Below are 57,671 nucleotides of genomic sequence, written 5' to 3' on the forward strand. Positions count from 1 at the left end.
ACACATTAAAATTGTCAGAATAGTACCCGCGGATCCAACGAGAATACCACCTGTTAACATTACCGGATTATCATATAGAAAACCTCCGAATGCCGCAGCAACTCCTGTAAATGAGTTTAGTAATGAGATAACAACCGGCATGTCTGCACCTCCAATTGGAAAAACGAATAGCAGTCCGTAAACCACCGATAAGGCGAATACGACATAGAATAAAGTATTGGCGGCCGTATCCAGTGAAATGATCAGATAAGCAGAAAGTGCAATAATTACACCGAATATAACCAGGTTTACGATGTGTTGCCCATTGAAGGAGAAATCCTTGATCTTTCCGTTTAATTTGCCCCAGGCTACCATACTTCCAGCAAACGAAATCGTCCCGATAATCAATCCCGCAAAAATAATCAGTAATATTCCGCGGTCAGCGGTAGCACCTGCCTGGATTTGATGAGAAAGGTGGTCAAATTCTACAATGGAAATCAAGGCAGCACAAGCCCCTCCCATTCCGTTGAACAAACTAACCATTTCGGGCATAGCTGTCATTTTTACCCTTTTAGCGGCCATTGTACCTAAGATCGTACCAATGATCAGTGCAGAAAAAATCCAGATATAATTACCTAATTTGAGTCCCTCCTCCTCATACAGGAAGATGGTAGCAAAAATAGAAATAGCCATACCAGCAGCGGCAATAAGATTTCCGTTTCTCGCACTCTCCGGATGACTTAACATCTTTAAACCAATAATGAAGGTTACGGAACCTATCAGGTAACAAATAATCAAGATATTTAATTCCATTGTACTCTGTCTCTGAATTTTATAAGGATTGAACTAAAACTGGTCTGAAATATTCAGGTTTACTATTTTTTCTTTTTAAACATTTCAAGCATTCGATCTGTCACCACAAAACCACCCACAACATTTAAAGTGCCCAGTATTACGGCAAGGAAACCAAGAACAAGGGCAAGCAAATTTTCGCTTTCTGCCTTTCCCATCACAATAATAGCCCCTATTATAACTACGCCATGAATCGCATTGGCACCACTCATTAATGGTGTATGCAAAACGCTGGGAACTCTACCTATGACCTCAATTCCAAGAAATACACTCAGAATCACAATGTAAATCATTTGCTGATGCTGGCTAAGCCAGTTTAATGTCTCATCCATAGTATGAATTATCTTTTAAAAATTATGATTTAGTTGTTTGGAGTTATTGTCAAAACTTAACTTACAACTTATTACTTACAACTTATTACTTACTATTCCCAGTCAATTCCTTCACCCGATCATTGCATACTTCACCATTGTTTGTAATACAGGTTCCTTTCACAAGATCATCCTCAAAATTTAAATTGAGCTGTCCCTCTGTCCCGATGATGAGTTGAAGAAAATTCAGAATATTCTTGCCATATAGTTTACTGGCATCTGAAGGCATGGTTCCGGGCAAGTTTGAATTACCAATAATAGTTACATTTTTATAAACAACAGTGTCACGGTCTTTGGTTCTGCTGGTATTTCCCCCGGTGATCGAAGCCAGGTCAATAATAAGCGATCCGGTCTTCATATTATCCAAAATACTGTCTGGTAATAAAATTGGTGCTTTTTTGCCAGGTATCTGTGCGGTTGTAATAATCACATCGGCTTTTGATGCAACCTCTGCTATGCGTGCCTGTTGCTTTTGCTTATATTCTTCGGTCTGATCAACTGCATAGCCACCAGCCTTTGAAGCATCAAGGGCACCTTCAACTTCTATAAACTTGGCCCCCAGGCTCATTACTTCCTCTTTAACCGCAGGACGGGTGTCGAAAACTTCAACAACAGCACCCAATCTTTTGGCGGTTGCAATAGCCTGAAGTCCGGCAACCCCTGCTCCCAGTATCATCACTTTTGCAGGCGCAATACTTCCTGCTGCTGTCATGAACATAGGAAAATACTTCGGAAGTTGCATTGCGGCTAGAATTACTGCTTTATACCCGGCAATATTAGCCTGAGAACTCAGGATATCCATACTCTGAGCCCTGGTAGTACGAGGAAGCATGTCCATACTGAAGGTAGTAAATCCGCGCTCCGCCCATTTTTTTATTAATTCAAAATTGGCAAGTGGATTAAAAACACCCAGAATCACTGCAGTTTTTTTTGCCTTGCCAAGATCATCCTCAGTCAGCGGATGTATACTCAATAAAATATCTGAATTATTTAAAATATTTTCTCTGGAACTAATTTCTGCACCCTGATCAGAATAGAGTGTGTCAGGAGCAAATGCCTTAACACCGCAATTGCTTTCAGCTAATACATTGATATTGTGTTTCTTCAGGATTGAAATATGTTCGGGAATTAATGATACCCGCGTTTCCGGGATAGGCTCAAGCAAAATACCAATAGTCATGAATTCTTTAATATTTATTAATGATTGTTTCCCAAAATAGAAAAAAAAATTAGCTATAAAGAAAGGTGCATTAAAAAAATTACAAATATTTTCGGGTGAACTTCAAGTTCAAGCAAGATAATTAATCCGGATCATGAATTCTTTAATTGGAATAAAATTTGAGCTTAATAAACTATATTTGCGCCTCAAATGAAGTATATACGTAACTTTTGCATAATTGCTCATATTGATCACGGTAAAAGCACCCTGGCTGACCGTCTTCTTGAGTATACTAATACAATCACCCATCGTGAATCGCAGGCTCAACTGCTTGACGACATGGATCTTGAACGTGAACGCGGAATTACCATTAAGAGTCATGCAATCCAAATGGATTACATTCAGGATGGGCAGGCTTATGTGCTTAATCTAATAGATACACCGGGCCACGTCGATTTTTCTTATGAGGTTTCCCGCTCGATTGCTGCCTGTGAAGGCGCATTACTAATCGTAGATGCTTCACAGGGGATACAAGCACAAACCATATCCAATTTGTACCTCGCACTTGAGCATGATCTTGAAATCATCCCAATCCTAAACAAAATGGACCTGCCCGGAGCCATGCCCGAAGAAGTGAAAGACCAAATCATTGAACTAATTGGTTGTAAGCGTGAAGAGATTATTCCAGCATCCGGAAAAACCGGATTGGGTGTTGATAATATATTAAGAGCAATTGTTGAACGTGTTCCTGCTCCAAAGGGAAATCCGGATGGCGAATTGCAGGCTCTGATATTTGACTCTGTGTTTAATTCTTTCAGAGGAATTATTGCGTATTATAAGGTACTTAATGGTGAAATCAGAAAGGGTGATAAGGTGAAATTTGTCGCGACCGATAAGGATTATATCGCAGAAGAAGTAGGTACCTTAAAGTTAACCCAGAAACCAAAAGATGTGATTAAAACCGGTGATGTGGGTTACATCATTTCGGGGATAAAAGAAGCAAGGGAAGTAAAAGTCGGAGATACCATTACTCATAAGGATAAGCCAAGTTCAGAACCAATCAAAGGTTTTGAGGAAGTTAAGCCAATGGTATTTGCAGGTATCTATCCGGTAGATACTGATGAGTACGAGGAGCTTCGTGAAAGCATGCACAAGCTGCAACTAAACGATGCTTCAATTGTTTTTGAACCCGAATCGTCAGCTGCTTTGGGATTTGGCTTCCGCTGTGGTTTCCTTGGTATGCTCCACATGGAGATTATACAGGAGCGACTGGAAAGGGAATTCGATATGACGGTGATTACCACTGTTCCGAACGTATCTTATAAGGCTTTTACTTCGAAAGGTGTGGAGATCGATGTACATAACCCATCCGATCTGCCTGATCCAAGTAAACTGGATCATGTGGAAGAACCTTATATTAAGGCAAATATCATCACTAAATCTGAATTTGTAGGGCCTATAATGTCATTGTGTATTCAGAAACGTGGAACCATAATCAATCAGTCCTACCTTACCTCCGACCGAGTTGAACTGATCTTCGAAATGCCAATGGGAGAAATAGTGTTCGATTTTTACGATCGCTTAAAAACAATCTCCAAAGGATATGCATCATTTGATTATCATCAGATCGGCTACCGGCAGTCTGACCTTGTGCGTTTAGATATACTCCTGAACAGTGAACCTGTTGATGCGCTTTCCTCATTAATTCATAGAACAAACTCCTATAATTTTGGAAAAAAAATCTGTGAGAAACTTCGGGAACTTATTCCGCGCCAGCAGTTTGAGATTATTATTCAGGCATCAATCGGTGCGAAAATTATTGCACGCGAAACGGTAAAAGCCTTACGTAAAGATGTAACCGCAAAATGCTATGGTGGCGATATTTCGAGGAAACGCAAGCTTCTCGAAAAGCAGAAAAAAGGTAAGAAGCGAATGAGACAGGTAGGAAATGTGGAAATACCCCAAACAGCCTTCATGGCAGTGCTCAAACTAGATTAATTTATAAATTTCGCATTACGCGAATTGCGAAATATAAATGTTGAAAAGCCTTTAAATGTTAATAAATACAAGTTTTAAATAAACATGCAGTTACTCGACGGAAAATTTGTTTCAGAGAAATTAAAAGAAAGAATCGCAATCGAGGCGGCCGAAATTTTAAAAAAAACGGGTCGCAAACCCCATCTGGTAGCCATACTTGTTGGGCATGATGGTGGTTCTGAAACCTATGTAGCCAGTAAAATAAAAAACTGTGAAAAGGTAGGTTTTAATTCAACATTGTATCGGTTTGAGAATACAATTACTGAAGAAGAATTGCTCCGGAAAATTGATGAGGTAAACAAAGATCCTGAAACAGATGGCATCCTTGTTCAACTCCCTCTTCCAAAACATATTTCTGCAGATAAGGTCACTGAAAAAATTTCTCCTGAAAAAGATGTGGATGGCTTCCATCCGGTTAACCTGGGCCGAATGCAACGTAACCTTCCCTCCTTTCTTCCGGCTACTCCATATGGTATTTTATTGATGCTTCAGGAATATGGTATCGATACTGCAGGTAAACACTGTGTGGTTGTTGGCAGAAGTAATATCGTGGGTTCACCGATGAGCATTCTAATGGCAAGGAATACTAATCCCGGAAATTGTACAGTAACCATCTGCCATAGTAAAACCCCGGATATTAAAAAATACAGTCTGGATGCTGATATTTTAATCGTCGCAATTGGTAAAAAGAATTTCATAACAGCCGACATGGTAAAAGAAGGTGCCATTGTCATTGATGTGGGTATGAATCGCGAGACTTCCACAGAGACCAAATCAGGTTTCAAACTTTACGGCGATGTAGATTTTAAAAATGTAGCACCCAAAAGCTCATGGATCACCCCTGTTCCGGGAGGTGTGGGTTTGATGACCATCGTAGGCTTACTCAAAAACACCCTGGCTTCTGCAAAAAAGGAGATATATTAAACAATACGTAATTTTATTTTAAATTATACGTAATATATATTACTTTTGTGTCATAATATAAGGGAGTTAATTATGAATGCTAAATTAACGCTTAGCTTTAATGAAGAGGTTATCAACAAAGCAAAAAAATACGCAGAGAAAAACGATATCAGTTTATCAAGGCTTATAGAATTTCTTTTAACAAAGGTTACTTCAACTGACTACCAATCCCTCGAGCAATACCCCATTGCTGATTGGGTAAATCTGATAGCAGAAGGTAAAGCTGAGTATCAAACCAAAAGAAGCAGGAAGTCGGCTAAAAAAGAATTTTTCGAATCAAGGAAATGAACATTTTTCTGGATGCGAATATTCTGGTTTCTGTATTGAACAAAGAATACCCCACTTTCTCGAATTCAGCGAGAATATTTAGTCTGGCCGGAAACAAAAAATTCAGTTTACTGACTTCCCCTATATGTCTGGCTATTGCCTATTATTTTGCAGAAAAAAAGCATAAAAGCAGTGTTGCAAAGTCTAAAATAAAAATCCTTTCAGAGCATATCAGCATTGCATCAAACTCATGTGAAGCTGTTTTAAAATGTATTGAGAATTCATCCATTCATGATTTTGAGGATGGACTTGAATATTATGCAGCTCTGGAAAGTAATTGCGACTGCATCATCACCGAAAATAAATCAGATTTTTATTTTTCAGAAATCGAAGTTCTGAACAGTGAAGAATTCTGCAAAAAATATCTTTTCATACAGGATTAAAAATTTACCAGAATTTCCACCAGGGCTCTGAAATTCCGATATAAAGTCCGTCCTCTCTCAGTTCAACCGGATACGTATCGATATAATTACCCTGGCCTGCTGCACCACGCCCGGTTTTAAGATCAAATTCATGCCTGTGATAAGGGCAAACCAGCTTACCTGACTCACACCATCCATTACTCAGATCAGCACCTGCATGAGGGCATTTGTTTTGCACGGCATAATATTCCTTTCCTACCTTCACAATACACAGTTTTCTTCCTGAAACCTGCACTGTTCTGATAAAATCATCAGAAGCAATGTTTCTTAGGGGTAGTACATTAATCCAGTTCATACAGAATTTGAATTGTCAGCATTATGTCTCTATCTTTTTTGCAAGGGCTTGTACGGTTAAACTTAAGTATATTTGCGCTCTAAATTACAAAATGGCACACCAAATTCCGGCAGACGGCACCTTATTACCATTAATGGAAGAGTTCTACACCATACAGGGTGAAGGATTTCATTCCGGAAAAGCAGCCTACTTTATTCGTTTGGGTGGTTGCGATGTAGGTTGTCACTGGTGTGATGTTAAGGAAAGCTGGGATGCAGAATTGCATCCATTGACTGAGGCAGACCAAATCGTAAAAAATGCCGAAAAATTTCCCGGCAAAGCGGTAGTTGTGACTGGTGGAGAACCTCTGATCTATAATCTGGACTATCTTACTTCAGAATTACAGAAAAGAGGAATTAAAACATTCATTGAAACATCCGGCGCCTATCCCCTTTCGGGTACTTGGGACTGGATTTGTCTTTCACCGAAAAAATTCAAAGCCCCGCGCCCCGATATTGCCCCATTAGCCGGTGAATTAAAAGTTATTGTTTTCAATAAGAGTGATTTTAAATGGGCAGAGGAATATGCCGCTACAGTATCCCAAGGATGTAAACTTTATCTTCAGCCTGAATGGTCAAAAGCATCAGAGGTAATCCCTTTGATCATCGATTATGTAATGCAAAATCCAAAATGGGAAATCTCATTGCAGACTCATAAATATCTTAATATTCCTTAATTCTGCTGCCCTTCAGTTTAGCGGCAGTTCTTATTGGTCTGTTTATCCTAGTATTATAACTGTTAAATTAATCAATATACTTAATACAGAATATTTTCTACCTTCATACAAAGGCAAAGCCTTCATAGAATGAAAAAAATACTCTTATTTATAAGTCTTTTACCTTGTGTTTGTTTTGCGCAAAAACAAATATCCTCTCCGATTAAACAGGCGCAAAAATATTACAATCAGGCTAATCAATATTTAGGCTACAAATTGTATGATAAGGCAATCAATGAGTTGAATCAGGCAATCAATCTGGATAAAAATTTTACCGCTGCTTACCAGCAACTGGGTGATATTTATCGAAAATCAGGAAATTATAACAAAGCCCTGAACAGTTACAAGAAAGTTATCGAAATAGATCCCGAATTTTTACCACTGACTTATTTCGGAATTGCCGAAAGCGAGTTGAATACCGGCAATTATGATGATGCACATGAACATTTCAAAAAATATCTTTCTTATCCCGGCCTGAGTTCAGAAAGTAAGCAAAGAACAGCTAAATATATTACTGATTGCCTCTTTAGTATTGAAGCCATAAAGAATCCGGTAAGTTTTAAACCTGTAAATCTGGGTCCCGGAATTAATTCAAAAGAAGAGGAGTATCTACCCGTAATCACTGCTGATGAGAAAATGATCATATTCACCCGTCAGTCTAACAGAAACGAAGATTTTTTCAAAAGTATCAAGCGTGACAGTCTCTGGACTACAGCTGAATATCTGAGCAAAGAGATTAATACCTACAATTACAATGAAGGAGCTCAATGCATCTCTCCGGATGGCAATTATTTGTTTTTTACAGGCTGTAACCGTCCGGATGGTTTGGGCAGATGTGATATTTACATTTCAAGATGGGAAGGAAATGGATGGAGTAAACCCTTTAATATAGGTGCACCTGTAAATACTCCCGGCTGGGAATCTCAGCCCTCTATCAGTGCTGATGGCAGAACCTTATATTTTGTCAGCACCCGAAATGGAGGATACGGTGGATATGACATCTGGAAATCGGATCTCAATCATGACGGATCCTGGGGCTTACCCGTAAATCTTGGGCCTGAAATAAATACATTATATGATGAACAATCACCTTTTATTCATACGGATGATGAAAGTCTATATTTTTCTTCGAATGGCTGGCCCGGACTTGGAAATAAAGATCTGTTCCTAAGCCGTAAAGTTTTTAAGGATGATGTTCAAACAGGATGGCAGAAACCTCAGAATCTGGGATATCCAATCAATACTTTTGGGGAAGAAAGCGGATTGAGTATCAGCAGTAATGGCAAACTTGCTTTCTTTTCTACCAACCAGAAGGGAGGCTTTGGCGGACTTGACATTTACTCATTCGAATTACCGGAAGCGATGAGACCCAATATTGTAACTTATGTTAAAGGACTGGTTTTTGACAAGAATACGAAAGAAATTCTCGACGCTAAAGTTGAAATAATCAACCTGAAAGATGGCAAGGCTATTTTTGATGATATAGCTGATCCTGAGACCGGAGAGTTCCTCGCAACTATGATGGCCGGTAAATCTTTTGGATTAAATGTATCCAAAGAGGGGTATCTCTTCTATTCCGAAAACTTCACACCAAATCTTAACATGATCAATAAGCCCTTTATAATTGAAATTCCTTTACAGAAAATCGAGATTGGCGGACTGGTAATTTTGAATAATATCTTCTTTGAAAGCGGAAAATTCAATCTGCTCCCTGAATCTAAAACCGAATTGCAGCAGCTGATCCGATTCATGAAGGATAATCCATCTGTTTCAATCGAGATTGGCGGACATACTGATGATATTGGAGATGAGAAGTCAAATCTGGAGCTTTCTGAAAACAGGGCTCAAACTGTCTATAATTATCTGGTGAGTAATCATGTTTCTGCCACTAAGATTAGTTATAAAGGTTATGGCGAAGCCCTTCCGATAAATGATAATTCCAATGAAGATAACAGACAAAATAACAGAAGAACAGAATTTAAAATAATAAGAAAATAAAATGGAACAGAATTTTAAAAATCACACCCGTTTAATTACTGGCTATCATAGAGTACTTGCTCTATTTTTATTATCCGGATTAATTGGATCAATTATCAACCTAATTGAATCCTCCGGAACAGATAATCTTTATTCTGCAAGTCTGCTTGTGCTATTGTTCTTATGTTGCATTATGTTATACTGGTATGTTCGGGTTTTCCCGCTTAAAGCCCAGGATCGGGCAATCCGCGCTGAAGAGAATTTCAGGCATTATATTCTGAGTGGCAAGCCTCTACCTTCTGAATTGCGCATCAGTCAGATCGTGGCACTTCGTTTTGCTTCTGATGAAGAGTTTCTGGAGCTTGTCCAAAAGGCCCTAAAAGAGAATATGACAAATAAAGCTATCAAACAGGTTATTAAAATTTGGAAACCTGATTATCATAGAGTTTAAACAGCATTAAATTTAACAAATACTATTAAAAATATTTATCTTTTTACAGAAATTTCTATAAAAGCAATTTTGAAATCTAAACAGTTTTAAATATGAATTCAAAAACAAAACAAAACATATTTGACCGTCGTGAAGCATTAAAAATGCTGGGAATTGGCTCAACTGCAGGCATCATGGGAATGTTTACTACAGTTCCATCTTCCAAAGCTGCAGAACAGGAATCTCCTTTCTATACCCGGGGAATGGCACCTGTTAAAATAACAAGTGTAAAGGCAATTACCTGTGCTCCTGCAGGCTCCAACCTGATTGTTGTAAAAGTTGAGACCTCTGAACCTGGATTATACGGTTTAGGCTGCGCAACTTTCACACAGAGAGCTATGGCTGTGGTCACTGCAATCGACAGTTACCTCAATGATTTCTGTGTTGGAAAGGATGTAGACAATATTGAAGATATGTGGCATGGGGTATATGTGAGTTCATATTGGCGAAATGGGCCTGTGTTGAATAATGCCCTTAGCGGATTGGATCAGGCTTTGTGGGATATTAAAGGTAAGCGGGCGAAAATGCCTGTATATCAACTTCTTGGCGGCAAAGTAAGATTTGCAGTACCTTGTTACGCTCATGCCAGCGGGAGTACGCCTGAGGAAGTCGCAGATAATGTCCAGAAGTTCATGGATGAAGGATATAAATATGTCAGGATACAACAGGGAGGATATGGTGCGGTTGGTGTAACTCAGAAAAAACCGGATTTTAAAGAAGCAGGTTTTGGAGGAGCTAATGATGCTTATATGGATGAACGGACTTATCTGAGATCTGTCCCTAAGATTTTTGAAGCCGTAAGAAAAAAATGTGGTGATGATGTGGAATTATTGCATGATATTCATGAACGTGTTCAGCCAATGGATGCCATCAACATGATCAAGCAGCTCGAGCCCTATCGCCCATATTTTATAGAGGATCCATTTTCTCCCGAAAATATGGAATGGTTCAAACAACTCCGAACCAGTACTTCTGTCCCTATAGCAATGGGCGAACTCTTTAACAATATCAATGAATTTAAACTCCCAATGGTTAACCAATGGTTTGATTATATCCGGATACATATCTCTCAGATCGGGGGCATTACTCCTGCAATGAAAGTAGCAAGGCTTGGAGAATGGTTCAATATTAAAACTGCATGGCACGGACCTGGCGATGTTTCACCTGTAGGACATGCAGCAAATGCACATATCGACCTTGCGGTCTGGAATTTCGGAATACAGGAATCGATTCGTTTTTCAGATAAAATGAAGGAAGTGTTTTCAGGATGCCCAACTATGAAAAATGGCTATATGTATGTTAATGAAGTGCCGGGCCTGGGAGTGGATATCAATGAAAAAGAAGCAGCAAAGTATCCAATAGGTACAAAATCTAACTGGCAGGTGCGAAAAGCAGATGGCACACTAATCAGACCATAACCCTGTTATTAATAAATTATACTATTTTAATAATGCTAAAACACATTTTAACTGTAGGTCTCCTACTCTCCTGCATGCAGGTTATTGCCCAATATCCTGAAGCCAGGATCTCAAATGGGGAAATTGAAGTCAGATTATACTTACCTGATCCAAAACATGGATTTTACCGGGGTAGCAGATTTGATTGGGCAGGAGTAATACCGAGCCTGAAATTCAAGGATCATGAATACTTTGGTGAATGGTACGCCAAACATGATCCTAAAAGACATGATGCAATTACGGGACCTGTTGAAGCATTTGACCCGATTGATTATGATTCAGCTGCACCTGGTGAAACCTTTATTAAGATCGGCATTGGAACAATAAAAAAGATAAATAATAGTCCTTACAGATTCAATGCTCCATTTGAACTGGTTAATACTGGAGAATGGAAAATCCGTAAAAAACATGACCGGGTTATTTTTACGCATAAACTGAATGACGGCAAAGGTTACTCTTATATCTATACCAAAACGGTAAGGTTATTAAAAGGAAAACCTGAGCTTGTATTGGAGCATAACTTAAAGAACACGGGTCAGAAATCCATTAATACGAGCGTTTTTAATCATAATTTCTTTGTTATTGATAATCAGACAACAGGATCAGATTTCACGGTTACCCTGCCCTTTAAAATTGAAAACAAACCAGTCGGAAAAAAATTAATGGATTTTAGTCAAAATAAAATGACTTATATAAGGGATCTTAAAAAAGGAGAAAGTACAATGGAGTACCCTACAGGATATTCAGGTGATAAGGTTGAGGATTATGATTTCAGAATCGAAAACAAAAAAACCGGGGCTGGAGTGAGAATAACTGCTGATCGAGCCTTATCAAAATTCATGTACTGGTCGGTTCCTACCACACTTAGTCCTGAGCCATTTATTAAGGTAGACGCAGAACCGGGAAAAGAATTTAACTGGACTATTAAATATCAGTTTTACACCACAGAAAAATAATCATCAAATAAAAAATATATGATTAACAGAAGATCCTTCCTCAAAACTTCAGGGATTATCGCATTGAGTAGTGTTATACCCGGATGTGCAAATTTAATAAATGGATATCCTGCTCTAAAATATCCGCCATTTGGTTTACAGGTATACACACTATCCAGTATAATTAATGCTTCAGGTGCGGATACTAAAACCGTGCTTAAACAAATTGCTGAACTTGGAATCAAGGAACTTGAGACCGCCACAGGATCCGGTGGTTTATATTACAGACATTCTGCGAGAGATTTTGCGTCTATGGTAAATGATTTAGGTTTAAAATGGATAGGTAATCATGTGGGTGGATTACCGCGTACTGCACAGGTAGCACCGGGCTCAAGAAATCTGAGGGATAATTTGCAACAGATTGTTGATGAAGCAGCTGAAGGCGGATGTGGCTGGGTAATTTGTTCAAGTTCATCAATCAACACGCTTGATGAGATAAAAAGAACCACTGAAATATTTATAAAAGCAGGTGATGCCGCCGCAAAAAACAAAATGAAATTTGCCTACCATAACCATCAGTCGGAATTTACAGCCATAGAAGGCATAAGTGCTTTCGACTATGTTTTAGGCAATACTGATAAAAACAAAGTATTTATGGAACTGGATCTTGCCTGGGCAACAGCAGCTGGTATGGATCCGGTGGCATTGTTTCAAAAATACCCCTATCGATTTCCATTATGGCATGTTAAAGATCTAGACAAAATTACCGGAAGGCCTTGCCCTGTTGGTAAAGGCAAGGTGGATTTTAAACATATTTTTGAGAATTCCAGGCTTTCGGGTGTTAAACATGCCTTTATTGAGCAGGATGGTGCTAAAAGTATCGATGATCCGGCTTCAAGTGTGGAATGGTTAAAAGCTAATATTTACAATAAATCTTAGTTGTTCTCCTCGCTTATTAATCCGGATCAGGCAATTGCCTGCCTTATCCGGATTAATTTGATTAAAAGGTCTTCCAGCAAATCTAAATGAAGCATATTTGCACCATCTGATTTTGCTTGCTCAAGGTCCGGATGGGTTTCTATAAATAATCCATCAGATCCAACAGCTATAGCGGCTTTAGCTATTATTTCTATAAGAGCAGGCTTTCCACCTGTTATACCACTGGGCTGATTAGGTTGCTGCAGGGAGTGGGTACAATCCATTACCACCGGAACACCAAAGGATTTCATTTCTGGTATTCCCCTGAAATCTACAATCATATCCTGATATCCAAAAGTATTACCCCGGTCTGTTAGAATCACATTCAGATTACCAGAATCCTGAACCTTTTCTACTGCAAAGCGCATTGCAGCAGCAGAAAGAAACTGACCTTTTTTTATATTAATCGTTTTCCCTGTATTAGCGGCAGCAATTAAAAGATCTGTTTGGCGACATAAAAATGCGGGTATTTGTAATACGTCCACATACTCGGCTGCCATTGCAGCCTCATGACTCTCATGAATATCTGTTACCGTGGGAACTGCAAATTCACGACTGACACGGGATAGTATCTTAAGTGCCTTTTCATCACCAATTCCTGTAAAGGAATCCAGACGTGACCGGTTTGCTTTTCGGTAGGACCCCTTGAATATCAGAGGAATAGCCAGTTTATCGGTAATATTTACAATGCGTTCTGCTATTTTGAGGGCCATGTCCTCACTTTCTATAGCACAAGGCCCTGCCATTAGAAAAAAATTACCAGAATCGGTATATTTTATTTGCGGTATAGTATTAATCATTAATTTCCTAATTCTGAAACAAATTTTATACGCATTAGCTGCACCTCTTCACGTGTATAATCATCTGTACCAAGTTCAGCCATTGCGGAATCAATCGAATCTGTTTCTGCGGATCTGAAATAAGTGTAAACTTCATCCTGCCTGTCTTCTTCTATCAACTCATCAATGTAATAATTCAGGTTCAATTTAGTACCGGAGTTTACAATGGTTTCCAACTCTCTTAATATTTCATCATATGTAATTCCTTTAGCGGTAGCTATATCCTCCAAAGCGATCTGTCGGTCGATATTTTGAATTATCGACACTTTGAGTGCTGATTTATTGGCAGCACTCTTAATCACAAGATCGACCGGGCGGTCGATATCATTATCATCAACATATTTTTTAATGAGCTCAATAAATGCTTGACCGAATTTCAAAGCCTTCCCGGAACCAACTCCATGAATCTGTTTAAGTTCATCCAAAGATACCGGATAGTGGATGCACATTTCATCCAATGATGGATCCTGAAATACAACAAATGGGGGTAAATTCTTCTGTTTTGCAATTTTTTTCCGAAGTTCTTTTAGCATCTGTAAAAGCTGGGTATCCAGAGCTCCGCTTTGCTGCTGAGACTCTTCAACTTCATCTTCTGCCTGATCCATCAGATAGTTCAGTATAAACTTCAAAGAATGCGGATTTTCAATGAATGAAATACCGGATTTGGTCAGTTTTAATAAGCCATAATTGTCTATATCCTTTTGAACATAATTATTCAGCACTGCCTGACGCAATAAGGATTTCCATAAAATTTCACCCTGCTCCTTTCCTGAACCGAAAAGGGGATGCTTACTATGCCCATAAGAAGCAACCTGGGCATTTTCAATACCCAACATAATATTGATAAAATACTGATCGTCAAACTTTTCACCTAATTCCTTAACCAAGGACAATACATTAAGCAAAGGAGTTTCTGCATCGAAATACTTTTTAGAATGACGGCAATTATCACACATATTATTACATCCGGTCTCATTAAAATTCTCTCCGAAATAATGTAATATCTGTTTACGCCGGCATACAGAAGATTCGGCATAATCAATTACTTCCTTTAAAATTTGAGTTCCTATTTCCCTTTCAGAAACAGGTTTGTCTTTCATAAACTTCGTTAGTTTATCAATATCTTTTTGCGAATAAAAAGCAACGCAAATACCTTCACCACCATCCCTGCCTGAGCGTCCAGTTTCCTGATAGTAACCCTCCATGCTCTTTGGTATATCATGATGAATGACATAACGCACATCCGGTTTGTCAATACCCATACCGAAAGCAATTGTGGCGACGATAACATCTACATCTTCCATCAGAAAATTATCCTGGGTCTCTGCCCTTGTTTTTGGATCAAGCCCTGCATGGTATGGAAGAGCTTTAATTCCATTTAGCTTTAATGCTTCTGCTACCTCTTCAACCTTTTTACGGCTCAGGCAATAAACGATTCCTGATTTCCCGGAATTCATTTTAGCATACCTGACAATCTCTTTGATCACATTACGCTTGGCACGTACTTCGTAAAATAAATTTGGCCGGTTAAAGGATGATTTAAAAAGAGCCGCATTGTTCATCTGCAGATTTTTCTGAATATCCTGCTGAACCTTTGGGGTTGCAGTGGCAGTAAGTGCAATAATTGGAATATGATCACCAATATTGTCAATTACCTGGCGGATTCTACGGTACTCCGGCCGGAAATCATGCCCCCATTCTGAAATACAATGAGCTTCGTCTACAGCGACGAATGAAATGGATACCCCTCTTAAAAATTCAACATTTTCTGCTTTAGTAAGTGATTCAGGGGCTACATACAGCAATTTTGTCTCTCCATTGCTAACATCCTCCTTTACTTTGGTAATCTCAGATTTATTTAATGAAGAATTTAAGAAATGCGCGATACTATCGGTACCTCCAAACGCACGAAGCTGATCTACCTGATTTTTCATCAGGGCAATTAAGGGCGATATGACTATGGCAGTACCTTCACTCATCAGGGCCGGCAACTGGTAACAAATCGACTTCCCGCCACCAGTAGGCATTATGACAAAAGTATCTTTCTTCTGAAGTATACTGGTTATAATTGCCTCCTGATCACCCTTAAAGTTATCAAAGCCAAAAAAATTCTGTAAATTATCAAACAAGGATTTGTTTATTTCCATTGCCTGCCTGGAAAAAATTGAAAATGGGTCATAATAATATTCAAAATAACATATTTTTGCGGATAATTATCTATTTATTAAAAAAAAACTCATTGAAAAGCAATGTTGAAATATTAGAAATCGCAAGAAAAACACTTCTGATTGAAGCTGAAAGTATAAAAAGGCTTGCAGTTCAATTAAATGAAAATTTTTCAGAATTAGTACATCAAATTCTATACCTAAATGCAAGAGTTATAGTAACCGGCATCGGAAAAAGTGCAATTATAGCTCAAAAAATTGTTGCAACCTTCAATTCAACCGGTACCCCATCCATTTTTATGCATGCGGCAGATGCCATTCATGGTGATTTGGGAATGATTCAGAAAGACGATCTGGTGATTTGCATCTCGAAAAGTGGGAATACCCCCGAAATTAAGGTTTTGATCCCATTATTAAAACGGGGAGGGAATAAATTGGTCGGGATGGTTGGCGATAAGGATTCTTTTTTGGCAAAACAATCAGACTGGGTGCTCGACATCTCGGTAGAACAGGAAGCCTGCCCAAATAATCTGGCGCCTACAAGCAGCACAACTGCCCAATTGGCTATGGGTGACGCCTTGGCAGTTAGCTTGCTCGAATGCCGTGAATTCAGCAGTGCTGATTTCGCTAAGTATCATCCGGGAGGTTCATTAGGAAAGCGTCTCTATCTTAAAGCAGCCGATCTGGCCGCCCAAAATGAAAAACCGGCAGTATCTTCCGGAGCCAGCGTTAAAGAGGTAATCATTGAAATCACCAAAAGCCGTTTAGGTGCGGTTGCTGTAGTTGACCATGAAATTCTTAAAGGCATAATTACTGATGGTGACATACGCCGAATGTTGAACAAAAACAGTAGCATTGATGGACTTACTGCAGCAGATATTATGACAATTTCCCCAAAATACATTGATAAAAACGAACTTGCGGTTAACGCGCTTGAGATATTAAGGGAAAATAATATAACACAGATACTTGTGGGAACAGGCACAAAATTTGAAGGCTTTATTCATCTTCACGATCTTTTGAAAGAAGGAATCATTTAAAAGCATTAAATCAATATGAAAAATCATTATGCCCTGATCATGGCAGGAGGAATTGGCAGCAGATTTTGGCCAATAAGTCGTACTGCCCATCCAAAACAATTTATTGATATACTGGGCTCAGGGAAAACCCTCATTCAGCAAACTTATGATCGTTTTATAAAGATCGTACCGAAAAAAAACATCTTTATCCTAACTAATGAATCCTATATTCAGCTGGTAAAAGAACAAATTCCCGATTTGGATGATTCACAGATTCTGGCAGAACCAATTATGCGGAACACCGCTCCCTGCATCGCTTATGGAAGTCATAAAATTCTTAAACTTAACCCGGATGCCTCGATTGTCGTTGCACCTTCTGACCATCTTATTATGGATTCTGAAGAATTTACCCGATGTATAAAAAAATCTCTCGAGACTGCGACAAAATATGATTGCCTTATTTCATTGGGAATCAAACCTTCAAGACCCGATACCGGATATGGTTATATACAATATAATACAAAAAAAATAGGCGATGATTTCTTTATGGTTAAAACATTCACTGAAAAACCTAATAAAGAATTAGCCAAAACTTTTATTCAAAGCGGAGATTTTTTATGGAATGCCGGAATTTTTGTCTGGTCGGTAAAAAGTATCCTGAATGCCTTTAAAAAATATCTGCCAGAGATGAATGATATTTTCAAGGAAGGGCAATCAGTATATAACACCGAAAAAGAACAGGATTTCGTTCATGCTGCATTTTCGCAGTGTACCAACCTCTCTATTGATTATGGAATCATGGAAAAGGCTGAAAACGTTTATGTATTACCATCCGAATTTGGCTGGTCAGATCTTGGAACCTGGGCATCTGTATATGATTTATCAGAAAAGGATTATGTCGGAAACGCTGTAATTCCATCAGAAATGGTCATCATGTATGATTCATCAAATTGTATGGTTAAGGTGCCGAAAGGAAAACTAGTAATCATGCAGGGCCTGCACGACTTTATTGTTGTGGAAGAGAATAATACCTTGCTTATTTGCCCAAGAAGCCAGGAACAGGAAATTAAACAAATCGTAGGTGATGTAAAACAGCGCTTTGGACAGGAGTTTATTTAATAGTAACCTTTTGCCTTACTGCTTCATAAAGCAATATTCCTGCAGATACTGAAACGTTTAGTGACTCAATCTCTCCATACATTGGAATTTTTGCGAGATGATCAGCAATCCTGATCAATTCGGTAGAAATACCACTTTCTTCAGAGCCCATAATGATTGCCGTGGGAACTGTATAATCAACCTGATAAAGATAATCGTTCGTTTTTTCTGTACATGCAACCAGCTGCAAACCAGATTCCTGCAAAAATTTTGCTGTTTTAAACAAATTTTCATGACGGCATACAGGTATCTTGTATAATGCTCCGGCAGAGGTTTTAATTGCATCAGGATTGATCTGTGCCGAACCTTTTGCCGGAACGATTAGTGCATGTACTCCGGCGCATTCTGCTGTCCGGGCAATAGCACCAAAATTTCTAACATCGGTAATACTATCCAATATCAAAACAAATGGAACTTCGCCCTTCTCGTAAATAGAAGGAATTATATTTTCAATTTTATCATAGCTTATCGGAGAAATGAATGCAACAGCACCCTGGTGGTTCTTAGGGGTTAAGCGATTCAGCTTCTCTACAGGAACCAGTTGAAAGCCAATCCCCTGCTCATTTATTAATGCCCGCAGTTCTAAAATTATACCTCCGGTTAACCCACGCTGCAGGTAGAGGTTCTCAATTTCTTTTCCACTCTTTATTGCCTCAATAATTGCCCGGATTCCGAAAACCATCTGGTTAGACTCATGACTTTCACCGTCCCGTCTTCTTTTAAAAGAGTTAGTGTTCATTTCTACAAATTATAGTAAGCAGCGAAGTTAGATAATATTTCCATTTTCATATAAATGACCTATTTTTTTTGAATTAAATCGAAGTTTATCAACATCCTAAAAAGTTATTAACAATTACTATATATTCATTTAAGAGCTTATTTTGGAAATTTCCATAATTTTTAAACAATTTATGTTAATAAAAAAGTGATTAAGACAGCTTAAAGCAAATAGTGTTAATTGCTAAAAAAAATCGTTGTGAAAAACTAAAAAAATTCCGTTTCGATTTTTGTATACTTTTGTTGTTATGAGTTTAGAAAAGGATCAGGAATTTAATAAAAGCAACAAAAATACATTTTCAGCTGAGCGTCGTAACAGGTTGAGTACGATTGCAAGTGGATTGGGGAAGTTACCTCCTCAGGCATTGGATTTGGAAGAAGCTGTTTTGGGTGCTCTGATGCTTGAAAAAGACGCCCTTTCAGCTGTCATTGACATATTAAAACCCGATATCTTTTACAAAGATAGTCACCAGAAAATTTTTGAAGCTATACAGGCACTATTTCAAAAATCCTCACCTGTAGATATATTGACAGTTACAGCTCAATTACGTCAGCAGGGCGACCTCGAAATGATTGGTGGGGCATATTACATTACTGAACTCACTAATCGTGTCGCATCAGCTGCGAACATTGAATATCATGCAAGAATTATTTCACAAAAATTTATTCAGCGGGAGTTGATCAGGATTTCGACAGAAATTATCAGCAATGCCTACGAGGATACGACAGATATTTTTGATTTACTTGATCATGCTGAAAAGAACCTATTCGATATTGCTCAGAACAATTTAAGGAGAGATTCGAGAAAGATGGATGATATCATCCGAGAATCACTTGAAAATCTGGAAAAGATTAAAGATAAAGTAGACGGTTTAACAGGAGTACCTTCCGGATTTACTGCACTTGATCGCATTACCTCAGGCTGGCAGCCTTCTGATCTGGTGATTATTGCTGCAAGACCTGCAATGGGAAAAACAGCTTTTGTATTGAGTTGTGCACGTAATGCTGCCGTACAATTTAATAAACCGGTGGTCTTTTTCTCACTCGAAATGTCTTCAGTTCAATTAGTTAACCGACTGATTTCAGGAGAGACGGAAATCGAACAGGAAAAAATCAAAAAGGGACATTTAGCAGAATGGGAGTGGCAAAAACTTCACTCCAAAATTGGAACACTCACCGAAGCCCCACTATTTATCGACGATACTCCAGCTCTGAATATTTTCGAATTCAGAGCAAAATGCAGACGCTTAAAATCTCAATACGATATCCAAATGATCATTATTGACTACCTGCAGCTAATGCATGGTAAAGGTGATGGTAAAGGTGGCAATCGTGAGCAGGAGATTGGCAGTATTTCAAGAGCTTTAAAATCAGTGGCAAAAGAACTAAATGTACCTGTAATCGCCTTATCTCAGTTGAGCAGGGCAGTAGAAACACGACCAGGAGCAGCTAAAAAGCCTATGCTATCGGATCTTCGTGAATCCGGATCTATTGAGCAGGATGCCGATATGGTTCTGTTCCTTTACCGTCCGGAGTATTATGGCTTAACGGAAGATGAACAGGGACGTTCAACTATTGGCATTGGTGAAGTGATCGTTGCAAAGCATAGAAATGGTGAAACCGGGACTGTTCCATTACGATTTGTCGGTAAATATGTAAAATTTGTGGATTTGGAAGAAGATTTCAGTAATGCATCTGCAAGTAATCCTAATCCATTTGCAGGTATAAGCCCTTCGCAGGATTTTGAAAAACCAAACAACTTTATAATTCGTCCTTCAAGAATGGATGATATGGATGATGAACAACCCTTTTAAGTTTAAAAGAGGTTAAATTAAAGGATTAAGCCCAATAATACCGCTGCCAGAATAATCAGAGGTGTTTTGACTTTTGTATATGCCAGTAAGAGGAAAGTAAGTATGATCAGGCTTACTGAAAGGAAATTTATTCCGACAGGGTGAATCAAAAGCAGAAATGCAGCCCCCATAAAACCTACAGAAACTGCATTTATTCCCGATAAAGAATTCTTTATTCTGGTTATTTTCTTCAGATCATTCCAGAAAGGGACAATAAATAAGATCAGTATTAAACCTGGCAGATTTATGCCTAAAACAGCGATAATGCTTCCAACAATCTGACCATAAATGCTTGCCCCTGAATTTTTCATAGTCATGCCACCTACAAAAGAAGTAAATGAAAACGTAGGACCCGGCAATGCCTGCTGAAAGGCATATCCTGAAAGAAATTGGTCAGATGTCAGGTAAGCTTTCATCTCCACAAATTCGGTATACATAAATGGCACCAAAACCTGCCCTCCACCAAAAATCATGATCCCGTTACGGTAAAAATTTTCAAACATACGAATTGGCAAACTAAACGGGGAAGTACGGTTAATGAGGGCACCAAGACCTGCAAATAATAAAAGTACTCCTATGAAATAAGCTATCTTTCGAGGATTTATATTCGAAAATAGCCTTACTCTCAGATCATTCTCTTCCACTCCCCTGTTGATACTGGACGAAACGATACCCCCGATAAGAATTAAAATCGGAAAGGCATAAGCATTACGAATAAGCAAGGTGGCAAATAATGATCCTGCAGCTAGCCAGTATGATGTTTTTGATTTCAGAACTTTTTCACCGAAAGCGTATGCTGCATAGGCAACAATACCCACTGCAACCGGCTGAATATATTGAAGTACCTGGCCAAATTTTTCCTTTTGTCCCAATAAAGTATAACTTAAAACAGCAAGACACATCATTACTGTTGATGGTAAAATCCAGATAATAAAAGTGCTAATCGCAATAGGGAGTCCTCCAACCTTATAGGCAATTCCTATCAGGGTTTGTGTTGATGACGGTCCGGGAAGGATTTGGGTTAGAGCATTAAGCTCTAACAATTCATTCTCAGTGATATACTGACGTTTTTTGACAAAGTTCTTAAGCATCATTCCAATATGTGCCTGCGCACCGCCAAAAGCGGTCAGTGTAAACAATATTACATCAGTAAGAAAAATAAGCTGACGTTTTCTGAGCATAAAATTTAGTCGTCTTCGTAATCTAAACCATTTGCCGAATTAAATACCGTTTGCAACTCAGAAAAAGCATGGTTATCTCCTTTTCTCCTGGCATATTCCATCCCCTTTCTGTAAATCTCTATGGCTTCCGGCTTTCTGTCAATGATTTCATACAATTTACCTAAATGATAATAAGTTCCAATATAATCGGGATGATTTGTGATTAAATCTTCATAATATAATAAGGCATTTTTATAATCATTAAGGTTAAAATACTCGGTAGCAAGTGCATATTTCAAAAAAGGATCTTCAGGTTCATTTTTAAGAAAATCTAAAAGCTTTTGTAAACGGATATGATGCATATTAATTTGGCTTTTTTGAGTAGATTTGCAAAAACAGAAATCTATATGAAAATATTAGTTTGTGTCAGTAATGTTCCCGATACGACAACAAAAGTAAGTTTTAACAGCGATAATACCCAATTCAATACCGGGGGTGTTCAATATATTTTGAACCCTTATGATGAAATTGCCCTTGCCCGGGCTATTGAGTTGACTGAAGGTGGAAAAGGTACTGTGACTATTATACATGTTGGGGAAATCGGCTCTGAACCTACTATCAGGAAAGCGCTTGCAATTGGTGCTGATGATGCGGTAAGGATAAATTCAACCCCCCGGGATGCTTATTTCGTATCAGCTCAGATCGCTGATTATGCCAGAGATAAAGGCTTTGATATAATTCTAACAGGCAGAGAATCAATTGATTACAATGGATCACAAGTTGCATCCATGATTGGAGAATTTATGGATATCCCCTCCATTTCTATCATCAAAAAATTAGACATCGATGGCAATCAAGCTAGTCTGGTTCGTGAAATTGAAGGAGGAAAAGAAATGCTGACGGTAAACTTCCCTTTTACTGCAAGTTGTGCTGAAGGAGTAGCTGAACCTAAGATTCCTAATATGCGAGGAATAATGTCCGCAAGAACTAAACCATTGGAAGTTATCGAAGCTTCGGGTATTGAAAAACTGTTGGATTTCAAATCCTATTCTATACCAGCACCCCGTGGCTCAGTTACAATGCTGGGTGCAGATGAAACTGAGAAACTGGTTGATTTGTTACATACCAAATCTAAAGTTATTTAAAGCTCTTAAAAATTAATAAAGCCCAATAAGGCTATAAATATAAAAATATGTCAGTTTTAGTATATGTAGAGAACGCTGAGGGTAAATTCAAGAAATCAATCTTTGAGGTGGTTTCCTATGCCGCAGCTATTGCCGAGCAGTTAAAAACAGAATTGATTGCTATTTCAATAGGTAAAGTAGGTCAAGATGATCTGACTGGTCTGGGAAAATATGGAGCTTCAAAAGTACTCAATGTATCAAATGATAACTTAAAGTCCTTTGTCAATCAGGCTTATGCATCAATCATTGCTGACGCAGCAAAAAAAGAAAATTCGACCGTTATTGTTTTATCCAATTCATTTAGCGGTAAAGGACTTGCGCCACGTGTGGCTGTGAAACTTAAGGCTGGACTTGCCGATTCAGCTGTTGATTTACCAGAGATTGAAAACGATAAGTTTTTGATTAAAAAAACAGCCTTTTCAGGAAAGGCATTTGCCATGGTAGAACTGGTATCTGCAATTAAAGTTATCACGCTAAATCCAAATTCGTATCAAGTCAAAGAATCTGGAACTGTAGGCAAAATTGAAGATTTTGCGCCTGAATTTAAGGAATCTGATTTTCGTACAATGGTCACTGACATTGTCAGGGCAAGTGATAAAATTGCACTGCCAGATGCAGAACTTGTCGTTTCAGCGGGTCGTGGAATGAAAGGGCCGGAAAATTGGGGGATGATAGAAGAATTAGCCACTGTATTAGGAGCAGCAACAGCCTGTTCAAAACCCGTATCTGATGCAGGATGGCGCCCTCATGAAGAGCATGTTGGCCAGACCGGAATTGCAGTAAGTCCTAATCTTTACATTGCCATAGGTATTTCAGGTGCAATACAGCACCTTGCAGGGGTCAGTTCATCCAAAACCATTGTAGTAATTAATAAAGACCCTGAAGCTCCCTTTTTCAAGGTTGCGGATTATGGAATTGTAGGAGACGCATTTGAAGTAGTTCCTAAATTAACAGAGGCGATCAAGGCATATAAATCCAATTCCTAATTGCTGGGAAGCCTATTTGAGTTCCAATGATTTATAGCAAATTTAATGAAGAAGATAAAGTTAGATATTGTAGGCCTTTCATACAGCCAAACCCAATCGGGTGCATATGCACTTGTTCTGGGAGAAATTAATGGCCGCAGAAGACTTCCCATCATTATTGGGGCTTTTGAAGCCCAGGCTATAGCAATAGAGATCGAGAAGATGACTCCTAGCCGACCGCTTACCCACGATCTGTTCAAATCCCTGGCAGGTTCATATAATATACACATTCAGGAGGTTATTATTTATAATCTTGTAGATGGAATATTTTTTGCCAAACTAATCTGTTCAGATGGTAAAAAAACTACAGAAATTGATGCCAGAACTTCTGATGCCATTGCCTTGGCTGTGCGTTTTGATTGTCCGATATACACTTATGAATTTATCTTAGCTACTGCCGGAATTGTAATTGAAGGCAATGAATTTGTATTTCTTGAGAATATTGAAGCACCCGCGGAAGAAAAAACTGTCGCCAGTACCATCAACCTCAGTTCCCTGACAGAAGATGAGCTTAAAGCAAAATTAAAAGATTCACTGGCTGAGGAAGCCTATGAAAAGGCTGCAAAAATACGTGATGAGCTTTCAAGAAGAAAATCCTCATAATTTTATTCTTGAAAGTATTAATTCTAATTCTTATTTCTAAATTTCACGTTTTAATCAGAATTTAATATTCTTATGGAGAGATTTACCGGACTGATTGGCGTTGTATTGATTTTTGCAATTGCTTTTCTGATGTCCAATAATAGAAAAGCGATTAACTACAAACTGGTTTTTTCCGGTTTAGCTATCCAGATCTCTCTTGCAGTATTCATACTTAAAATTCCAATCGGTAAAAGTATATTCTCCTGGCTAGGAGATGCGGTTACAAAAATTTTGAATTTTTCACAGGCAGGAGCTGCGTTTGTATTTGGTCCGCTGGTCAATACCGCCAATATGAACAAGGCTTTTGGAAATGGAAATGAGTTTATCTTTTTCTTTAATATTATACCAACAATAATTTTTGTTGCAGTATTGGTAAGTGTCGCCTATTATTTAGGGATTATGCAGCGAATTGTGAAGTTTATAGCCTATATCGTTTATAAATTAATGGGGGTTTCAGGATCTGAAGCACTTTCAAATGTGGCCAGTGCGTTTGTCGGACAAGTTGAAGCTCAAATTATGATCAAACCTTATTTAAAGGGCATGACTATGTCCGAATTATTAGCCTCTATGACTGGCAGTATGGCATGTATTGCAGGTGGTGTAATGGCTGTTTATATTGCTTTGGGTGTGCCGGCTGAATATTTGATTGCTGCAAGTTTAATGGCCGCCCCGGCCGCATTGGTCATTTCCAAAATTGTCTGGCCTGAAACAGAGATTTCAGAAACCAAAGGAAAGGTTTCATTGGAAATCAAGAAAACAAATGCGAATCTTGTTGATGCGATCTCCCATGGTGCAAGTGATGGCTTAAAGGTAGGTTTAAACGTTGTAGCTATGCTAATCGGGTTTATTGCAATTATTGCACTGGTTGATTTTGTACTTGGAAAAATCGGATATGGCCTTCACAGCCTGGGATTGACCCTTTCTTTCATTGGAATCAATTTGCAAACACTTAGTTTAAACCAAATCCTGGGATCACTTTTTTCGGTATTTGCTTATGCAATGGGGGTTCCCGGTAAAGATGCACAGATAGCTGGTTCGCTAATGGGTACTAAAATGGTAATTAATGAATTTGTAGCCTATCTGGACCTTGCTAAGATCAAAGAAACCCTCGATCCGAAAACTATTCTGATTACCAGCTTTGCCTTATGTGGATTTGCGAACTTCAGCTCCATAGCCATTCAGGTTGGAGGAATCGGAGAATTATCTCCGGAGAGACGAACAGACCTGGCCAAACTAGGAATGAGGGCATTGATCTGTGGTACCCTGGCCTCTTATCTTTCTGCAACTATAGCAGGAATATTGATGTAGGATCAAATTAACCTGAGTTCGGCGATATAAGGAACAGCAAATAATGCGGTTATAATTGGTCAGATAAGGCTCTTGAATCACAATGATTTAATTTTGAAAATCAATACCAGTGTGTTATAGGCTGGTTCAGCCCTTTCCTACGGAGTATTTCCGGCAAGAAATCACGTTCTGGTTCAAATTACAAATAGCCGGAAGATACCTCCTCCGGCAAGGTTTATTTTACCCGGGGCTGCTGGTGCGCCCGCAATGTCATTATTCAAGAAGAAAAGGGGGTCGTGGCCTCCGCCACGATGACAGTTCAATATTTAATAGTGGGGAGATCCTGAATTCGTCAGGATCGGAGTGAGTACCGAAAAAAGGCCTTTTCGATGTATAAATCAGCTATCGATAAGACTCCAATTCCGGCCTTGAGCCGGAATCTCCTCTCGACACACAAGGAGTTGTCATTCTCGCGAAAGCGAGAACCTCCTTTGTAATTAACGCGCAATTTATCCTTAAATAATGACATTGGGCTTTCGATAGCAATGTCATTTGAAATAAACCTAAGGGGGTGGCAGCTGTAGCTTTTTTGCAATACGGAATTTCATGATATATACTAAACTGCTGCAAAAATAAAGCAGAACACGGGACTTTCGCGACCGAAGAAGCACAGACCTTGCTCCATTTGTCAAAAAAAAACTCCTATGGATTTAGCCCAAGGAGTTTTTCTATAATTTTAGCAGTGAATTAACGATTCTTTAAATCTATATAAGTTCGAACTGTTTCACCTGTAAATATTTGTCTTGGTCTGCCGATCGGCTCTTTATTCTCACGCATTTCTTTCCATTGTGCTATCCATCCAGGTAAACGACCTAAAGCAAAAAGTACAGTGAACATATCAGTTGGAAAGCCCAAAGCCCGGTAAATGATACCCGAATAAAAATCTACATTGGGATAAAGCTTACGATCAACAAAATATGGATCACTCAAGGCCGCTTTTTCCAGTTTCTTGGCAATATCCAGAACCGGATCATCAATACCCAGCTTATCAAGAATTTCATCACATGCCTTTTTAATGATATTTGCACGCGGATCAAAGTTTTTGTAAACGCGGTGGCCAAATCCCATCAATCGGAAGCTATCGTTTTTATCCTTTGCTTTATTGATCCATTTATCAGTATCTCCTCCATCATTTTTAATCTCCTCAAGCATTTCAATTACAGCTTGGTTTGCACCACCATGAAGCGGCCCCCAAAGTGCCGAAATACCTGCAGAAATGGAAGCGTATAGATTACAGTCCGATGAACCCACCATACGCACGGTAGAAGTTGAACAGTTTTGTTCATGATCAGCATGAAGGATGAACAATACATTCATTGCCTTGACCACTACAGGATCAATTTCAATCTCCTCAGTACGCTGGCCAAAGGTCATGTTCAAAAAATTACTTACGTAATCCAGATTGTTTTGTGGATATATAATCGGATGCCCGAGTGATTTCTTATAAATCCAGGAAACCACAGTAGTCATTTTTGCAAACAACTTGATAATTGTCAGATTTTGTTCCTCCGGAGTTTGCTTGGCATTCAAAGACTCCGGATAAAAAGAAGAAAGTGAGCATATCAGAGAGGAAAGCTGACCCATAGGATGGGATTTCGATGGAAAACCATCGAAAAACTTCTTCATGTCTTCATGTACCAGAGTGTGTCTGGAAATACTTGACTGAAAGGCATCCAATTGCGTTTGATTTGGCAATTCACCATAAATCAATAAATAGGCCACTTCAATAAAAGTGGATTTTTCAGCTAGTTCTTCAATTCCATAACCTCTGTATTTAAGAATCCCATCTTCACCATCCAAAAATGTAATGGCACTTTTAGTTGCACCTGTATTTTTATAGCCAGAATCAAGTGTTATAAACCCACTTGCGTCCCGTAGTTTAGAAATATCAATGGCTCTTTCACCTTCTGTACCGGTAATGATTGGCAGTTCGTAAGTTTGTTCTCCTATTTTTAAGGACGCTGATTCTGACATATAATTCGAATAGTTGATTCACAAAACTAATAATTATGTGCGCTTTTGAGCTAATTTTCGTAAAAGCTTTTGCAATATTTTTGTTAAAAAACTTAAAAAGTATGCAATAAGTTAAAAACAAGTGGAATAAATGGAATTTAATAAAACTGATTATAGCTTTTTAGTCAGGATTTCTTTTACCTCACCGCAATTCAGCATTTCATCCCCATAATAAGGATTCATGATCTCTTTTTGAGAGGATAGCCAAAATCCACCTTCTCCTTCATTGGCCATCGGACAATATTGTACATATATACTCCCTGACGAAATCTCAGATTTTTTAAACAATGTAATCACTTCATTGCTTAGAGCGGTAAAATTGCTGCGTTGATCTGAAAGATCAGTACTATTCGCAATTTTATCTGCTAATACTGCGGTATTTTCAGATCCTTTTACCATACGTAAAGCTGCACTTAATTCTGCTGCTGCAACTCTGGCCTCAGATGCATTTGAAGTAACAAGAACATCTTTTAGTTCTTCATAACATTTATAAGCCTGATTAACAGATGTGTCTTGTAGCTCGACCGGAACTGCAGGCACCATGGCAAGTGAATCACTTTCCGGACTCTTTTGGTTTTCCTGAGACTGGTTACAGGCAGCGAACAAAACTGCCATTGTCAAAATTGAAATACTAAGTTTTAGTTTATACATGATAATTGGATTTTATACCCCAAATATCGAAATTTTAATGAAATAAGACACGAAATGGGGATAATCAAAGCAAAAGAAACACAAAGGGTGATTAAAAAAATTAGTTGAATTATCTTTTAAGTATCAGATACCCTCTATTTATTTTTTTTGCCCGCACTACGTCGGAACTATTCCGGCTTTCTTTTTAAGATCAAATGAAGGCTTAATGTTTGCTTATTTGGTCTTCATTTGTTTCTTTGTCCTTACATACAATTCCTCTACTTTTCCCCTGGCCCAGGGAGTTTTCCGCAGAAATTTAAGGGAAGATTGTACACTTGGGTTCTCATTGAAGCATTTGATCCTTATAAGCGTACCCAGCTTTTCGAAACCATAATAATCTCTCAGAAAGGCAACAATGGTTTCTAATGTGAGGCCATGAAGAGGGTTATTTTCTTGATTTTCGGACATGATATTTTGATAAAGTTAAGATGTTCATTGTTATAACCAAGTGTGATCATCTATGCATTCAAATGCAAAGCATATTTATTGTGTAAATTGCAATCTTAACGATACATAAAAATACAACATGAATTTTAAATTAGGGGAATTTGTACGTTTCGTTGAAGAACGCAGGGAAGGCTATATTACCAGGATCATTGATGATACCACCATTGCCGTCACAGACGAGGAAGGTTTTGAAATCCCGGTGCTCGCTAGTCAGGTTACCCGCGTACACGGACACTCGACTGAAAGTGATGAAAATAATAAAATTGATGTCCAAGGACCGGCCGAATTTATCTCCACAGGTATTTTTCTCGCAGTGGCAAGTGATAAAAAGGCTGGTGCCGTGGTGCATTTCCATATCATAAACACCAGCTCATTTCAACTCCTGCTAACTCTCAACACCGAGAAGCAGAATAAATTCAAGGGTGAGTTTAGCGGACTAATCAAAGCTAGCTCATCTGCAGAGCTCTATTCAGCATCACTGAATGAGCTCGATCAATGGCCGAAAATACATCTTCAGATTCTCTGCTACACTCCCAACCCGACCATGATCAGCAAACCGATTGAATACTCTGAGAAATTCCGGGCGAAAGACTTTGCCGGTTCAAAAAAGAACTCTCCGTACCTCGATCAGCCGGCCTGGTTAATCCAACTCGATGCTTCAGAACCCCTAATCGACCCTCAGAAGCTCCTCGAAAGTTTCTTTAAACCTGCTGCCGAAAAACAGGTGCTGGACAATCCCGGTAAGGAAGTAGATCTACACATCGAAAAATTAAGAGATGATTATCAGTTCCTGAATAGCTCAGAAATTTTGGATATTCAGATAAACCATTTTCGAAAATCTCTCGATGCAGCAATAGTTCATAAAATACCCTCTATCATCTTTATTCATGGCTCGGGAAACGGCACTTTAAGAAATGAAATACATAAAATCATCAGCAAACATGCCCAGGTCAAAACGTTTATGGATGCACATAAAGAGCGCTTTGGTTATGGGGCAACGGAGGTGTTTTTTAAATAGAGGCAGGAATCAAGACTAAATTCCGGTTCATTGAAAACCTAAACTTGGTTCTACAGCACCGCTCAACGTATACTCAAAGACCGCTCAACGCATACTCATTGACCTCTCATTGTATATCCACTGATCGGTACAGGACTAGTTCAGAACCGGTACAGAAACGCTCATTAACCAATTGCAGATTACAATTTGAAACAACAAAAATTATTAACTTTGCATTTTTACAAAAAAGCCCTGATGTGATTAATTCACATTCCCCAAATATTATGCTCAATCAAGAAATAGAAAAGCGAAAAACCTTTGCCATTATTAGCCACCCCGATGCTGGAAAAACAACCCTGACAGAAAAATTCCTTTTGTTTGGCGGTGCCATCAATACCGCAGGTACAGTAAAACGAAATAAAGCAAATCAAAGCAGCACATCCGATTTCATGGAAATTGAAAAGCAGCGCGGTATTTCAGTTGCTACTTCAGTGATGGGTTTTGAATATAAGGGCAAACGAATCAATATTCTGGATACACCCGGGCATAAGGATTTTGCTGAAGACACTTACCGGACCTTATCTGCTGTAGATAGTGTTATTCTGGTTGTCGACAGTGTGAAAGGTGTAGAAGAGCAAACTCAAAAGCTTATGGATGTCTGCAGGATGCGGAATACTCCTGTCATCATATTCGTTAATAAACTTGACCGTGAAGGGAAAGACACTTTTGAGCTGCTTGATGAACTTGAAAACAAATTAAATATCAGTGTTTGTCCCTTATCATGGCCAATAGGACAAGGTTATAATTTCAAAGGGGTCTATAATATATTCGAAAAGCAACTTAATTTATTCAAACCCGATAAAGCGAAAATAACAGAGCCTGTAATTCAGGTTAAAGATCTAAATGATACCCTCCTGACCCAATTTCTACAGCCTAAAGAACTTAAAACCCTACAGGATGACCTCGAACTGGTTGATGGAATTTATGGAAAACTGGATAAAGAACTCTATCTGGATGGCCTTCTTGCCCCTGTATTCTTCGGAAGTGCTATAAATAATTTCGGGATTCGCGAATTGCTTGACACATTCGTAGCCATTGCTCCAAGCCCAAAAAGCCGGGAAGCCAATGAAAGAATGGTTATGGCGAATGAAAAGAATTTTACAGGTTTTGTATTTAAGATCCATGCTAACCTTGATCCGAACCATCGTGACAGAATTGCGTTTTTAAGAATATGTTCAGGCAAGTTTGAGCGTAATAAATTCTTCTATCATACCCGACTGAATAAAAAATTAAAATTCTCCAATCCAGTAGATTTTATGGCGAATGAAAAAAGTCTGGTGGAAGAAGCATGGCCTGGTGATGTTGTAGGACTCTATGACAGCGGGAATTTTAAGATTGGTGATACCTTAAGCGAAGGCGAACAATTACAGTTTAAGGGTATTCCGAGCTTTTCTCCGGAAATATTCAAAGAGGTTGAAAACCGTGACCCATTGAAATCAAAGCAGCTTGAAAAAGGATTGCAGCAATTAACAGAAGAGGGTGTTGCTCAATTATTCGTACAACAACCCGGAAACCGAAAAATCATTGGTACGGTCGGAGAACTTCAATATGAGGTGATAGTGTTCAGATTGCAGCATGAATATGGTGCAAAATGTGCATTCAGACCGCTTACATTCAAAAAATCAAGTTGGATGACTTCGAAGGACAAGAAAAATATAAATGAAATAATTCAACGCAGGCATCATCATATTGCAACGGATAAAGACGGAAATCCTGTATTTCTGGCAGATAACGACTGGACATTAAATCTTGCAAAGCGTGATTTTCCTGAAATTGAATTTCACAACACTTCTGAATTTAAGAGGCAACAAGCTTAAATTGGTAAATTATAAGTCCTGATGAGTTAAGCATCAGGACTTATAAGCTAAACCTTCAAATAATTACAAATTCCCTTTAACAGCGGGTTTCGCAAGCGCTGCTGTCACTTCATTAAAATACTGTTGTGCAAGCGCTTTGTCATGCCCGTAAATATCATCACGGAAGTGTACATTTCCACTTTCATCAGCCCATGCTGTAAAGTAAACGAGGTAAACAGGCAATACTTCTTTTAGTTTAACCTGTTTTTCCTGTCCCTGGGCAATTGTGCTTTGAATTTTGTTCATATCCCAACCAACAGGGCGTAACAGGTATTCCGCCAGTTCAAGTGGTTTTTCAACACGCACACAGCCATGGCTGAAATTACGTTTTGTCTGACTGAATAATTCGTCGTGTGGGGTATCATGAAGATAAATATCATTCGTGTTTGGGAAGATGAATTTCACGTCACCAAGGTCATTTTTAGGTCCTGGTTTTCTGCGTAAGATATATTTCCAGTTATCCCTCGTAATAGCACTCCAGTTTATTCCCGAAGGATTAACCTGATTCCCTTTAGAATCAATCAACTCCATATTCATACGTTCCAGATACCCGGGATCATTTGCTATTTTGGGCCCAAGCTCGTCTTTCACGATACTTGCAGGCACATTCCAATACGGTGCCATAACCACGTTTTCCATTTTATCGCTGAAAATTGGAGTACTGTTCAGCGTTTTACCAACAATCACGTTCATTGCTAACTGTACTTTTCCTTTCTCATACACCCGTAATCTATATTCCGGTATATTTACGATCAGGTAATCTTCCTCAAAACTTTTTGGAATCCATCTCCAGCGTTCCATATTCAGGATGATCTGTTTAATTCGTTGATTTACAGGAATATTAAGAAACTTTGCAGTTTCAGGCCCCAGAGCTCCGTCAGGCTTCATACCCTGTTCAGATTGAAATTTCTTGAGTGCACTAAGTGTTTCGGCATTGAATGTTGAATCTGTAGAACTCAGGCCCAGGCGCTTCTTCAAAGCAGCGACTAGGGGCGCCTTATCCCCTTCTTTTAATTTAGAACTAGCAGTTACTGTGGGCCAGCCTCCTTCAGCCTGGATCTTCCTATAAGTTGCAAGCACTGATTTAAGCCTCGTATAATCGGGGTGCAGCGGACTAAAGCTCGCATAAGAATATTTACTCTCCCGCTCTTTCAGAACGGTCATTAAAGCCTTATGTAATTTGATCTTATTCCGCTTAACGTCCCATTCGATTTCTTCATTATCACGTGGAATGATTACCCCACGGTAAAAATCAGACGCCCAAACAAAATAGGTAGATGAAAGAGCCACGTCGATTTCTTTTTGAATAGCTGTAAATTTGGCAGAATCGCGCTTAGTATCTTCGAGGTTTGCAAACAGAGTATCAAAATCCATAAATTGGTATTTTTTAGGATCAAGACCTTCCTCGTCGGCCTTGCTGATCATGTCCAGCATCTCTTTAGCCTGGGGAACAATCTCATTATTTTTAAACCAGCCTAACTTAAAATTACGTTCCCTGTAAAATTCTTTCGCCCAATCCGTATGCTCTTTCAGCAATGGATTCTTATTCATGTAATTAATATAATACATACTGTCAAGGATGGGCTGCGGTTTACCCGCCACTTGCCTCTCCTGCTTATTACCACAAGCAGATACGAATCCGATGAGACAGATTCCAGTTAATAAGAAAAGATATTTCTTTATAGATTGGATATTTGTTCGGGAATTGTGATAGGTAGTACCATTTTGATTTGTGTTTTTATACATACTTGGTTTCAAGGCTTGGCTATTGTGTTCTCGCATATTATTCATTATCAGCTATATAGCAATTGTAAAGATTTATTTTAAAGTTAATTGAGTATTTAATGCAACAAATGTGCCGTTGCTTCTCTTTGCAGCAATTATTTTTGAATTTATCTCATGACTAGCTATGCAATCTCCCTATTGAAGATAAAAGTATTTTGACCGATTACGCGACATCTTGATGATTCAAACTATTCATTACACTTTACAAACTATCCGGTCAAAACAAAGCTTCCTAAAAAATCTATTTTGTGCCAACTTGACACTTCCAAGCCTTTGGAACATCCTTTGTTACACCCCTTACATCTAAGACTTTAACATCAAATCAAGAAAAATGCAAGAAAAAGGAACCATTTCGATCCACACGGAAAATATCTTTCCAATCATTAAGAAATTTTTATACTCTGATAACGAGATCTTCCTGAGAGAGCTGGTTGCAAATGCAGTAGATGCCACTCAAAAAATCAAGCGACTCTCCTCTTTGGGTGAGTATAAAGGCGATCTGGGCGAGTTAAAAGTTTCAGTATCAGTCGACGAAAAGAAAAAGACGATCACTATTTCCGACAATGGTTTGGGAATGACTGGAGAAGAAATTAAAAAATACATCAATCAAATTGCATTCTCCGGTGCAACCGAATTTGTAGAGAAATTCAAGGATGCCAAAGATGCGAATGAAATCATTGGGAAATTCGGACTTGGTTTTTACTCTGCATTTATGGTTGCTGATCAGGTTGAAATTCAAACACTTTCTTACCAGGATAATGCAGAACCTGCACGCTGGATTTGCGATGGAAGTACCGAATTTGAAATCAGTGCCGGAACTCGTGCCAGTAGAGGAACAGATATTATCCTCCATGTGAATAAGGAATCTAAAGAATTTTTAAACAAGGAAAAAATCAAGGGAATTCTTGATAAATACTGTAAATTTCTTCCAATTCCGGTTCAATTCGGAACCCGCTCAGAGCAGGAGCCTGATGGAGAAGATACTGAAGGAAAACCAAAATTTAAATCTGTTGAAGTTGATAATATCATCAACAATACCAGTCCGATCTGGACTAAATCCCCTTCTGAACTAAAAGACGATGATTATCTTGCCTTTTACAAAGAGCTTTATCCTTTCACAGAAGATCCTCTGTTCTGGATCCATCTGAATGTGGATTATCCTTTCAATCTGACAGGTGTTCTGTATTTCCCGAAAGTGAAGAATGAATTTGAAATACAGCGGAATAAAATCAAACTCTTCTCTCGCCAGGTTTTCATTACTGACGAAGTAAAAGATGTGGTTCCTGAATTTTTAATGCTTCTGCACGGTGTAATCGATTCACCGGATATTCCGCTGAACGTTTCAAGAAGCTTCCTTCAGGCTGATAGTGCTGTCAAAAAGATTAACAGTTATATCACCAAAAAAGTGGCCGATAAGCTGGCTTCCCTGTTCAAGAATGACCGCAAAGCTTTTGAAGAAAAATGGGGCGATATCGGTTTATTTGTGAAATATGGAATGATCAGTGAAGAGAAATTCTATGATAAGGGAAAAGATTTTGTACTCCTTAATAATACCCAAAACGAATATTATACTTTAGAAGAATACAAAGAAAAGGTAAAGGCAGCCCAAACCGACAAGAATGATATGCTGGTTTATCTGTATGCAACCGATACCGATAAGCAGGATACCTTCATCCAGTCGGCAAACAAAAAAGGCTATGATGTTCTGAACCTGAACTCTCCTATCGATCCGCACTTTATCAGTCAGCTGGAGCAAAAACTTGAAAAAACCTCCCTCAAACGTGTTGATGCTGAGGTAGCCGATAAAATCATCAGCAAAGAAGACCAAACCGTCCATGTACTGAACGATGAGGAAAAAGCAAAAGTCAAAGAAATTTTTGAAAAGGCTATTGTTAAACCAAACATGCGAATTGAGATTGAAAGTCTGAATCCCGAAGAACTTCCTGTTATTGTAACCATGGATGAATTTATGCGGCGCATGAAAGATATGTCTAAGATGGGTGGAGGAATGGGCTTCTATGGAAACCTGCCGGATAATTACAATGTAGCCATCAATGGTAACCATAAGCTTATTGGTAAAATCCTTCAATCTCAGGACGAGGCAGAACAAACACAATTGGCAAAACAAGCTTTTGATCTCGCCTTATTGTCACAGGGTATGCTTACTGGTGCTGAATTAACAGAATTTGTGAATCGTAGTGTGAGTTTGATCTAAGATTCGGCATAAACCAGGTCTAAATTAAAGAGCATTCTTTCTATAACAGAAAGGATGCTTTTTTTGTTCAACTGAAATTTAAAATAGAATAATATTCCGGCGGTAAATACTAATTTAGTCGAATGGATTCGCTCAATATTCTAATGGAAAATTATCAGGCATTTGAAGAAAAGCGAATAAAAGATCGTTTTTTCAAACATGCTGATCTTCTGATAATACTCGACAAGCTAAAGACGAATACCGACTTCATGTTAAAAGAAGTGGGTCAGTCAACCAAAGGACTCTCTATCAACCTGATTACCTGGGGTAAAGGCCCCAAACGGGTATTTCTATGGAGCCAAATGCACGGTGATGAAGCAACGGCCACAATGTCTATTGCTGATCTGTTAAATTTTTTATCAAATCCTGACCAGTTCGGGCAGATTCAAGATTTGTTGGCTGACAAATGCACACTCTACATACTACCCATGGTTAATCCAGATGGCGCTGAAGTGTTCGATCGCCGGAACGCGATGGATATCGACATTAACCGTGACTTTCGTCGGCAACAAAGTCCGGAAGCAAGGATTTTACGCAATTTAAGGGATGAAATAAATCCTCATTTTGGCTTTAACCTCCATGATCAGAGCACTTTATGGTCGGCAGGGAATACCGGAAATCCGGCAACAATCTCTTTCCTCGCTCCGGCTTACGATAAAATACTAAGTTTGAACTCAACAAGGGAGCAGGCAATGAAAGTGATCGCCATCATGAATTCTGCTATTCAAAAAACTATACCTGATCAGGTAGGCAGATTTGAGGATGAATATGAACCCAGGGCATTTGGGGATAATTTTCAGGCTGCTGGCACAAGCACCATATTGATTGAAGCAGGGGGGTTTTACAATGACCCCGAGAAACAACACATCCGAAAAATATTTTTTAAAGCGATCCTTGCAGGCCTGATCAGTATTGCCGATGAATCCTACCTCAAGGCTACAACCGAAGATTATTTTTTAATTCCCGAGAATAAAAAACTTCATTTTCACATATTACTCAGGAATTGTAAACTTGAAAAAAATGGCATCCCTTATAAGCTTGATATCGGACTTAGCGCAGAGGAGAAGGTCACAAAAGATGCCGGATCAGTAAAATATACTTACATGGTAACTGAATTGGGCGACTTAACGGATTATTTTGGGTATGAAGAATTTAACTGCGAGTATTTTACCTTAACTGAAACAAAAAAAATAAAGATTGATGAACCTGCAGATTTGATTGTCCATAATGGAACGAACATTTTGCTTACACTTGAGAATGGGTTTTGACTACGTGTACAATAGAATAAATTGATTTTTCCTGTTAACTGTTGTCTGTTATCTGTTGCCAGGAAAACACTTCATGCAAATCACTGGTAACTGGTAACTGATAACTGATAAACTATGGCATTAAACTACATCTGGATAGGCTTCTTTGTAATTGCATTTCTGGTCGCATTGGTCAAGCTGATTTTCTTCGGGGATACAGCAATTTTCAATAATGTGGTTAATGGAATGTTCGACAGCGCTAAAACAGGTGCAGAAATCTCTCTTGGATTGATTGGCATCATGACTTTCTGGCTGGGCATCATGAAAATCGGTGAACGTGCAGGGATGATCACACTTTTTGCAAAAGGGGTGAGTCCGTTTTTCAGCAGATTATTTCCCGGAGTTCCCAAAAATCACCCGGCAAACGGTTCTATCATCATGAACTTCTCTGCCAATATGCTCGGTTTAGATAATGCAGCCACACCAGTAGGTTTAAAAGCCATGCAGGAATTACAGGAACTAAATCCTGAAAAGGATACGGCAACAAATGCCCAAATCATGTTCCTTGTGCTAAATACAGCCGGGATTACCCTGATACCAACCGGGGTTATCGCATTGCGAATGGCTAATGGTGCTGCGAACCCCGCAGATGTATTTATCCCATGTCTGATAGGCACATTCATTTCATTTCTGGCTGGCATGATCGCGGTAGCTTTCTACCAAAAAATCAATCTCTTACAGCTCCCTATTTTGATATTTTTCGGAGGATTCATCGCCCTGATGGCCGCTTTGTATTTCTGGCTTGGAAGTCTACCACCCGATCAAATACAGGTTTATGCCGGTTTATTGGGAGGTGTCATTATTTTTTCGATCATCACTTTGTTTATCGTTTATGGGGCCTCAAAAAAAGTAAATGTATACGAGGCATTTATTGATGGTGCCAAAGAAGGTTTTAGCACCTCTATCATGATCATTCCCTTTCTGATTGCAATTTTGGTTGCTATCAGCGCATTTCGGACAACCGGATGTATGGATTATGTTGTTAATGCAATCGGCTCTCTCGTGGCTTTATTCGGGCTCGACACTTCATTTGTCCCTGCCCTGCCTGTGGGTTTAATGAAAACATTAAGCGGTGGCGGTGCCAGAGGATTAATGGTGGATGTAATGACCACTTATGGTGCCGATTCCTTTCAGGGTCGTTTGGCCAGTGTGATCCAGGGTAGCTCAGAAACTACATTTTATGTACTGGCAGTCTATTTTGGATCAGTTGGTATTAAGAAACCACGATATGCTTTGGTCTGCGGACTGTTTGCAGATCTGATAGGCCTCATCGCAGCAATTTTCCTTACCTATCTGTTTTTTGGACATACCATTTAATAATATTTTGTTAAAAAATTAAATTAATATCTAACCTGTTTAGAGATATAAAGAATATAAGACAACAATTATCCAGATATGGATTTGATTCTTAAAGATTATATTTTAGAAATCAATACCTGTGTATTATAGGTTGATTCAGCCCTTTCCTCCGGAGTAGTTCCGGCAAGAAATCGCGTTGTCTTTAAAATTACAAATAGCCGGAAGCTACCTCCTTCGGCAAGGTTTAATTAACCAGGAGCTGTTTTTCATCGGGACGGGCAGCCTTGCAAAAGGACCATTTGCTATTTGAAATAAACCTGGGTGGCAGCTATAGCTTTTTTGCAATGCTAAATTTCATGTTAGTAATTAAATTTAAGCAAAAAACTATGGCAGAACACAGGATTGTCGCGACCGAAGATCAACAGACCTTGCTTTCTAAAAAATTGAAAATCATCAATTGTAATATAATAGAGGAATTTTATGACGAATTCAGGTTAGTTTAGGTCCTTTATAATTTTAAGCTTAAACCTGTTCCAAACGAATCATATTCGAATATCCCCTGGCAATTAATCTGTTTTTTATGGGGAGCCAAAGTTCACATTGCAGGTTGATTATTTGTTTACCCCGTTTAACAACAGAACTTCTTGCTTCAATAATATCACCTTCACGTGCCGAGGCAAAATAATCTATATAATTATTGATGGTAGTGTAATGATGGCTTAAATTCATTGTAAAAACGGTTGCACCGATAATATCATCAATTATACCGGCACTAACCCCGCCATGCAATACCTGCATCGGATTGGTCATGTCCTTTCTGACTAAGTATTCAAAAATCAGGGCCCCTGATTCAGCACTTCTGATAATAGGTTTGAGCCAATGTGTAAATGGCGAAGGACTATTACTGAACTCCTTTCCAATTTCCTGCTGAATTGCAGCTAGATGTGGGTTAATCTCATTCATTTCAAAATTATTAGGTGGATTATAAATTGGTGATTAACAAAATTGTTCCCGTTTATCTAAAGAGAATTAACGCAATAATCAAGGTTACAATTACATTGAATCCCTGAGCGATCAAAAAAGCATAGAAAGGTTTCTTGCTCTGCTTATTAAAAAGATCTGCAAAATTGGTTTCAAGTCCGATGCTGGTAAAAGCCAGCGCAAACCATAAGCCCTGCAGGTTTTTAAGACTTTCTTTTACAGATGAAGTGACATCAGGACTTAATACAAAAGAAAACAAAAGAGAAGCAGCCAGAAAGCCCAAAACGAATTTGGGGAAACGCTCCCAAATGACTTTCAGACCTGGCTTTCCTTCAGGATCATTTGCTTTCGGGTGTTTGGTATAAGTCCAGTAAACAGAGATTGCAAAAGCGGCCAAACCCAAAAGAACATTTTGTGAGAACTTTACAATGGTACTGATCTTCAATGCGGTTTCACCAACTAATGATCCAGAAGCAACCACTGCACCGGTGGTATCTATACTCCCACCGAGCCATGCCCCTGTAACTTCCTGCGACAAATCAAAGTATTTGGCAATCATAGGCATGAATATCATCATCGGAATAGCCGTGATCAATACCATTGAAATAACATAGGAAAGCTTTTTTGAATCTCCTTTAATTGCTCCTGAAGTTGCAATAGCAGCCGAGACCCCACAGATAGAAACAGCGCTGGAGATCATCATGGTGAGTTCATCGTCAATTTTCATCTTCTTGCACAGCCAGAAAGCAAAATACCAAACCGATAAAACTACTGCCAAAGCCTGAATAAGCCCGAGTGAGCCCGCTTTTAAAACATCAGAAAAGATTACGCTTGTACCAAGCAATACCAATCCAATCTTAACAAACAATTCGGTTGAAAGTGAGGAACGCAACCATTCTGGCATTCTAAAGAAGTTACTTATGATTAAACCCAGGCCTAAACTGAAAATAACTGCCTCGAGATTAAAAGCTTTTACCTGACTATTCCCAGCCAGTATTAAGGCAATAATCGTGATCAGGTAAACGATTGGGAAACCATATAAAAAATGCTTTATCGCCTTTCCTGTTAAAAATGCTCCTATAATAGCGATCAATAACACGAATATAAACTGTATAAAAATGAGGCTTAAATTAACGCTGGAAAGTACGCTCTTAAACAACTCCTCTGAGTTCCCCCAACTGAAAATCGGCACTTCTAATAGTAATCCTCCTATCGATAGAATAATGATCAGAGCACCCAGTATTACAACTGTCCAGTCCTCATGTATTGTAAATTTTCTCTGTTCTGACATAAAATTTATAAGGTAATTTTGATATTGAAAATGTCTTTAAGTGCTTGTTTAGCAGCATTATACCCACACATTCCATGCACTCCACCACCAGGAGGAGTTGATGAAGAACAAATATAGATTCCTCTCGCAGAAGTACGGTAAGGCGAACTTCTGAGGGCAGGCCGGGTAAATAATTGACTTATGTCAATTACCCCCCCATTAATATCTCCGCCAATATAATTGGGATTATATGCTTCAATTTCCCGGGTATTCATTGTATGTTTTGCCAGAATCAGATCTTTAAATCCGGGAGCAAAACGTTCTACCTGATTCTCAATGGCATTCGTCATGTCTTTTTCAGACCCATTAGGTACATGGCAATATGCCCATGCTGTATGCTTACCTTCGGGTGCACGCAAGGAATCAAACAGACTTTGCTGAGCTAAAAGAACAAATGGCCTTTCGGGTATTTTTCCTGCATTTGTCATTTCTTCTCCCTTTGCTATCTCCTCAAATGTATTTCCGAGATGTACAGTTCCGGCTTTGCGGCATTCAGGAGCAGTAAAAGGAATTGGTCCGTCCAAAGCCCAGTCAATTTTAAAAACTCCCATCCCATAACGGTATCGCTTCAATTGCCAGGAATAGATGAATGAAAAACGTTCCCCTGCTATTTCCAGAATCTGCTTCGGAGTAAGATCAAAGAGAACAACTGGGGATGCCGGTATATCTGCCATTGAGCGTACATGAACCCCGGTTTCAATTTTTCCGCCCATTGAAAGAAAATACGAAGCCAGTGCATTAGCAATTACCTTAGATCCCCCTCTTGGCACAGGCCATCCTTTAAGGTGTCCGGTAGCCATTAAGACCAGTCCGAAAGCTGAAGTTCCTAAATTACTTAATGGTTGCATTGAATGAGCTGCCATGCCTGCCCACAAGCCTCTGGCTTCCTTCGTTTTAAACTTCCCCACAAGTGATGATGCAGAACGTGTAGCATTCAGACCAAAAGCAGCCATATCTATCGGATGTTTTGGAAAATGTAAAGGACCCAGTACATCTTTCACTATAAAAGGCCAGCTTTTAACCAGAGGCTTCAAAAGTCTTACATAATTTTCCCTGTCAATTCCAAGGCAGTCTGCAGTATCTTCAACACTTCCGCTAAGAGCTGCTGCAGTTCCATCATCAAATGGATGTGCTGCCGCCACTTCCGGATAAATGAATTCGAGTCCGTGCTGCTCAAGCGGCAAGGAATTAAAAAAAGGAGATCCGGCAGCCAGAGGATGAATCGCAGAACAGATATCATGTACAAATCCGGGCAAAGTGAGCTCTGCAGATCGCAATCCCCCTCCTATTGAATCTTTAGCCTCAAGAATCAAAACCGATAATCCGGCTTGCTGCAAAGCTATGGCTGCCGACAAACCATTCGGGCCGGACCCTATAATTATCGCGTCAAACTCAGTTTTGCCCTCCACTTGTTTCATTATCACGGAATATCATCATTCTTACTAAAAAAACATAATTAAGGGATAAATATGCAATTGTAACTGATGTCAGATATTGAACATATTTAGCATAGGATGTCACTTCCTAAAATAACTATGTGTGACGTGACATTTTGATACCATCTTCGTACCATCTTCGTACCAAGTAGTGTCCAAGTTCGTACCTTGTTCGTATAAGAGTGCCCTGGCGATAGTCTGGAGGGGGTGTTATACGAACAACGTACGAAGAAGGTACGAACAAAACCTAATGTTGGTATCTGCACTTCTCAGATTTTGACCGGTTTTTCGGTCAATTTCGGTCAATTTCGGTCAAATTTTAAACTGTTCCTGACTTCTCCTCATTTTGTGCTGTACTAATTAAATGTTGATATTCTCGGGTATATTAAGCTATACCGAAATTTTTGTAAAAACGAAACAATCCCTAATTTGAAGATTCTAAATCGGAAAGAATCCTTAATTTTGAATCCTTAACCGGATAACATGAATCCAAAAATAGATTTAATCAGAAAAACAAGAACCAAAGCATTAGAACTTATCAGCGGATTAAGTGTTCCAGAACTGAATAAAATTCCTGAAGGTTTCAATAATAATATAATCTGGAATCTGGGACACCTCATCGCTGCCCAGGAAGGGATATTTTACCTGCGGGGGAACCTAGAACTAAATATAGAACAGGGATTCTTCAATTCATTCAAAAATGGTTCCAGACCAGAACGTGAAATTAATGGAGTTGAAATAGAGAAGATAAAATCCCTTCTGTTCAGCAGTCTTGACCAATTTGAATCAGATCTGCAAAAAAACATCTTTAATAGTTATCCTGCCTGGACAACCAGCATGGGTATAGCGATCAATTCTATTGAGGATGCACTTAACTTTTTACCATTCCATGAGGGGCTTCACCTGGGTTATATAATTGCGTATAAACGTTTAATTTCCTAATCCTTATTTCTTAAATAACTTTTTAAGGTTCAATGCTGATTTACCTACTGTACTTATTGTGTCAGCTAGAGTTTCGATGACATAAGGATCAACCTGTTCAATATTATTCATGTTAATACCCTGATCAAGTTGTTTTGGATAAACAATTAAGAAGCTATTGGAATTGAAATATGTGCCAAGATAATATGGTAATTTCTCCAGATAACTATTATATGAAATATGCCCCTTTCTGGAAGTAATCACCACAAAAAAATCATCTGTTTTTAGCTCTCTGCTGAAGATTAAAAAATCTTCCCAGTTATCAAATTCATTATATGACACCCTAAGCTGGCTTCTGGCCTTCTCATGGGCGCTTTTAATTTCGGATAAGGTGTTACCTGCTGCATAGAATGAAATCGGAATTCCGGCCGATTGGGCTACTATGGATAATTTGTTTAACCAGTGAAAGAAACCTGGCTCATGTTCAGCATTGTTAGAAACAAGTACCAGCATTCTTTTTAGAGTATTAAATGGCTGTGCCGGTTTGTAGATGTAAATAGTTTCAGGAATCTTACTGAACAATTCTTCAGTTGTAGGTCCAAAGAACTTATTCTGATCGGATTTATGATGAAGGCCTATTAAAATATCAGTGATTTTATGTTCTTTAATCGTATAAATCATACCATGGCTGATATTAATATCAAAGCGGATAAGTGGATGAATAATATTCTCAGTTGCAGAGGCGTGCATAATCGCCTTTTCCAATACTTTTTCTCCCTTTACCTGAGTTTGGCTATCAGCACGTTCATCATCTGTAACATGTAGAGCATAAACAGGAACTGAACTCTTTGCAGGTTTCAGCATCAGGCCAAAATCAACCAGTTCATTCACTGTATCGGGGTATGCAAGAGAAATAAGGATCTTTTCATCGTCAATATCAGAATCACTATTATCCAATTCATTTATAAGTGCCAGACGTCGTGAAGCCTTTTCAACAACGAATGAACTAACTGCACAACTTACCAGAATGAGAAGAATCGTACCATTAAGTACATCCTCATTCAACAATCTGATGGGTTCACCACTACTCGTTTCACCAATAATAATGTTATACCCAACCAAAATAATGGCCAGAGTTGCTGCAGCATGGCTGGCACTTAATCCAAATATAAGATTCCCCTCTTCTGAACTCAGCTTAAAGGCTTTCTGGGTAATCACTGCGGCAATATATTTGGCTAAAATTGCAACAAAGATGATGACTCCTGCCACTTTCAGGGCTCCCCATCCATTAATCAGAACACTTATATCCACAAGCATTCCGACACTGATCAAAAAGAAGGGGATAAAAATCGCATTCCCCACAAAATCTATGCGATTCATCAATGGAGAGGAATGGGGTACAAATTTATTCAATACTAAACCCGAAAAGAAGGCTCCTATAATAGCTTCAAGTCCGGCAGCCTCTGCCAAAAAGGAAGCCAGAAATACCATTGCCAGTACAAAGATGTATTGTGAAACACTATCGTCGTAATGTTTAAAAAACCACCTGGTAAGGATCGGAAACACAAAGAACACGACAGAAACAAAAGCTGCTGTTGAAATTATCAATTGCAGCCAGAAAGTTGAGGAAGCTTCTTCCCTGCTAAGTCCGGAGATTCCAGCTAATATTAGTAAAGCAAGAATATCTGTGATCATTGTCCCACCGATGGTTAAAGTTACCGCACGATTTCTTGCAATTCCATATTTACTGGCAATCGGATATGAAACCAGTGTATGCGTTGAAAACATACTCGCAAGCAACATTGATGAGAGAAAACTATATCCAAGTACATAGTAACTTGCCAGCATTCCTAAAATCAGCGGCAACAAAAATGTGAGTAAGCCAAAGAATAATATTTTAGCCCTGTTCTTTTTAAATTCAACCAGATCAATTTCAAGACCTGCAAGAAACATGATATATAATAGTCCAACAGTGCCAAATAAAACAATACTGCTATCTCTTCTTAGGAGATCCAGCCCATAAGGACCTACAATAACACCGGCAAGAATAAGCCCTATGATATGAGGAACCTTAATTTTATTGAATAAAATTGGAGCAAATAATATGATGAATAGAACCAGGGAAAATATAATTACCGGGTTCCTTAATGGTAATGTAAGATCTAGTGCTGAAAGTAGAAGCATATCAATTATTAAGGGGTTTTTATTTTAGATAACCCAACTGAATAGATAATTTTACACTTACCGCCCTGGTTAATTTCCCTGATCCCTTCCATTTTATCAACAGAAATTTGATTTAGCAGAATATTCATAGTTGTTAAGACATCACCCTCCTGCTGTCTTGAATGAAGTGCCAGACCTGTTTCAGTGTATACCCCCAGATACACTCTGGTTATGGTATTTTTTGACAGTACCTTAACAACTACTCTGTTATTATGATATGCAATATTCCATCGTTCAGTTTTAGTATCTCCGAGAGCTGAACCTTCACAACTTGTTTCAGTGCATTTCATAGTTACTGTCCAGTTACCAATCAGCTTTGAATTGTATATTCCGGTAGTGTCGCCCATGTGCTCTAAACTATCTAATAACCTTTCCCTGCTGCTAAGCTCAATTTCTTTAGAAATGAGCTGCTGCTCAAATACCTTTAATTCCTCTTCTTTCTGTGAAACTTTCTTTTCACGCAAATTAAGCCTATCCGAATCTTCCTTGTTACCGCAAGCTGTAAGAATAGAAATAATTAAAATAAAGCCGATAAAATGTGGTTTTAACATTGAAATCCTGATTTATTTAGTGCGACAATTAATTGATAAGCCGGTGGTTCCGGAAACTGCAAGCCCGTCTAAAAAAAAATACTAGAACGTGAATTTAATATTTATTAAGGAGTTGGGAATATACGCCAAATTGAGCTAAAAACAAGGATAAATAAATTATAACTGATCATTTTCATAGCTAAAGATGGGTATCTGTTTTTAATTAAGGTAACAATGAAAGGGAATCAAGGGTGTGATATTTATGTTCGACTAAACTGCCTTTAACATTCACAATCCTAAATCCCGAACTATCAGCCCCTAAGGGTCTTCCAACTGGTCCGGTAGTAATCATTTCCAAATCACCAGACCTACCGTATGAATTACGATGATAATGACCCGCAAAAACCTGCTTTACACCATACTGTTTAAATAAATCAAGATACATTTTTCGACGTTCTGAATTGATATTGAAATATTCATCAGGCTCATTCGGATCTTTCAGGAATAAGGAATGGTGCATAAAAACCATGATATTCTTTGCGCCTGATTTGTTAGCCTTTTCTAAATTAATTCTTAACCAGTATTCCTGTGCCGCAGCCTCTTCAGGAGCTAATGAAGGATCTTTGATTAATGATGAATTAATTATTATTCCAATCATATTACCTGAACGGAAAGTATAGCGGTCTTCCCCAAAATGCTGCTTATAAAGTTCAAGACTGGCAGGTGTTGGAACATTTTCCACATCATGGTTGCCGGAAACACTATACAATTTAATTGAGGGATCAAGTTTAGCCGCTATCCGCTTATATTCTGTAATCTGAGCAAGATCACCGGGTTTATTTACCAGATCACCACAAATCACAACGAAGGCGGGTTTCAAACGATTTGACTCGGCAATTGCCTTTTCCATGTTTACAGTTTCACGGCTGAATTCCTTATTGGCATTAAAAAAACCAAATTGGGTATCAGCCATCTGAAAAAATGTATAGGGTTTGGATGAGCAACCTGCAATCAACAACAATAAGATTGTAATTATAGTTCCGGGATAAAAAGTTCTTTTCATTTGTTGTAAATATCTCTATACAATATTACTAAGCAAAACATTTATATGATCATTACGTTAAACTTATGCTAAAAAGCAAGACGAAAGATCTGGAAAACATTTTGAATATGGTGAAATTAATAAGAATCCAAAAAGATCTAATACAGCAGCAATAACAATGCGGTTATTTTGTGTTGACCTTAATTTCTTAACTTGCGCCATCTAACCAAACAAATTACAAAATGAACGAAGTATATATCATCTCTGCAGTAAGAACCCCTATCGGAAGTTTTGGAGGCTCACTTTCAAGCCTTTCTGCAAGTGCTCTGGGTGCTGCAGCAATCAAAGCCGCAGTTGAACGTGCCGGTATCACTGTCGACCAGGTTCAGGAAGTATTCATGGGAAATGTTTTATCTGCTAATCTCGGACAGGCTCCTGCAACTCAGGCTGCAAAATTTGCAGGTTTGCCTGATATTCCGGCTACAACAATCAACAAAGTATGTGCATCGGGAACAAAGGCAATTATGATTGCTGCCCAGAGTATCGCATTGGGAGAGAACGATATTGTAATTGCCGGTGGAATGGAAAGCATGAGTAATGTGCCATATTATCTGGATAAAGCAAGAAATGGCTACCGTCTGGGTAACGGACAAATAATCGATGGACTTGTAAAGGATGGTTTATGGGATGTTTACAATGATTACCACATGGGTTCCGCAGCAGAACTTTGCGCCAGCGAGTGCAATATCAGTCGGGAAGATCAGGATGCTTTTGCAATAGAATCCTATAAAAGATCCCAATCAGCACAAGCAAACAGCAAATTTAAAAATGAGATCGTACCTGTTGAAGTAAAAGATCGAAAAGGTGAAATTAGCCTGATTGAACATGATGAAGAGATCAATGCGGTTAAATTCGATAAAATTCCTTCGCTAAAACCCGTATTTAAAAAAGATGGCACAGTTACAGCAGCAAACGCATCTACATTAAACGATGGGGCGGCTGCCTTAGTGTTAATGAGTAAGGCAAAGGCTAATGAATTGGGGCTTATACCACTCGCCAGAATTCTATCCTATGCGGATGCCCAACAGGCGCCAGAATGGTTTACAACAACACCTTCGAAAGCAATCCCAAAAGCATTGGATCGTGCCGGTATCAAAGCCTCTGAAGTCGATTTTTACGAAATAAATGAAGCATTTTCTGTGGTTTCGGTTGCGAATAACCGAATTCTTGAACTTGATCCTGCCAAAGTTAACGTAAATGGAGGTGCCGTTTCAATGGGACATCCGCTTGGAGCATCAGGTGCCCGAATTGTGGTTACCTTGCTGAATGTGCTTCAGCAAAATGGGGGAAAGATTGGTGTAGCGGGAATCTGTAATGGCGGTGGCGGAGCAAGTGCAATTATCATTGAAAATCTGCAATAAGAGGTCATGAGGCAGTTTTTAATATTTTTTATTTGCTCGGTTTTTGTTCTGAACAATGCTGATGCTCAGCATTCTGACAGCAATAAAAACAGGCAGACTTTGCTGAATCTTCAGGATAGTCTTCAGAGCCTCAGTTATAAAATGATTAATGACAGCATTGAACCTGAACGTTACAATGCCAATTACCAATTCATAAAGACATTGGTGAATGCGTTAAAAACTCCATATTCTTTCAATTTCTCGTTTGATTCGCTGAATACCATTTCGATCCAGTCATCCCCGGATAAAAGATTCAGAATCTTTAGCTGGCATGTGATGAATAATGACGGCAGCTACCGTTTCTATGGCACAATACAAATGAATAATCCGGATGGTAAGCTTCAAATGTTTCCCTTAGTGGATTATACCCCCGCGATAAAAAACAGCACTGATACTATCACTACATCTGACAAGTGGTATGGCGCTCAGTATTATCGTGTTATATCTGTGCTAAATAATGTACAGATCCCTTATTATGTTTTACTTGGCTGGAAAGGAAATACAATTAGATCAACAAAAAAAGTAATTGAAATCCTCTATTTCAAGGATGGGAAAGCCTATTTCGGGATGCCTGTATTCGACGGAGACACAGAGCAGCCCTTAAAGAAACGGGCAATTTTTGAGTACGACCGTCGCGCCTCCATGGTACTGAACTATGAACCATCAATCAGTACTGTAGTTTTCGACCATCTCGCCCCACCAGATCCAAAATTAAAGGGAAGATTTGAACTCTATGGTCCTGATTTCTCATACGATGGTTACCGGCTTATAAACGGCAGGTGGAAATTTGTTCAGGATCTGGAACTCAAAAATACCCCGACAGATCAGGATGATAATTTTAATGACCCGAAGAAAATGAGAGGCAATTGATAATTGAAAGTTGATAATTGATAGTTGACACCCGATAGCTATCGGGTTGACAATTAAACTCATAACTCGCACCAGGTAACGGGTAACTGGTAACAGACATTTACGGTGAAACCGCCTGCATCAGCAAACCTGAAACATAGGCCCCATAAGTGCCAATCACATAGCCGAAAACAGCTAATATAACTCCGATGGGAGCTAAAGATGGATGAAATGCGCTGGCCACCACAGGCGCCGAAGCCGGCCCTCCCACATTCGCCATACTCCCCACTGCCAGGAAGAAAAAAGGAGTTCTGGTTAACTTTGCGACTATAATCAATATCAATGCATGAATAGATATCCAAATTAAACCCACTATCAATAAACCGGGATTCTTAAAAATTGCCATAATATTCATTTGCATTCCTATTGTTGCGATCAGAACATATAAAAAAACACTTGCTATTCGGGATGAGCCTACCCCTTCAAGTTTTCTGACCTTTGTAAAGGAAAGAAGCATACCTAAAGTGGTAGCAATAATAATGATCCAGAAAAATCCGGAGGTCAGACTCAGGGTACTCAATTGTGGCGCATTTATAGTTATCCATGGAGCAATTATATCTGCTCCGAAATGTGCAAGTCCCGTTATTCCAAAACCAACAGCCAAAATCATGATAATATCCTCCATCTTAGGGATTTTCATAATACTTAACTGATAGCTTTCAATTTTTTCCTTTATATCAGTAACTGACTGATCATCAGCTTTTAAAAACTTATTTATTTCCAAATTCTTTCCGGCAGCAAACAGTAAAAGGGCCATCCAAACATAGCCTACAAACACATCCAGGGCAACCATTGCAGAAAAAACATCTGCGCTTGGTTTAAATATTTCGAACATTGCAGCCTGATTGGCTCCACCCCCAATCCATGAACCTGCAATTGTGCTTAAACCTCTCCATACTGAATCAGGCCCTTCTCCGCCTACAACTTCCGGTGATACCAGAGAAACCAGATATACAGCTATTGGTCCACCTATAATTATACTGATTGAACCACAAATAAACATCAAGCCTGCCTTTTTCCTTAATTTCCAAATTTCTTTTAAATCGAGACTTAGTGTAAAAAGAACCAGACTAGTTGGAAGAAGATATCTCGAGGCAACTGTATAAAGAGCTGATTCAGAACCTGATATTACCCCTGTTGAATTTAATATACCGGGAAGAAAATAGCATAAAAGGATTGGAGGTACATAAGTATAAAGCTTCCTGAATATAATATTCTTGCTCTGCGATGTCCAAAAAACAAATCCCAGAATACTCATCAGTATGCCTAAAACAACTGCATCATTTGTAATCAATGTAGTATTTTCAACCATCTTAGGGATTTATAATTGTTTACAAATAATATAAGTCAGCAATTTTAGTAAATTTTAATTATAATTGAACTTTTTACTCCTTTTTAACCAATTAAAGAGTAAAACCACAGCCAATTAACAATTCTAAACATTATTAATTTTATTCAATCGTATGGAAATACAGCAAAAACAGCTTTTTGGACACCCAAGAGGGCTATATGTACTTTTTCTTACCGAAATGTGGGAAAGGTTCAGTTTTTATGGAATGAGAGCCCTTCTTGTGCTCTTTCTGGTTTCATCAGTTAATGGTGACAATCCAGGTTTTGGATGGACCAGCAGCGAAGCCTTAAAGCTATATGGCATTTATACGTTTCTGGTCTATTTATCCTCAATCCCGGGGGGTATTCTGGCAGATAAATTGATCGGACAAAAAAAGGCTGTGATTTTAGGAGGATTATTGCTGGTAGCCGGGCATAGTATACTTGCATTCCAGTCATTAATTACTTTTTATATCGGATTAGGACTCATCATTGCCGGAGTAGGATGCTTAAAGCCCAATATCTCGACCATGGTTGGCGGACTCTACCCGAAAGGGGATGATCGCCGCGACAAGGGATTTACGATTTTCTATATTGGAATAAATACCGGAGCCTTTTTAGCCGGTATCATTATTGGCTATGTTGGAGAAACAATGGGCTGGCATTATGGATTCGGCCTAGCAGGAATTGGAATGGCCTTAGGTCTGATCATATTTATGGCAGGCCATAAATATCTTAAGGGCGTTGGTGAAGCAACCAAAGAATTATCGGCGGCAGATCAGGAAATGATCTCAAAACCACTTACAAGTATTGAAAAAGACCGGGTGAAAGTCATGTTGCTTTCGTTTTTAATGATTATTGTATTCTGGGGAGCATTTGAACAGGCAGGAGGATTAATGAACCTTTATGCATCAGAGAAAACGAATCGTATGATTGAATTCCTTAACTGGACTGTACCTGCAACCTGGTTTCAGTCGGTAAACTCATTTTTCATCATCACACTGGGAATTCCGATAGCCGCATTCTGGTTTAACCGAAAAAGAAATGGTAAGGAAGCTTCCTCCATCTTCAAAATTGCAATTGGTGTGATCATTATGGGCTGGGGATTTTTATTCATGTCGGCAGCTTCAATTCAATATCAAAATGATGGTGCTTCTGCAATGTACTGGCTCGTTCTTGCCTACCTCTTTCATACAATCGGTGAACTTAGTGCCTCCCCTGTTGCACTATCCTTTATCACCAAACTTGCCCCTATGAAATATGCATCGATCATGATGGGTGTATTTTTCGCAGCTACCGGACTTGGTAATTACGTTGCCGGATGGGTGGGTGTATGGTCACAAACCGCAGGTGAGCTCGAGATATTTACAGGAATTGCCATCTTTTGTACCATTATTGGGGGAATTGTAATCGCAATCCTCAAGCCCTTAAAAAGGCTTACTCATGGAGCTGAAGACTTTTCAAAAGAAACTATGGCCGGAGCCAAGACTGAATAACGAATTATTGATTAGAATAAAATGAAGAGGGAGAGATAGAATTATCTCTCCCTTCGTTTAAAGCAGTATATTCGCAAATCAAATCTGCATTCGTGTTATCAGACAGCATCGTCATAATTCCCACTTACAACGAGAAGGAAAATATCGAAAATATTATCCGAAAGGTTTTTTCCTTGCCGGATGTATTTCATATTCTGGTTGTTGACGACGGATCACCTGATGGTACTGCCGACATTGTTAAGAGTCTTCAGGAAGAATACGAAGGTATGATTCATATCGAAGAGCGGCCTGGCAAACTCGGACTAGGCACAGCCTATATTCATGGCTTTAAATGGGCTCTTGAACGTAATTACGAATATATTTTTGAAATGGATGCTGATTTTTCGCACAATCCCGAAGATCTGATCCGTTTAAAAACTGCCTGTATTGAAGGAGCTGATCTGGCTATAGGTTCAAGGTATATAAAAGGAGTGAATGTTGTAAACTGGCCAATGAGCAGGGTACTGATGTCCTATTTTGCATCTGTTTACGTAAGGCTTGTTACCAGAATTGATATTCAGGATGCTACCGCCGGCTTTAAATGCTACAGGCGTGTAGTGCTTGCCACCATTCCGCTTGATAAGATTAAATTTATCGGTTATGCTTTTCAGATTGAAATGAAATTTACTGCAATCAAATTTGGATTTAAAGTCGTGGAAGTCCCGATTATCTTTACCGACCGTACTGAAGGTACTTCTAAAATGAGTACTAAGATATTCAGGGAAGCCTTTTTGGGAGTAATCCAGATCAAATTAAACAGCTTTTTCAGGAAGTATAAATAATCCAGCTTTAAGCTGAATATTAAGAAATTAAACACATAAGACTTATATTTAATCATATTAATCATTCTATCATAAGCCTTATAAATAATCAAAACCTATGAATGAGCATCTTGACCCCGGAGAAGAGAACTTATCACCTGTAGAACGGGAGATCGAGAAAGTTCTGCGTCCTCAGGTCTTTGAAGATTTCACAGGTCAGCATAAAATTCTGGCAAACCTTCGTGTATTCGTTCAGGCGGCCAAACAACGTGGTGAAGCTCTGGATCATGTATTGCTGCATGGCCCCCCCGGATTGGGAAAAACTACCCTTTCACATATTATTGCCAATGAAATGGGTGTTAACATTCGCATCACCTCCGGCCCTGTTCTGGATAAACCCGGTGATCTTGCCGGATTGTTAACCAATCTTGAAGAAGGCGATATCCTCTTCATTGACGAAATCCACCGCTTAAGTCCGCTGGTTGAAGAATACCTCTACTCAGCGATGGAAGATTTCAAGATCGATATCATGCTCGAAACCGGTCCGAATGCCCGTTCCGTCCAGATTTCATTAAATCCCTTTACTTTGGTTGGAGCTACTACCCGTTCAGGCCTGCTTACAGCACCCTTACGTGCCCGCTTTGGCATTAACAGCAGGCTGGAGTATTATGATGCCAAATTACTAACTACTATTGTCCAGCGCTCTGCACAAATCCTGAAAACGGAGATATCTGATGAAGGATCGTATGAAATTGCCCGCAGAAGCCGCGGTACACCCCGTATCGCCAATGCCTTATTACGCCGTACCAGGGATTTCGCACAGATTAAGGGCACAGGAAATATCGATACTGACATAGCAAAATATGCCCTGAATGCTCTGAATGTGGATGAGCATGGTCTTGATGAAATGGATAATAAGATCCTGTTGACTATTATCGATAAGTTCAAAGGCGGGCCGGTAGGATTAAAAACCATTGCCACAGCTGTTGGTGAGGAAGAAGGAACTATAGAGGAAGTGTACGAACCTTTTCTTATTCAGGAAGGATATATCATGCGCACTTCAAGAGGCAGGGAATGTACAGAGGCAGCCTATAAACATTTGGGCAGGATAAAAACCGGAGGCAGCGATACTTTGTTTTGATACGATTATTGATTTATATTTAATGTAAATTATAAATCAAAATGGATCAGAAAATCATTAATCTTTACGACGAATACACTCATAAGCCCCTGAGCCGCAAGTCGTTTATGAACCGCCTGGTAAAGCTTACAGGTAGTGCGGCTATGGCTATGACGGCACTTTCTGTGCTTGAAGTAGGCTATGCAAATGCAGAAACTGTTTCTGAACAGGATGATGGCCTGATACTGGAAGATATTTCCTATCCCGGTGATGATTGTACTATGAAAGGTTATCTTGCCCGCCCCAAAGGCCGTGGAAAATTTGGAAGTGTGGTAGTTATTCATGAAAATCGTGGCTTAAATCCTCATATAAAAGATATTGCACGACGTGTCGCTAAAGCAGGTTTTATTGCCCTTGCACCGGATGCCCTTTCCCCTTTTGGTGGAACGCCTTCAAATACAGACGATGCCCGGGGAATGTTTGCTAAAATAGATGCTGCAAAAAACCTTAATAATTTTCTGAACGCCCTTGACTACCTGAAATCCAGAAAAGAAAGTAATGGTAAAACAGGATGTGTAGGATTCTGCTGGGGAGGAAGAATGGCCAATTTCATGGCAGTAAATTCAGCATCGCTTAACTCGGCTGTTGCTTATTATGGCGGACAACCAGATGCGGCAGATGTTCCAAAAATAAAGGCAAAATTAATGCTTCATTATGCTGGAATAGATGAACGTGTCAATGCAGGAATTCCGGCCTATGAAGCTGCATTAAAAGCAGCAGGTGTAGATTATCATCTTTTTATTTATGATGGCGTTCAGCATGCCTTCAATAATGATACCGGCGGCGAACGATATAATGCCGATGCAGCGAAACTTGCCTGGGAAAGAACCCTTGAACTTTTCAATAAAACCATCAAATAAAAAAAGGGGCTGATCCGATTGGACAGCCCCTTTTTTGATATTAATTGATCCTAGTATAAAGTAAACTCTACTCTTCTGTTATCCTGACGACCTTTCGCAGTTTTATTAGTTGAGATTGGCTGACTTTCACCATAACCTATTGCTTCAACACGTGAAGAATTAACTCCCTGACTTACCAGGTAAGATTTCACTGACTCAGCACGGTCTTTAGACAATTTCAGATTTGCTGCATCGCTGCCTACATCATCTGTATGACCAGCTAATTTAAGACTGAAATCTTTAGATTTTAACAAATCAGCAACTCTGTTCAGGGTTGGATATGAAGTTGCACGTAAGGTTGATTTACCAAAGTCAAATTCAAGATTACGAATAGCGTCAGCAACAACTCTTCTGTCTTCTTCAGTTACAACAACACGAACCGGGTTTACTACAGTTGTTGTTGTTGTTACTTTAATCTCACAACCTGCACCATCTACCTGCACTCCTGCTGGTGTATTCGGGCATTTATCAAAATAATCAGAAACACCATCCTTATCACTGTCATTCAGAAAACGCATACGCTCTCTGTTCATCTCTTCCATATGCGCTGCATGCTTTGCTCTATCAGCATCAAGACTTGCCTGAAGTGCTGCATTTCTGCTGATATAATCATCCTGTAATGCTGCAACCGGATTATAGCTAGACAATGCTGTTTTTGATTTGCTGCCTAAAATGAATTCAAGTCCGATACGTGAATATGAGAACTTATCGTTTTGAGGCCCGGCACGATATCCATCAAGATTATCGCCATCAACAAAATTCATGGTATATCCCAAATCCAGATTAATAGCATTCGATATGCCAAACTTAACTCCAAGCCCAACCGGTAAATAAGCCTCCTTCACATTCTCACCCGCATTAAACTTGGTTTCAACTCCGGCTTTAGTTTTGGTAGTTGGCTTATATCCCATTAAGCCATAACCTGCAGTCATGTATGGTCTGATGACATTTACACGATTAATCCAGTAAATATTTGCAAGAGTTAAATTAGCACTCAAACTTGCAGCATATGACACTTGTGTTTCGTATGAATCAAATGCGCTTACAGGCGGTAATCCATTTCCCCAGTTTCTGCTATTATCAGCCTTAAGTTTTCCGGCTAAAAAGTCTGCCTGAATTCCCAATGCCGGTAAAATTTGATTTTTTAAAGTAGCTCCATAACCGATATCGGCTTTCCAGTTCGTAAAATCATTCATTCCACTGATAACCGCGGGTGCAAGAATACCTGCATTGATACCAAAAGACCATGTATTGAAAGCAGATGAAGGAGCGAACAACTTAGGACGCTCAGGGTTTTCCTGAGCATTTGCTCCGGCAGTAACAATTAAGCTGAGTGCCAGTGCTGATAGTTTAAGAAAATGTGTTTTCATAATATAAGATTAAATTTAATAGCTTAAAGCAATAGCTATACCACTATGGTGAATAAGCCAATAATTGATCTTAATATGAATTCTGAGACAATGAACACATATCATATTTCTATCTTTGGACTAAATAATGGTCAGTAGTTCAGAATATTCGAAATTCATAAAAAATGAAGCCCATAAACTGGGCTTTCAGTTTTGCGGTATTTCTAAGGCTGTATTTCTGGAAGAAGAGGCCCCAAGACTTGAAAACTGGTTAAAAAATGGTTTTCAGGGTGAAATGAGCTATATGGAGAACCATTTTGATAAGCGCCTGGATCCTCGAAAACTTGTTGATGGTGCCCGTTCGGTTATTTCTCTTTCCCTGAATTACTTTACTGACCAACAACAAAATGATCCCAGTGCCCCTAAGATTAGTAAATATGCTTATGGAATGGATTATCACTTCGTGATAAAAGATAAGCTAAAACTACTGATGGAAGCTATAAGAGGCAATATTGGTGAAGTAAACGGCAGGGCCTTTGTAGATTCAGCACCTGTACTGGACAAGGTTTGGGCTAAAAAAGCAGGAATTGGCTGGGTTGGAAAACATAGTAACCTGATCAATAAGAACACCGGCTCATTCTTCTTTCTGGCCGAATTAATTACTGACCTTGATTTGGATTACGATGTAATTCCTACTAAAGATCATTGTGGAACATGCACCCGCTGTATAGATGCCTGCCCTACTGAAGCAATTGTCGCCCCTTACCTTGTTGATGGAAGCCGCTGCATCTCCTATCTGACAATCGAGCTTAAAAATGAATTGCCCACTGAATTCAGGGGAAAACTGGAAAACTGGATGTTCGGCTGTGATATTTGTCAGGATGTTTGCCCCTGGAATAAGTTTTCTGTAATA

General features: G+C 39.0%; 51 protein-coding genes (2 of these 51 cut by a window edge). 30 read left to right on the forward strand and 21 right to left on the reverse strand.

From position 1 onward, the window contains the following. The 3 genes from Q8S11_RS16435 to Q8S11_RS16445 all read right to left on the reverse strand — a co-directional run. A protein-coding gene (locus tag Q8S11_RS16435) for an NAD(P)(+) transhydrogenase (Re/Si-specific) subunit beta (RefSeq protein ID WP_305663214.1) crosses the window boundary here: on the reverse strand, positions 1–792 show its 5' portion. Its footprint begins 615 nt before the window's first position; 792 of the gene's 1,407 nt are visible here — the first part of the coding sequence; it begins with the start codon at positions 790–792; the stop codon falls past the left edge of the window. A gap of 62 nt (positions 793–854) precedes the next feature. After that, a complete protein-coding gene (locus tag Q8S11_RS16440) occupies positions 855–1,163 on the reverse strand; it encodes an NAD(P) transhydrogenase subunit alpha (RefSeq protein WP_305663215.1) in 309 nt (102 codons plus the stop codon). An 85-nt stretch (positions 1,164–1,248) separates the two neighbouring features. Further along, entirely contained in the window at positions 1,249–2,382 is a 1,134-nt protein-coding gene (locus Q8S11_RS16445) for an NAD(P) transhydrogenase subunit alpha (RefSeq protein ID WP_305663216.1), read from the reverse strand. 189 nt (positions 2,383–2,571) lie between these two features. On the opposite strand from Q8S11_RS16445, the gene lepA reads away from it, so the two are divergent. From lepA to Q8S11_RS16465, 4 genes are all read left to right on the forward strand, one after another. Continuing rightward, the gene (gene lepA / locus Q8S11_RS16450) at positions 2,572–4,359 is read left to right on the forward strand and encodes a translation elongation factor 4 (RefSeq protein WP_305663217.1); all 1,788 of its coding nucleotides are present in this window, start codon (positions 2,572–2,574) and stop codon (positions 4,357–4,359) included. Positions 4,360–4,443: 84 nt separating this feature from the next. Then, complete coding sequence (locus tag Q8S11_RS16455) at positions 4,444–5,322, forward strand: bifunctional 5,10-methylenetetrahydrofolate dehydrogenase/5,10-methenyltetrahydrofolate cyclohydrolase (RefSeq protein WP_305663218.1); 879 nt, start codon at positions 4,444–4,446, stop codon at positions 5,320–5,322. A 72-nt stretch (positions 5,323–5,394) separates the two neighbouring features. Next, positions 5,395–5,649 (forward strand): DUF6364 family protein, encoded by a 255-nt coding sequence (locus tag Q8S11_RS16460; protein WP_305663219.1) that lies wholly within the window; start codon positions 5,395–5,397, stop codon positions 5,647–5,649. Beyond that, positions 5,646–6,071, forward strand: a complete 426-nt coding sequence (locus Q8S11_RS16465; protein WP_305663220.1) for a PIN domain-containing protein — start codon at positions 5,646–5,648, stop codon at positions 6,069–6,071. Before Q8S11_RS16460 ends, Q8S11_RS16465 begins: the two co-directional genes overlap by 4 nt. Positions 6,072–6,075: 4 nt before the next feature. Here the strand turns inward: Q8S11_RS16465 and Q8S11_RS16470 are convergent, their stop codons facing one another. Further along, positions 6,076–6,405 carry a Rieske 2Fe-2S domain-containing protein gene (locus tag Q8S11_RS16470; protein ID WP_305663221.1) on the reverse strand — a complete coding sequence of 110 codons (330 nt, stop codon included), beginning with the start codon at positions 6,403–6,405 and terminating at the stop codon, positions 6,076–6,078. Between the two features lie 91 nt (positions 6,406–6,496). Here Q8S11_RS16470 and Q8S11_RS16475 point away from each other — a divergent pair, with 91 nt between their 5' ends. The 6 genes from Q8S11_RS16475 (at position 6,497) to Q8S11_RS16500 (ending at position 12,957) form a co-directional block, all read left to right on the forward strand. Next, on the forward strand, positions 6,497–7,120 hold the full coding sequence (locus Q8S11_RS16475) for a 7-carboxy-7-deazaguanine synthase QueE (protein ID WP_305663222.1): 624 nt from the start codon (positions 6,497–6,499) through the stop codon (positions 7,118–7,120). A 129-nt stretch (positions 7,121–7,249) separates the two neighbouring features. Next, positions 7,250–9,157: an OmpA family protein gene (locus tag Q8S11_RS16480; RefSeq protein WP_305663223.1), complete on the forward strand. Its 1,908-nt coding sequence runs from the start codon at positions 7,250–7,252 to the stop codon at positions 9,155–9,157. Position 9,158: 1 nt separating this feature from the next. Then, the gene (locus Q8S11_RS16485; RefSeq protein WP_305663224.1) at positions 9,159–9,587 is read left to right on the forward strand and encodes a DUF6526 family protein; all 429 of its coding nucleotides are present in this window, start codon (positions 9,159–9,161) and stop codon (positions 9,585–9,587) included. Positions 9,588–9,679: 92 nt separating this feature from the next. Continuing rightward, positions 9,680–11,044 carry an enolase C-terminal domain-like protein gene (locus Q8S11_RS16490; RefSeq protein WP_305663225.1) on the forward strand — a complete coding sequence of 455 codons (1,365 nt, stop codon included), beginning with the start codon at positions 9,680–9,682 and terminating at the stop codon, positions 11,042–11,044. 32 nt (positions 11,045–11,076) lie between these two features. Next, positions 11,077–12,039, forward strand: coding sequence for a hypothetical protein (locus Q8S11_RS16495; RefSeq protein WP_305663226.1), 963 nt, complete (start codon positions 11,077–11,079; stop codon positions 12,037–12,039). Between the two features lie 18 nt (positions 12,040–12,057). Next, positions 12,058–12,957: a sugar phosphate isomerase/epimerase gene (locus Q8S11_RS16500; RefSeq protein ID WP_305663227.1), complete on the forward strand. Its 900-nt coding sequence runs from the start codon at positions 12,058–12,060 to the stop codon at positions 12,955–12,957. Between the two features lie 26 nt (positions 12,958–12,983). On the opposite strand, the gene kdsA is transcribed toward Q8S11_RS16500, so the two are convergent. Both kdsA and recQ read right to left on the reverse strand, forming a co-directional pair. After that, positions 12,984–13,796: a 3-deoxy-8-phosphooctulonate synthase gene (kdsA, locus tag Q8S11_RS16505; protein ID WP_305663228.1), complete on the reverse strand. Its 813-nt coding sequence runs from the start codon at positions 13,794–13,796 to the stop codon at positions 12,984–12,986. Continuing rightward, positions 13,796–15,982: a DNA helicase RecQ gene (recQ, locus tag Q8S11_RS16510; RefSeq protein WP_305663229.1), complete on the reverse strand. Its 2,187-nt coding sequence runs from the start codon at positions 15,980–15,982 to the stop codon at positions 13,796–13,798. Before recQ ends, kdsA begins: the two co-directional genes overlap by 1 nt. A 92-nt stretch (positions 15,983–16,074) precedes the next feature. Between recQ and Q8S11_RS16515 the strand changes: the two genes are divergently transcribed. Beyond that, complete coding sequence (locus tag Q8S11_RS16515) at positions 16,075–17,040, forward strand: SIS domain-containing protein (protein ID WP_305663230.1); 966 nt, start codon at positions 16,075–16,077, stop codon at positions 17,038–17,040. Between the two features lie 15 nt (positions 17,041–17,055). Further along, complete coding sequence (locus Q8S11_RS16520) at positions 17,056–18,138, forward strand: mannose-1-phosphate guanylyltransferase (RefSeq protein ID WP_305663231.1); 1,083 nt, start codon at positions 17,056–17,058, stop codon at positions 18,136–18,138. Here Q8S11_RS16520 and rlmB read toward each other — a convergent pair. Beyond that, a complete protein-coding gene (gene rlmB, locus Q8S11_RS16525; RefSeq protein WP_305663232.1) occupies positions 18,131–18,916 on the reverse strand; it encodes a 23S rRNA (guanosine(2251)-2'-O)-methyltransferase RlmB in 786 nt (261 codons plus the stop codon). The genes Q8S11_RS16520 and rlmB overlap by 8 nt on opposite strands. A 286-nt stretch (positions 18,917–19,202) precedes the next feature. On the opposite strand from rlmB, the gene dnaB reads away from it, so the two are divergent. Further along, positions 19,203–20,768, forward strand: a complete 1,566-nt coding sequence (gene dnaB, locus Q8S11_RS16530) for a replicative DNA helicase (RefSeq protein WP_305663233.1) — start codon at positions 19,203–19,205, stop codon at positions 20,766–20,768. 17 nt (positions 20,769–20,785) lie between these two features. Here the strand turns inward: dnaB and chrA are convergent, their stop codons facing one another. Together chrA and Q8S11_RS16540 are read right to left on the reverse strand one after the other, a co-directional pair. Further along, complete coding sequence (gene chrA, locus Q8S11_RS16535; RefSeq protein ID WP_305663234.1) at positions 20,786–21,988, reverse strand: chromate efflux transporter; 1,203 nt, start codon at positions 21,986–21,988, stop codon at positions 20,786–20,788. A 5-nt stretch (positions 21,989–21,993) separates the two neighbouring features. Next, positions 21,994–22,329 carry a tetratricopeptide repeat protein gene (locus tag Q8S11_RS16540; protein ID WP_305663235.1) on the reverse strand — a complete coding sequence of 112 codons (336 nt, stop codon included), beginning with the start codon at positions 22,327–22,329 and terminating at the stop codon, positions 21,994–21,996. A 45-nt stretch (positions 22,330–22,374) separates the two neighbouring features. Between Q8S11_RS16540 and Q8S11_RS16545 the strand changes: the two genes are divergently transcribed. The 4 genes from Q8S11_RS16545 (at position 22,375) to Q8S11_RS16560 (ending at position 26,126) form a co-directional block, all read left to right on the forward strand. After that, positions 22,375–23,112 (forward strand): electron transfer flavoprotein subunit beta/FixA family protein, encoded by a 738-nt coding sequence (locus Q8S11_RS16545; protein WP_305663236.1) that lies wholly within the window; start codon positions 22,375–22,377, stop codon positions 23,110–23,112. A 47-nt stretch (positions 23,113–23,159) separates the two neighbouring features. Further along, complete coding sequence (locus Q8S11_RS16550; protein WP_305663237.1) at positions 23,160–24,137, forward strand: electron transfer flavoprotein subunit alpha/FixB family protein; 978 nt, start codon at positions 23,160–23,162, stop codon at positions 24,135–24,137. A gap of 45 nt (positions 24,138–24,182) precedes the next feature. After that, a complete protein-coding gene (locus Q8S11_RS16555) occupies positions 24,183–24,779 on the forward strand; it encodes a bifunctional nuclease family protein (protein ID WP_305663238.1) in 597 nt (198 codons plus the stop codon). A gap of 72 nt (positions 24,780–24,851) precedes the next feature. Beyond that, entirely contained in the window at positions 24,852–26,126 is a 1,275-nt protein-coding gene (locus tag Q8S11_RS16560; RefSeq protein WP_305663239.1) for a NupC/NupG family nucleoside CNT transporter, read from the forward strand. A 726-nt stretch (positions 26,127–26,852) separates the two neighbouring features. Here the strand turns inward: Q8S11_RS16560 and Q8S11_RS16565 are convergent. From Q8S11_RS16565 to Q8S11_RS16575, 3 genes are all read right to left on the reverse strand, one after another. Next, positions 26,853–28,139: a citrate synthase gene (locus tag Q8S11_RS16565; protein WP_305663240.1), complete on the reverse strand. Its 1,287-nt coding sequence runs from the start codon at positions 28,137–28,139 to the stop codon at positions 26,853–26,855. Positions 28,140–28,289: 150 nt separating this feature from the next. After that, positions 28,290–28,829 (reverse strand): DUF3347 domain-containing protein, encoded by a 540-nt coding sequence (locus Q8S11_RS16570; RefSeq protein WP_305663241.1) that lies wholly within the window; start codon positions 28,827–28,829, stop codon positions 28,290–28,292. Positions 28,830–29,042: 213 nt separating this feature from the next. Beyond that, the gene (locus tag Q8S11_RS16575; RefSeq protein ID WP_305663242.1) at positions 29,043–29,276 is read right to left on the reverse strand and encodes a VF530 family protein; all 234 of its coding nucleotides are present in this window, start codon (positions 29,274–29,276) and stop codon (positions 29,043–29,045) included. Between the two features lie 118 nt (positions 29,277–29,394). Here Q8S11_RS16575 and Q8S11_RS16580 point away from each other — a divergent pair, with 118 nt between their 5' ends. After that, a complete protein-coding gene (locus Q8S11_RS16580) occupies positions 29,395–30,333 on the forward strand; it encodes a Smr/MutS family protein (protein WP_305663243.1) in 939 nt (312 codons plus the stop codon). A gap of 263 nt (positions 30,334–30,596) precedes the next feature. Next, a complete protein-coding gene (locus Q8S11_RS16585) occupies positions 30,597–32,189 on the forward strand; it encodes a peptide chain release factor 3 (protein WP_305663244.1) in 1,593 nt (530 codons plus the stop codon). A gap of 63 nt (positions 32,190–32,252) precedes the next feature. Here the strand turns inward: Q8S11_RS16585 and Q8S11_RS16590 are convergent, their stop codons facing one another. Beyond that, positions 32,253–33,779 (reverse strand): murein L,D-transpeptidase, encoded by a 1,527-nt coding sequence (locus Q8S11_RS16590; protein ID WP_305663245.1) that lies wholly within the window; start codon positions 33,777–33,779, stop codon positions 32,253–32,255. Positions 33,780–34,344: 565 nt separating this feature from the next. Between Q8S11_RS16590 and htpG the strand changes: the two genes are divergently transcribed. The 3 genes from htpG to Q8S11_RS16605 all read left to right on the forward strand — a co-directional run bounded on the left by htpG (position 34,345) and on the right by Q8S11_RS16605 (position 38,891). Beyond that, positions 34,345–36,228: a molecular chaperone HtpG gene (htpG, locus tag Q8S11_RS16595; RefSeq protein WP_305663246.1), complete on the forward strand. Its 1,884-nt coding sequence runs from the start codon at positions 34,345–34,347 to the stop codon at positions 36,226–36,228. 122 nt (positions 36,229–36,350) lie between these two features. Beyond that, a complete protein-coding gene (locus tag Q8S11_RS16600) occupies positions 36,351–37,535 on the forward strand; it encodes a M14 family zinc carboxypeptidase (protein WP_305663247.1) in 1,185 nt (394 codons plus the stop codon). Positions 37,536–37,649: 114 nt separating this feature from the next. Beyond that, on the forward strand, positions 37,650–38,891 hold the full coding sequence (locus Q8S11_RS16605; protein WP_305663248.1) for a nucleoside recognition domain-containing protein: 1,242 nt from the start codon (positions 37,650–37,652) through the stop codon (positions 38,889–38,891). 504 nt (positions 38,892–39,395) lie between these two features. On the opposite strand, the gene Q8S11_RS16610 is transcribed toward Q8S11_RS16605, so the two are convergent. The 3 genes from Q8S11_RS16610 to Q8S11_RS16620 are packed head-to-tail and all read right to left on the reverse strand — an operon-like array spanning position 39,396 to position 42,602. Further along, entirely contained in the window at positions 39,396–39,836 is a 441-nt protein-coding gene (locus Q8S11_RS16610; RefSeq protein WP_305663249.1) for a PaaI family thioesterase, read from the reverse strand. Between the two features lie 52 nt (positions 39,837–39,888). Continuing rightward, the gene (locus Q8S11_RS16615; RefSeq protein ID WP_305663250.1) at positions 39,889–41,145 is read right to left on the reverse strand and encodes a YeiH family protein; all 1,257 of its coding nucleotides are present in this window, start codon (positions 41,143–41,145) and stop codon (positions 39,889–39,891) included. Between the two features lie 5 nt (positions 41,146–41,150). Continuing rightward, entirely contained in the window at positions 41,151–42,602 is a 1,452-nt protein-coding gene (locus Q8S11_RS16620; protein WP_305663251.1) for an NAD(P)/FAD-dependent oxidoreductase, read from the reverse strand. Between the two features lie 501 nt (positions 42,603–43,103). Between Q8S11_RS16620 and Q8S11_RS16625 the strand changes: the two genes are divergently transcribed. Next, positions 43,104–43,562 (forward strand): DinB family protein, encoded by a 459-nt coding sequence (locus Q8S11_RS16625; protein ID WP_305663252.1) that lies wholly within the window; start codon positions 43,104–43,106, stop codon positions 43,560–43,562. Between the two features lie 3 nt (positions 43,563–43,565). On the opposite strand, the gene Q8S11_RS16630 is transcribed toward Q8S11_RS16625, so the two are convergent. The 3 genes from Q8S11_RS16630 to Q8S11_RS16640 all read right to left on the reverse strand — a co-directional run bounded on the left by Q8S11_RS16630 (position 43,566) and on the right by Q8S11_RS16640 (position 47,357). Then, positions 43,566–45,725: a cation:proton antiporter gene (locus Q8S11_RS16630; RefSeq protein ID WP_305663253.1), complete on the reverse strand. Its 2,160-nt coding sequence runs from the start codon at positions 45,723–45,725 to the stop codon at positions 43,566–43,568. An 8-nt stretch (positions 45,726–45,733) separates the two neighbouring features. After that, positions 45,734–46,315, reverse strand: coding sequence for a hypothetical protein (locus Q8S11_RS16635; RefSeq protein ID WP_305663254.1), 582 nt, complete (start codon positions 46,313–46,315; stop codon positions 45,734–45,736). Between the two features lie 202 nt (positions 46,316–46,517). Then, positions 46,518–47,357, reverse strand: a complete 840-nt coding sequence (locus tag Q8S11_RS16640) for a metallophosphoesterase (RefSeq protein WP_305663255.1) — start codon at positions 47,355–47,357, stop codon at positions 46,518–46,520. Positions 47,358–47,578: 221 nt separating this feature from the next. On the opposite strand from Q8S11_RS16640, the gene Q8S11_RS16645 reads away from it, so the two are divergent. Further along, a complete protein-coding gene (locus Q8S11_RS16645) occupies positions 47,579–48,757 on the forward strand; it encodes an acetyl-CoA C-acyltransferase (RefSeq protein ID WP_305663256.1) in 1,179 nt (392 codons plus the stop codon). A 6-nt stretch (positions 48,758–48,763) separates the two neighbouring features. Then, positions 48,764–49,666, forward strand: a complete 903-nt coding sequence (locus Q8S11_RS16650) for a hypothetical protein (RefSeq protein ID WP_305663257.1) — start codon at positions 48,764–48,766, stop codon at positions 49,664–49,666. A gap of 100 nt (positions 49,667–49,766) precedes the next feature. Here the strand turns inward: Q8S11_RS16650 and Q8S11_RS16655 are convergent, their stop codons facing one another. Next, complete coding sequence (locus tag Q8S11_RS16655) at positions 49,767–51,017, reverse strand: DUF819 domain-containing protein (protein WP_305663258.1); 1,251 nt, start codon at positions 51,015–51,017, stop codon at positions 49,767–49,769. A 151-nt stretch (positions 51,018–51,168) separates the two neighbouring features. On the opposite strand from Q8S11_RS16655, the gene Q8S11_RS16660 reads away from it, so the two are divergent. From Q8S11_RS16660 to Q8S11_RS16675, 4 genes are all read left to right on the forward strand, one after another. Next, the gene (locus Q8S11_RS16660) at positions 51,169–52,530 is read left to right on the forward strand and encodes a peptide MFS transporter (RefSeq protein ID WP_305663259.1); all 1,362 of its coding nucleotides are present in this window, start codon (positions 51,169–51,171) and stop codon (positions 52,528–52,530) included. Positions 52,531–52,622: 92 nt separating this feature from the next. Further along, positions 52,623–53,351, forward strand: a complete 729-nt coding sequence (locus Q8S11_RS16665) for a polyprenol monophosphomannose synthase (protein ID WP_305663260.1) — start codon at positions 52,623–52,625, stop codon at positions 53,349–53,351. A gap of 97 nt (positions 53,352–53,448) precedes the next feature. Further along, positions 53,449–54,471, forward strand: a complete 1,023-nt coding sequence (ruvB, locus tag Q8S11_RS16670) for a Holliday junction branch migration DNA helicase RuvB (RefSeq protein WP_305663261.1) — start codon at positions 53,449–53,451, stop codon at positions 54,469–54,471. A gap of 41 nt (positions 54,472–54,512) precedes the next feature. Then, complete coding sequence (locus Q8S11_RS16675; RefSeq protein WP_305663262.1) at positions 54,513–55,370, forward strand: dienelactone hydrolase family protein; 858 nt, start codon at positions 54,513–54,515, stop codon at positions 55,368–55,370. 50 nt (positions 55,371–55,420) lie between these two features. Here the strand turns inward: Q8S11_RS16675 and Q8S11_RS16680 are convergent, their stop codons facing one another. Beyond that, positions 55,421–56,779, reverse strand: a complete 1,359-nt coding sequence (locus Q8S11_RS16680) for an OmpA family protein (protein WP_305663263.1) — start codon at positions 56,777–56,779, stop codon at positions 55,421–55,423. Positions 56,780–56,906: 127 nt separating this feature from the next. On the opposite strand from Q8S11_RS16680, the gene queG reads away from it, so the two are divergent. Beyond that, on the forward strand, positions 56,907–57,671 hold the 5' portion of the coding sequence (gene queG, locus Q8S11_RS16685; protein ID WP_305663264.1) for a tRNA epoxyqueuosine(34) reductase QueG. Its footprint extends 168 nt past the window's final position; 765 of the gene's 933 nt are visible here — the first part of the coding sequence; it begins with the start codon at positions 56,907–56,909; its stop codon lies off the right edge, out of view.

The sequence above is a fragment of the Daejeonella sp. genome (assembly GCF_030695525.1).
Taxonomy (GTDB): domain Bacteria; phylum Bacteroidota; class Bacteroidia; order Sphingobacteriales; family Sphingobacteriaceae; genus Daejeonella.

What these genes read in the sequence shown, in the direction of transcription:
- lepA (WP_305663217.1), top strand. Translation starts at nt 2,572, where the DNA reads ATGAAGTATATACGTAACTTTTGCATAATTGCTCATATTGATCACGGT.
- Q8S11_RS16570 (WP_305663241.1), bottom strand. Translation starts at nt 28,829, where the DNA reads ATGTATAAACTAAAACTTAGTATTTCAATTTTGACAATGGCAGTTTTG.
- Q8S11_RS16550 (WP_305663237.1), top strand. Translation starts at nt 23,160, where the DNA reads ATGTCAGTTTTAGTATATGTAGAGAACGCTGAGGGTAAATTCAAGAAA.
- chrA (WP_305663234.1), bottom strand. Translation starts at nt 21,988, where the DNA reads ATGCTCAGAAAACGTCAGCTTATTTTTCTTACTGATGTAATATTGTTT.
- Q8S11_RS16590 (WP_305663245.1), bottom strand. Translation starts at nt 33,779, where the DNA reads ATGAATAAGAATCCATTGCTGAAAGAGCATACGGATTGGGCGAAAGAA.
- Q8S11_RS16625 (WP_305663252.1), top strand. Translation starts at nt 43,104, where the DNA reads ATGAATCCAAAAATAGATTTAATCAGAAAAACAAGAACCAAAGCATTA.
- Q8S11_RS16645 (WP_305663256.1), top strand. Translation starts at nt 47,579, where the DNA reads ATGAACGAAGTATATATCATCTCTGCAGTAAGAACCCCTATCGGAAGT.
- Q8S11_RS16495 (WP_305663226.1), top strand. Translation starts at nt 11,077, where the DNA reads ATGCTAAAACACATTTTAACTGTAGGTCTCCTACTCTCCTGCATGCAG.
- Q8S11_RS16630 (WP_305663253.1), bottom strand. Translation starts at nt 45,725, where the DNA reads ATGCTTCTACTTTCAGCACTAGATCTTACATTACCATTAAGGAACCCG.
- Q8S11_RS16655 (WP_305663258.1), bottom strand. Translation starts at nt 51,017, where the DNA reads ATGGTTGAAAATACTACATTGATTACAAATGATGCAGTTGTTTTAGGC.
- Q8S11_RS16480 (WP_305663223.1), top strand. Translation starts at nt 7,250, where the DNA reads ATGAAAAAAATACTCTTATTTATAAGTCTTTTACCTTGTGTTTGTTTT.
- Q8S11_RS16640 (WP_305663255.1), bottom strand. Translation starts at nt 47,357, where the DNA reads ATGAAAAGAACTTTTTATCCCGGAACTATAATTACAATCTTATTGTTG.
- Q8S11_RS16560 (WP_305663239.1), top strand. Translation starts at nt 24,852, where the DNA reads ATGGAGAGATTTACCGGACTGATTGGCGTTGTATTGATTTTTGCAATT.
- Q8S11_RS16465 (WP_305663220.1), top strand. Translation starts at nt 5,646, where the DNA reads ATGAACATTTTTCTGGATGCGAATATTCTGGTTTCTGTATTGAACAAA.
- Q8S11_RS16455 (WP_305663218.1), top strand. Translation starts at nt 4,444, where the DNA reads ATGCAGTTACTCGACGGAAAATTTGTTTCAGAGAAATTAAAAGAAAGA.
- Q8S11_RS16600 (WP_305663247.1), top strand. Translation starts at nt 36,351, where the DNA reads ATGGATTCGCTCAATATTCTAATGGAAAATTATCAGGCATTTGAAGAA.
- Q8S11_RS16620 (WP_305663251.1), bottom strand. Translation starts at nt 42,602, where the DNA reads ATGAAACAAGTGGAGGGCAAAACTGAGTTTGACGCGATAATTATAGGG.
- Q8S11_RS16650 (WP_305663257.1), top strand. Translation starts at nt 48,764, where the DNA reads ATGAGGCAGTTTTTAATATTTTTTATTTGCTCGGTTTTTGTTCTGAAC.
- Q8S11_RS16520 (WP_305663231.1), top strand. Translation starts at nt 17,056, where the DNA reads ATGAAAAATCATTATGCCCTGATCATGGCAGGAGGAATTGGCAGCAGA.
- Q8S11_RS16500 (WP_305663227.1), top strand. Translation starts at nt 12,058, where the DNA reads ATGATTAACAGAAGATCCTTCCTCAAAACTTCAGGGATTATCGCATTG.
- recQ (WP_305663229.1), bottom strand. Translation starts at nt 15,982, where the DNA reads ATGGAAATAAACAAATCCTTGTTTGATAATTTACAGAATTTTTTTGGC.
- Q8S11_RS16460 (WP_305663219.1), top strand. Translation starts at nt 5,395, where the DNA reads ATGAATGCTAAATTAACGCTTAGCTTTAATGAAGAGGTTATCAACAAA.
- Q8S11_RS16545 (WP_305663236.1), top strand. Translation starts at nt 22,375, where the DNA reads ATGAAAATATTAGTTTGTGTCAGTAATGTTCCCGATACGACAACAAAA.
- kdsA (WP_305663228.1), bottom strand. Translation starts at nt 13,796, where the DNA reads ATGATTAATACTATACCGCAAATAAAATATACCGATTCTGGTAATTTT.
- htpG (WP_305663246.1), top strand. Translation starts at nt 34,345, where the DNA reads ATGCAAGAAAAAGGAACCATTTCGATCCACACGGAAAATATCTTTCCA.
- Q8S11_RS16440 (WP_305663215.1), bottom strand. Translation starts at nt 1,163, where the DNA reads ATGGATGAGACATTAAACTGGCTTAGCCAGCATCAGCAAATGATTTAC.
- Q8S11_RS16540 (WP_305663235.1), bottom strand. Translation starts at nt 22,329, where the DNA reads ATGCATCATATCCGTTTACAAAAGCTTTTAGATTTTCTTAAAAATGAA.
- dnaB (WP_305663233.1), top strand. Translation starts at nt 19,203, where the DNA reads ATGAGTTTAGAAAAGGATCAGGAATTTAATAAAAGCAACAAAAATACA.
- rlmB (WP_305663232.1), bottom strand. Translation starts at nt 18,916, where the DNA reads ATGAACACTAACTCTTTTAAAAGAAGACGGGACGGTGAAAGTCATGAG.
- Q8S11_RS16475 (WP_305663222.1), top strand. Translation starts at nt 6,497, where the DNA reads ATGGCACACCAAATTCCGGCAGACGGCACCTTATTACCATTAATGGAA.
- Q8S11_RS16580 (WP_305663243.1), top strand. Translation starts at nt 29,395, where the DNA reads ATGAATTTTAAATTAGGGGAATTTGTACGTTTCGTTGAAGAACGCAGG.
- Q8S11_RS16575 (WP_305663242.1), bottom strand. Translation starts at nt 29,276, where the DNA reads ATGTCCGAAAATCAAGAAAATAACCCTCTTCATGGCCTCACATTAGAA.
- Q8S11_RS16565 (WP_305663240.1), bottom strand. Translation starts at nt 28,139, where the DNA reads ATGTCAGAATCAGCGTCCTTAAAAATAGGAGAACAAACTTACGAACTG.
- ruvB (WP_305663261.1), top strand. Translation starts at nt 53,449, where the DNA reads ATGAATGAGCATCTTGACCCCGGAGAAGAGAACTTATCACCTGTAGAA.
- Q8S11_RS16680 (WP_305663263.1), bottom strand. Translation starts at nt 56,779, where the DNA reads ATGAAAACACATTTTCTTAAACTATCAGCACTGGCACTCAGCTTAATT.
- Q8S11_RS16610 (WP_305663249.1), bottom strand. Translation starts at nt 39,836, where the DNA reads ATGAATGAGATTAACCCACATCTAGCTGCAATTCAGCAGGAAATTGGA.
- Q8S11_RS16635 (WP_305663254.1), bottom strand. Translation starts at nt 46,315, where the DNA reads ATGTTAAAACCACATTTTATCGGCTTTATTTTAATTATTTCTATTCTT.
- Q8S11_RS16490 (WP_305663225.1), top strand. Translation starts at nt 9,680, where the DNA reads ATGAATTCAAAAACAAAACAAAACATATTTGACCGTCGTGAAGCATTA.
- Q8S11_RS16660 (WP_305663259.1), top strand. Translation starts at nt 51,169, where the DNA reads ATGGAAATACAGCAAAAACAGCTTTTTGGACACCCAAGAGGGCTATAT.
- Q8S11_RS16470 (WP_305663221.1), bottom strand. Translation starts at nt 6,405, where the DNA reads ATGAACTGGATTAATGTACTACCCCTAAGAAACATTGCTTCTGATGAT.
- Q8S11_RS16675 (WP_305663262.1), top strand. Translation starts at nt 54,513, where the DNA reads ATGGATCAGAAAATCATTAATCTTTACGACGAATACACTCATAAGCCC.
- Q8S11_RS16445 (WP_305663216.1), bottom strand. Translation starts at nt 2,382, where the DNA reads ATGACTATTGGTATTTTGCTTGAGCCTATCCCGGAAACGCGGGTATCA.
- Q8S11_RS16485 (WP_305663224.1), top strand. Translation starts at nt 9,159, where the DNA reads ATGGAACAGAATTTTAAAAATCACACCCGTTTAATTACTGGCTATCAT.
- Q8S11_RS16615 (WP_305663250.1), bottom strand. Translation starts at nt 41,145, where the DNA reads ATGTCAGAACAGAGAAAATTTACAATACATGAGGACTGGACAGTTGTA.
- Q8S11_RS16585 (WP_305663244.1), top strand. Translation starts at nt 30,597, where the DNA reads ATGCTCAATCAAGAAATAGAAAAGCGAAAAACCTTTGCCATTATTAGC.
- Q8S11_RS16555 (WP_305663238.1), top strand. Translation starts at nt 24,183, where the DNA reads ATGAAGAAGATAAAGTTAGATATTGTAGGCCTTTCATACAGCCAAACC.
- Q8S11_RS16605 (WP_305663248.1), top strand. Translation starts at nt 37,650, where the DNA reads ATGGCATTAAACTACATCTGGATAGGCTTCTTTGTAATTGCATTTCTG.